Consider the following 57671-nt stretch of genomic DNA (forward strand, 5'->3'; position numbering starts at 1 on the left):
GACGCGCGTGCAAATCAACTTGCCAATCGCACAGCTGTAAACGCCAGTGCAGGGTGACGCCATCTTCGTCGCTACTGGTGTCGAGCAACTTCCAGTCGATCAACCGTGCCCAACCGTGGGACGGCCACGCATTTTCGCTGGGATGACGGCCATACCACGGCCAGCAAATCGGCACGCCACCACGAATTGCTCCAACCTGCGGCCATTTAGCGGCACACCAAAGCCAAGGCTTTTGCCCAGTTGGACGAAAGTGCAACAGCTGCGCACCCTGACGACTGAACACCGCCTGACAATTGGGATGATCAATCACCAATACGTCACGCTGCTGAAAACGTTCCCATTGAAAAATCGGCTGCTCACGCTTGGATTTAAAAAAGCGATGAAGCGGATGCTCATGCATATACCGCAGTCCTGAAATCATGCGGGTCAGCCCGCCGGGGTGTGCTGCCCCAAAAAAAGCGGACAGCCAAAGCTGTCCGCCAGATGCACGCAAGGATAAACGAGCCCGATTAAAACACCGACTGAATTTTCAAACCGGCCACCAGAGCGTTATCAACTTGATCCACCCCCCCCGGATGGGCGATGTATTGCAGGTTGGGACGCACTGTCAGCCAGTTAGTCACATGGAAGCCATAGTTGATCTCGTAGTTGTACTCAGTGGAGCGCAGCGGCGAGTACAGCGGATCGTTGTAATCGTTAACACCAATGGCAGCGTTGGCCAGCTCGGCGTTTTTCTTCACATCGTCGTTTACATGGATACGGGCAAAGCCGATACCAACGTCATCTTTTGGTCGCCCATCAAACGGCCCTTTGTAGACAAACATCAGCGACTGGTAGTTATCGACGATGTTGGTGGCCTTGTCGTGGAAGGTCGCGTTAACCGCGATGTTCAAACCACGAGAAGCATCACCGTTATGACGAGTCAGTTGTTGCTGCGCAACCAGCCAGTAGCCGTGTTTGCTGTTGTGAACGCGGTAGCTTTCACCGGTAGTTGCGGCGTCACGGCCATTAATATCTTCACGCAGGTCATCCGCAGGCGCCGTGCTTTTGTAGTAACCCACACGGTATTCGCCCGGCAGGCTGTCGATTTTTGGCGACCAGACCAGTTCGATAGGCAAAACGGTGCCCTTGGTACCACTGCCGCTGAGTTTGAACCCGTTGCCGTGCTCCAACTGCGATGGGTTCTGGTTATACGCGCCGATCTGCGCATACAGCTCAGGCGTGATGTTGTACTTCACGCGTAGCGCAGCCTGACTGACCGGCCAGTTGTACCAGATGTTGGTGGCCCAGTTACCCACCTGAGAGCCGCAAAAGGCCAGGTTTTGGAAGTCGCACGCGAAGGTGTTGAAGTCTTCGCCTTCGCCGAAGTAGCCGGCTTTAACGTCCAGTTTGCCGTCGAGAAATTGATGCTGAATATACAACTGAGTCAAACGCACCATGTGACCACGGCCGTAAACTTCCTGCGATGAACTCAACGTGCCCGCACGCGGGTCACCGACCCGGTCGTTAGAAATGCTTTGACCGTTGCGATTGGTGATCTGGATCTTGGCCTGGGTATTGTCCCAACCGAGCAGCTTTTGCAGATCCAGCGCTGCACCCAACCCAAATTGATCACTGTATCGAGCCGTTTTGTTGTCGTTATAGCCACCGTGTAAGTTGGCCCCAACCTCACCGACATAGTCCATTTTGATGTCGATGCCCTGCTCGATCAGCCGGGTCCGCTCGCCACCCCAGTCTCCGGTCATCCACTGCGAATCAGCGCTGAAAGCATCGCCAGCATAACCACTTGTCGCGACCAGACTCAGCGCTGCCACAGCAGACAGCTGGCAGGCTAAACGGGTACGGGTCATTCGGTTGTTCATCCCTAGATCCTCGTTGTTTTTTATTGGCATTGTTTAACGCGGTGCATCTCAAGGGGCCTGATGACAGGCTCCCTGTACACAGTTAACGACCCTTGAAATGCGCCACGTTATCCGCCCGGTCTTGCGTCTGAGGCGAAGTTATCGCCCCTAAACGCTCGCCCGTATTTGCATCAAACAGTAGCACTTTAGCTGGATCAAACTGCACGGTGAGGCTTTGACCTACCTGCGGCGCTTCATCGGGTGCCAATCGGCAGCACACTTTGCTGGCGTTGAGGTTGATAAACACCAGTGTGTCCGGGCCCGTAGGCTCAACCACTTGCACCTCGGCACGGATGGTGGGCATGCCATTGGGCTCATTGGGCGCCAAGGTGATTTGCTCTGGGCGAATACCCAAAATGACATCACGGTCTTCCAGCCCCGGCTGCTGCAAGCCCAAAGGCAGCTCACAACGTGCTTGCCCGCTGTCGAGCAACGCCAGCAGCCGTCCCTCCTGACGCTGCAAGCGCAAAGGAATGAAGTTCATCGGTGGCGAGCCAATAAAGCTCGCCACAAACAGGTTGGCCGGATTGTTGTAAATCTGCTTGGGCGTGCCGAACTGCTGAATGATCCCGTCTTTCATGACCGCCACTTTGTCACCCAGTGTCATGGCCTCGATCTGGTCATGGGTGACGTAAACGGTGGTGGTTTTCAGGCGCTGGTGCATCAGTTTCATTTCGGTGCGCATTTCAACCCGAAGCTTGGCGTCGAGGTTGGAGAGTGGCTCATCAAACAGATAAATCTTCGGTCGCCGCGCCAGCGCCCGCCCCATCGCTACCCGCTGCTGCTGACCACCCGACAACTGACCGGGTTTGCGCGTCAATAAATGTTCGATTTGCAATAACTTGGCGACCCGGGCGACTTCTTCATCAATGGCCTGCGCGCTCATTTTTCGAATCTTGAGACCAAAGGCAATGTTGTCGCGCACATTCATGGTCGGGTACAGCGCGTAAGACTGAAACACCATGGCGATGTCACGGTCTTTGGGGCTCATGCCACTGATATCGGCATCGTCTACCAAAATCGACCCGCCACTGATGCTCTCAAGGCCTGCAATACAGTTCATCAACGTGGACTTACCGCAGCCCGAAGGCCCCACCAGAATCAAAAACTCGCCGTCTTCAATTTTCAGCTCAATGTTTTTAAGCGTGTCGGGCAAACCCTTGCCGTAGGTTTTATTGACGTTACGTAGTTCGAGAGTTGCCATGCGTTACCCCTTGACCGCGCCGGAGGTGAGCCCGCGCAGGAAATACTTGCCCGCAAAGATGTAGACCAGCAGCGTCGGAAGCCCGGCGATCATGGCAGCGGCCATATCGACGTTATATTCCTTGGCCCCGGTGCTGGTATTGACCAGATTGTTCAGGGCCACAGTGATAGGTTGCGCATCACCACTGGCAAACACCACGCCAAACAAAAAGTCATTCCAGATTTGAGTGAACTGCCAGATCAGGCAAACCATCACAATCGGCACCGACATTGGCAGCAAGATGCGCCCGAAAATGGTGAAAAAACCCGCCCCATCCAAGCGGGCCGCTTTGACCAGCGCATCTGGAATGCTCACGTAGTAATTACGGAAAAACAGCGTCGTAAAAGCTAGCCCATACACCACATGCACCAGCACCAACCCAGTGGTGGTATTAGCCAGCCCCAGCTTGCCGATGGTGAAAGAGGCCGGCAGCAAAACGGTTTGAAACGGCAAAAAACAGCCAAACAGCAGCAAGCCAAAAAACAGCTGCGAACCGCGAAAACGCCACATCGACAACACGTAGCCGTTCATGGCCCCGATAAAGGTGGAGATCAACACGGCGGGCACTGTGATTTTTACCGAGTTCCAGAAAAACCCACCCACGGTGTCCCACGCCTTGATCCAACCAATGCCATCAATCACCTGCGGCCAGCTCAACAAATTACCAGTGCGAATGTCTTCGGGGCTTTTAAAACTGGTCAACAGCATCACGACCAGCGGAATCAGGTAGACCGCTGCGGCCAGGATCAACGTGGCGTAAATCGCCAGACGACTGAAGGTAAAACGCTGGGTGTTAATCATGGCGTTTGTTCCTCAGCTCGGAGTACAGATAGGGCACCAAAATGGCCAATATCGCCCCCAACATCATGATCGCGCTGGCCGAACCAATGCCCATTTGCCCACGGCTAAAAGTAAAGGAGTACATAAACATGGCGGGCAAATCTGAGGAATAACCCGGCCCGCCAGCGGTCATTGCAGACACCAGATCGAAGCTCTTGATCGCAATGTGCGCCAGAATCATGAACGCGCTGAAAAACACCGGACGCAGGCTAGGCAAAACAATACGCAGATAAATGGTGGGCAAACTTGCACCGTCCACTTGAGCCGCGCGAATGATGGATTGATCAACCCCGCGCAAGCCCGCCAAAAACATCGCCATGACAAACCCCGAGGCTTGCCACACGGCCGCGATCACCAAGCAATACACCACGCGATCCTGGTCCAGAAGCCAGTCAAACCTGAACCCTTCCCAACCCCAATCGCGAAGCATTTTGTCCAGGCCAAGGCCGGGGTTAAGCAGCCACTTCCAAGCCGTCCCGGTGACGATCATCGAGAGTGCCATCGGGTACAGGTAAATCGTGCGAATGAAGCCCTCTTTGCGAATGCGCTGATCGAGCAAAACGGCCAAAAGTACGCCAATCCCCAAGCTGATTGCGATAAACATGCCGCCGAACACAAACAGGTTTTTACTGGCGACCCACCAACGGTCGTTCTCCATCAAGCGGGCGTATTGTTGTAAGCCCACCCATTTATAACTGGGCATAAAGCTGGAGTTGGTGAACGAAAGCACAAAGGTCCAAAAAATGTAGCCATAAAAGCCCACTAACACGATCAACATGCTCGGTGCCAAAACCAACTTGGGTAACCAGCGTTGAAGCGTGTCAAAAGGCGAAGCTTTGCTGAACACAGCCACAGAGCTCATGGAAATTGTCCCGTGAGGGCATGCAGGCATCAGCGGGCGCCAATGCCTTACACCCCAGAGTGAGGAGCGCCGCGCGCGAACGCGGCAGGTTGAAGTCAGGGCGCGAGTTACTGAGCCGCTTTAATAGCTGATGCCAGTTGCTTGCCCGCCTTGGCGGGGTCAGCATTCTTGTCGCTCATAAAGTTGCTGACCGTATCGAAAATCGCGCCTTGCACCGCCAACGACGTTGCCATGTTGTGGGCCATGCTCGGCTCCAACTTGCCTGCTTTGTCGGCGGCAGCGAAATCTTTAGCCGATGCTTGACCGCAGCTGTCGAACTTGGTCATGTCCAGGTCGTTGCGTACCGGGATCGAGCCTTTGTTCTGGTTGAACACGTATTGGAAATCAGGTTCAAGCGCGACTTTGGCCAAGTCGTTTTGTGCCGCGATATTGGCGGGTGTGTTGTTTTTGGCTGACAGTTTGAACATCGCCAACGAGTCGATGTTGTAGGTAAAACTGCCCTGAGTGCCGGGGAATGGCACACACTCATAGTCAGTGCCAGCCTTTTTGCCAGCGGCTGTCCATTCGCTTTTCGCCCAGTCACCCATGATTTGCATGCCGGCCTTGCCGTTAATCACCTTGGCCGCTTCCAGGTTCCAGTCCTGACCTGTGCCATTAGGGTCCATGTAGCCCTGAAGCTTCTTCAACGCAGTGAACACCTGAGTCATTTGCTCGCTGGTCAACGCGCTTTCATCCAGCTCAACCAAGGCCTTTTTGTAACCTTCTGCGCCCATGATGCTGAGCACCAAATCTTCAAACACAGTGCTGTCTTGCCAAGGCTGCCCCCCGTGGGCCAGCGGGATAAAACCTGCGGCCTTGAGTTTGTCACCTGCGGCGTACAGTTCATCAAGGGTTGTCGGCGCTTTTTCAATGCCCGCTTTTTTAAATACTTCAGGGTTGATCCACAGCCAGTTCACACGATGAATATTCACCGGCACCGCCACGTAATGACCATCAACCTTCATGGTGTCGGAAACGGTTTTAGACAGTAGCGTGTCCCAATTATTGGCTTTGGAAACTTCATCGAGGTTGGTCAGCAACCCCAAAGCACCCCAGTCCTGCAGATCAGGGCCTTTAATTTGTGCAGCTGACGGCGGGTTACCTGATACGGCGCGGGTTTTAAGCACGGTCATCGCCGCCGCCCCGCCACCGCCAGCCACTGCACTGTCTTGCCACGTGAAACCGTCTTTTTCGATCAGCTTTTTAAGCACATCGACCGCCTTGGCTTCACCACCTGAGGTCCACCAATGCACCACTTCGACCGTGCCTTTGGGCTGGGAAGCATCGGCTGCATAGGTGTTCAGGGGCAATAACGAAGCGAGAGAAACGACAAGGGCGAGGCGACTGAATGTATTCATGTGATGACCTTTCTTGTTGTTATGGCTGTGCAAGTCTTTTGCTTGCGCTGCTAAAGAGTGTAGCCACCGGACAAAGCGCTCACGTAACGAACGGATGCCCAAATGTCACCATGCAGTGACATACAGCTTCAACCCTACCGAGTCTAAACAGACCTTTCGCCTCTGTTTGTTTGTGCCATCCGAATCCTTCCAGGAACAAGATTTGTAGGCCTGTAAGGCGATTTCCGTATTGCTTGTAGGACGCATCCCGAAGTCGTTTTCCCACGTTGTACAGGCAAAAAACTTCAGCGACTCTGCTGCCCATCGACACGATAAAAGAACGGATGCCGACACCCATCAGGAGATGTTAAACATGCCTGGAAATACATCAGCGACCCAAAATCACTGCTTCATTTACGCCCTGAGAAATCAGGCTGGTCAACGCTACGCATGGAAAGTTGATATTCAACGTGCAGGTAAATTACACATTCACCTTTTTGAATTCGCCGAGTACGGAGGTGAGGTTGAGGCGCTGAATGAGGCCGAAGCCATGCGTAACAAACTGGTATTGAAAATGCCGGTGTCGTTTACCTATGAAAATCGCCAGCGCCTTATGCCGCACAACACCAGCGGTCACCCGGGGGTGTATCGCGTTCAATCCAACAACATCCAATACTGGCGTGCCACAACCCGTATTCACGGTTACAACCTGAGCAAAAGCTTTCGCATTGATCGCTATGGTGATGAGCAGGCCAAGCAATTGGCGCTGCAAGAGCGTGAACGCCAATTAACCCTGTGCAGCGAACCTTATGACGTGGCCATGGAAAAGCTCCAGCAGCACTTTAGCCAGACCAGTACCCGCGTACGCGAAAACCGTATCAAGGCGGCAATGAATAAGCCCCAAGGGCTAAAACCACCGATCCAGGAGGCGCCAAAACCAGATCAAGAACTCTTACTGCCCATCAGTGCTGAACAAGCGAGCCTGTCGATCAGTCGGCATTTCGCGGCAAGCGCAAAATGACCCTCAGGCCGCCAGCGCGCAGGTTTTGCAGGCTGACTTCGCCACCATGACTGTGAGCAATGTTGCGCGCAATCCCAAGCCCCAGGCCGTAGCCTTGCTGCTGCCCGGCCAACCGAAAGTGAGGTTCAAACACTTGTTCCAAACGTTGCGCAGGCACACCGGGGCCTTCATCGTCGACCATCAGCACGAACACGTGTGGGTGGTCTTCAATGCTTAAGTGGGCTTTGTTACCGTACTTGAGCGCATTGTCGATCAAATTACCCATGCAGCGTCGCAGCGCCAGCGCCTTACCTGAATAGGGCAACCGCGCTTGCCCCTGCAAGGTCACGCGGCCGTTGCCCTGCGGGAGCAAGTAAGGCTCGATCAAACAGTCAAGTAATTGATTGAGGTCCAACGGCTCAATATTTTCGTGAATATCGGTGTCTTTCACGCACTGCAATGCGCCTTTAACCAATAGCTCCAGCTCGTCCAGATCGCGGCCAAACGTGTGTTGCAACTGCTCGTCTTCGAGCAACTCAACGCGTAACCGCAAGCGGGTGATGGGCGTGCGCAAATCATGTGAGATCGCGCTGAATAATTGACTGCGTTCGGTCAAGTAACGACTGATGCGAGTGCGCATGGCATTAAGCGCTCGCCCCACCTCAACCACTTCACTGCCACCAGAGATTTCGACCGGCTCAACCTCACCTTCACCCAATGACATGTCACTCGCAGCCCTCGCCAAACGCTTGAGCGGACGGCTTTGCCAATGCACCAATACGCCGATAAACAGCAACAAAAAACCGCTGCTGAGCCCGATAAACCACAGTTGCAGCGCGGGTAGACCTTCTTCTTCAAGGCTGGTGTAAGGCTGAGGCAGCAAAGAGGCGATGTACAACCACTCACCCGGCACCATCTGGATTTGAGTGACTAAAACAGGCGGATCGACAGGCTCCAGGGTCAATGCGAAATGCGCCCAGGAACGCGGCAGCTCATCAAGCTTCAAACCGGCGTTGAAAATGCGTAAGTCCTTTGGGCTGACAAACTTGACCGACATGTCTACATCAGGCCCCAACGCATGGCGCAACACTTGATCCACGGCGTCCAGTACAGCCTGTTTGCGCTGCGTGGGCGCCAGCACCTGCATATCTAGCGGTTTGTCATTGAGGCTTACCACAAACCGCGTACCGCCCATGCTTCGCAGTTGATCAAGCACCAGCGGGCGGTAGGCCAACGGCAACGATCGCAAATAACTGACCGTGGCATTCATTGAGTGCGCCATGCTGCGGGCACTGGCCACCAGGCCCTCAAGCTGCGTAGTACGCAATTGGGATAACCAGATCACGCTGGACAAGGTTTGAGCCAACACAATGGCCAACAAGGTCAACAACAACATGCGCCCCAACAATGAGCGCGGCAGGCGCAGCTTACGCCGCGGTTTAAAGGCCATAACCTGTGGTGACCTGGGCTGCCAGTTGATAGCCGCTACCGCGAATGGTGCGAATGAGTTTGGGCGGTTTGTCGGTATCACGCAGGCGCTGGCGCAAACGACTGACGGCCATGTCGACGATTCGATCAAGCGGCATCAACTCTCGCCCACGCGTCGCATTGCCAATGGTGTCGCGATCAAGGATGTGTTGCGGATGATCCAGAAACAACTTGAGCAAGGCGAAGTCTGCTCCCGACAAAATCACCTCTTCACCATCGGTATGAAACAGCCGATGGGTCACGGTATTGAGGCGCCAGTCTTCAAAGGCCATGATTTCGTTGGCCACGCTTGCATTGGAAAACTGCGCGCGACGCAATAACGCTTTGATACGCGCTTGCAGCTCACGAGGGCTGAAGGGTTTGCCAAGGTAATCATCAGCGCCCAGTTCCAGACCAATCACCCGATCTGTTTCATCTGAACTGGCGGTGAGCATGATGATGGGGATCTGCGCCAGGCGCGGGTGCTGACGCACCCAACGACACAGGCTGAAGCCATCTTCATCGGGAAGCATTACATCCAGAATCAACAAATCGCTCGGCATCTCATCCAGCGCTCGACGAAAGCCTGCACCATCGGCCACAGCACGCACCTGAAAACCGGCACGGCTGAGGTAAATATCGAGAAGGTCTCGAATTTCCTGATCATCATCGACCAGCAAAATAGACTTGCCGAGTGCGCTCACAGCGATGTTCCTTATTGTTATGGGCTAAACCAGCCCTTGTAGGAGCGAGCTTGCACGCGATAGCTTCACAGGGGTAATTCAGACAAGCCGAGCAAACGCTATCGCAAGCAAGCTCGACGCCTGCAAGCGACCAAAATGCTTCACCCAAACGCTTGCTGCAACGCAACGCCCGCGCCGATCAACCCCGGATAAGGCGCGGTCACCAGCCACACCGGGATGCCTTTGAGGTAGTCACTCATACAGCCTTTGTCAGCGAAGCTGCGCGCAAAGCCACTGTTTAAGAATATCTCGGCAAAGCGCGGTATCACGCCGCCCACAATGTACACCCCGCCACGCCCGCCGACAGTCAGCACGTTATTACCCGCGACCCGCCCCAGCCAGCAACTGAATTGCTCCAGCACTTGCAGCGCCACAGGCTCACCCGCCAGAGCAGCGGCCGTGATCGCGCGATCACTGTCGATCACTGGCGTGTGACCATCGACCGCGCAGATCGCTCGATAAACCCGCGGCAAACCACTGCCGCTCAAAATGCTTTCAGCGCTGACATGCCCGATTTCGTTGTAGATGTGTTGCCACAACTGCACCTCACGCGGGTTGCTCATGGGCAGGTCAACATGCCCGCCCTCCCCCGGCAAAGCCATCCACTGCCCATCGCCGAGGTTAAGCAAAGTCCCCACCCCAAGCCCCGTGCCCGGCCCGATTACAACTGCCGGGCGCGCTGGATCAGCAATGCCGGGGCATACCTGACGCACGTCTTCAGGCTGCAAACGGGTCATGCCTAACGCCATTGCGCTGAAGTCATTGATCAACAGCAAGTGATCAATTAACAAGGTTTGGCAAAAGGCTGATCGGCTCAGGCGCCAGTGATTATTGGTAAAGCGAAATTCATCTCCGCCCACAGGCCCGGCCACAGACAAACACACAGCCCCCACCGCCCCCAAGGTCAGATCCAGCCCCTTCAGGTAGACCTTGATCGCCTCCTCCGGGCTGGCGTAGTCGGCCGTGGCCAACACGCAGACTGAACTCAGCTGCTCGTTTTCCCACAAGGCAAAACGAGCATTGGTACCGCCAATATCACCGACGAGGGCGAGTTTCATTTCAAGTTTTCCAACGATGAGGTGAAGGTGCTAGCTCCCTGCTCGGCTGAACTGAACGCCTGACGCATAAACGCAAACAGCTCACGTCCAGTGCCCACTGCGTTACTCAACGTGCCGACCGCCGGGGTGCGTGCGGCAAACTCTGCCTCATCCACCAACAGTTGCAAAACGCCTTTGACGCCGTCAACACGAATCATGTCGCCATCCTGAACCCGCGCCAGCGCACCGCCCACTGACGCCTCGGGGCTGACATGGATCGCGGCCGGAATTTTACCCGAGGCACCAGACATGCGCCCGTCCGTAATCAACGCCACCTTGAAGCCTCGGTCCTGTAATACACCAAGAAAAGGCGTCATCTTGTGTAGCTCAGGCATACCGTTTGAGCGCGGCCCTTGAAAGCGCATCACCGCTACAAAATCGTGCTCCAGCTCGCCGGCCTTAAAGGCATCAGCCAATTGCTGCTGGTCTTGGAACACCCGCGCCGGGGCTTCAACAATTTGATGTTCCGGGGCGACCGCCGACACTTTCATCACCCCGCGCCCAAGGTTGCCTTCCATGACCCGCAACCCGCCTTCTGCCGAAAACGCGCGGGCGACTGGGCGCAAGATGGACTCATCAAGACTTTCAGTCGGGCCTTCACGCCACACCAGATTGCCCTCAACCAGGAAGGGCTCGCGGGTATAACGGCTTAAGCCAAAGCCCGCCACCGTGTTCACGTTTTCGTGAAGCAAGCCCGCGTTGAGCAGTTCACGAATCAAAAAGGCCATGCCCCCAGCCGCCTGAAAGTGGTTAATGTCTGCTTTACCGTTGGGGTAAACGTGAGACAGGGTCGGCACCACCTCAGATAAGTCAGCCATGTCTTGCCAGGTCAACAGAATACCCGCCGCCTGTGCAATCGCAGGCATGTGCAAGGTGTGGTTGGTTGAGCCACCGGTGGCGTGCAAAGCGACGATGGAGTTAACCAGTGAGCGCTCATCAACAATCTCGCCCAACGGCATGAAATCGCCGTTTTGCTTGGTCAGACGGGTCACCTGCTGAGCAGCTTCGCGAGTCAGCGCATCACGCAAGGGCGTGTAAGGATTCACAAAAGAAGCGCCAGGCAAATGCAGGCCCATGACCTCCATCAACAGTTGATTGGTGTTGGCGGTGCCATAAAACGTGCAGGTGCCGGGGCTGTGATAAGACTTCATCTCCGACTCCAGCAGCTCTTCGCGGCTGGCTTTGCCCTCCGCGTAGCGCTGACGAACGTCGGCTTTTTCTTTGTTGGAAATACCCGACGGCATAGGGCCGCCCGGTACGAAAATCGTCGGCAGATGGCCAAAACGTAGAGCGCCCATCAACAAGCCCGGCACGATTTTGTCGCAAATACCCAACATCAATGCCGCATCAAACATGTTGTGTGACAGCGCTACCGCTGTCGACAAGGCAATGACTTCACGGCTGAGCAGGCTCAACTCCATCCCGGCTTCGCCTTGGGTCACGCCATCGCACATGGCCGGTGTGCCGCCCGCAAACTGGCCCACTGAACCGATGTCGCGCAGTGCTTGTTTGATCTGCTCCGGAAAGTGCTCGTAAGGCTGATGCGCCGACAACATGTCGTTATAGGACGAAACAATGGCCACGTTGGCCGCGTTCATCATCCGCAGACTGTTTTTATCCTCCGTCCCGCACCCTGCCACGCCGTGGGCGAAATTGGCACATTGCAGCTTGCCGCGTTGCGGACCATCACTGGCGGCACCGCGAATAAGCGCCAGGTACGCCTCGCGGGTCGCTCGACTGCGGGCAATAAGACGCTCGGTGACTTCAAGAACGCGGGGATGCATGTGTTGAACTCCAGGCTAACGGATGTGGCGACCTGTGCTTGTCCTATGCTGATCGAAGACCCGAACCTGCGACTTCGATCATTCGGACCCGTTGATTCAGGTCACTCGTTGTAGATAAAACAAAATATTGCCACTTAAATGGCTTGTTTTCTATTTCTATGCGAATAATCTTGTAATTCCAACAACAAATCGATGGCAGGCGCTTTCAATGACTCTACGAATCGCAATCAATGGTTTTGGCCGAATCGGCCGTAACGTCCTGCGCGCACTGTATACCCAAGGCTACCGCCAGGACTTGCAGATCGTCGCGATCAACGATTTGGGTGACAGCTCGATCAACGCTCATCTGCTCAAGTACGACACCGTTCACGGCACTTTCGATGCCGCGGTGGAGCATGACCACGAAAGCTTAACCGTCAACGGTGACCGTATTGCGGTCAGCGCCATTCGCAACCCGGCTGAACTGCCGTGGGCCGCATTGCAGGTGGACGTGGTCTTCGAATGCACCGGTTTGTTCACTGAACGTAGCAAAGCTGCAGCGCATATTAGCGCTGGCGCGCGCAAGGTGATTATTTCTGCTCCGGGTAAAAATGCCGACGCTACCGTGGTGTACGGCGTTAACCACGACATTCTGCGCCAGTCGCATCAAATTATTTCCAGCGCATCGTGCACCACCAACTGTCTGGCCCCGGTGGCGCAAATTCTGCACCGCGAACTGGGCATTGAAAACGGCTTGATGACCACCATTCACGCCTACACCAACGACCAGAATCTGACCGATGTTTACCACAGCGACCCATACCGTGCGCGCTCGGCCACGCAAAACATGATCCCAAGCAAAACCGGCGCCGCTGAAGCTGTGGGCCTGGTTTTGCCTGAATTAGCGGGCAAGTTGACCGGCATGGCTGTGCGCGTTCCGGTTATCAATGTGTCGCTAGTAGACCTGACCATTGAGCTGAAACGCGAAACGACTGCGGCTGAAGTCAATGCGCTGTTCAAAGAGGCCAGCCAACACTCCAAAGTGCTGGGTTATAACACCCTGCCGCTGGTATCAAGCGACTTCAACCATAACCCGCTGTCATCTATTTTTGACGCCAACCACACCAAGGTCAGCGGCAAACTGCTCAAAGTATTGGCGTGGTATGACAATGAATGGGGCTTCTCCAACCGCATGCTCGATAACTGCCTGGCGCTGTGCAACGCGGAGTAACGCGATGATCGGTATCAGCTTCACCACGACCACCCTGGCGGCGCGCAAGCGTATCGCCTTGGTGGCGCATGATCACTGCAAAGGGTTTTTGCTCGATTGGGCAGAGCGCCATAAATCGACGCTCAGTCAGCACGACCTGTGCGCCACCGGCACCACGGGTTTGCTGTTGAGCCAGCGTTTGGGGCTGGCGATTGAAAGCATGATCAGCGGCCCTCTGGGCGGTGACCAGCAAGTTGGCGCACGCATCGCCGAGCAACAAATCGATATGCTGGTGTTCTTCTGGGACCCTTTTGAACCCCAACCTCACGACCCTGACATCAAAGCCTTATTACGAGTCGCTGCCGTGTGGAACATCCCGGTGGCGTGTAATGAATGCAGCGCTGACTATTTGCTCAGCAGCCCGCTCATGAGCCAGGCTCATGAGCACCGCATTCCTGACTACAACGCGTATTTGAAGGGCCGCGTTTAATCAATGGCAGGTAGACGTCGACGCAGGCTGCTCCTGCCTGTGGCAGGCATCAAACCGCGCATCTACCTCGCTTCTGCAACTGACTTTTGAAAACAGCGCTTGACCAAAGGCACAGATGATAAGCATTATCATTCGCTCGAAAATTGGTCTGGTAGCGCTGTGAGTCAGTCCCGCTTCAATGAAGTTTTCCTTACTCAACGAGTGACATTGCTGCGCACGTTGCAGCGAATGGTTAATAACCACAGCACCGCTGAGGATCTGTTGCAGGAAACTTACCTGCGGGTTACCCGTGCCTTGAGCGAACGCACTGTTGAGCACCTGGAACCCTTTGTGTTCCAGACCGCTCGTAATTTAGCACTCGACCACCTGCGCGCCCGACGCATTCAGGCTCGCACAGTGGTCGACGACGTGCCGATGGAAGTCATCGAAGGCGTGGCCTCCCCGCTCAGCACGCCCGAAGACGCGCATCAAGCCGCACAACTACTGGAGCGTTTGAGCGTGAGCCTGAGTCAGTTAAGTGCCCGCCAACAACGAATTTTCATCCTTAGTCGCTTGCATGGGTGTAGCTATCAAGAGATCGCCGAGGAGCTTGCCGTGTCGTTGAGCACGGTTCAAAAAGAACTGAAATTGATCATGGCAATCTGCATTGGGGTAGCAGATCGGATAAATCAGCCTTAACCTTGTCCGGCAATAACAGTAGGAATGTTCTGATTCATTTGGCAGAGTCTGTGCCTGGAATCACAAGACCTTGAAGAAAAACGTGCCAGATACTGCCAAGGAACACCCGTGACGGACCCTCATCAATTGCCTCGACCTGAGCTGGTACAGGACGTCTTGCAAGACAGTGCCATGAGCCAAGCACTGGACTGGCTGATCATTCTTGAGTGCCCTAGCGAAGCACAAAAAGCGGACTTTGATGCCTGGCTTAATGCCGACCCGGCCCACGCTCAAGCCTACGCTAAAGCCTACGCAGTCTGGAACGGCCAACCACTGATAGACGCCGCTCAAACCTTGCAAGCCCGGCGCTCCCCCAGCCTGTTGCGCCGCTTGAGCCAACACTGGAAACATGTGGCAACGGCTGCGGTGCTGATTATTACCGTTGGCAGTTACAGCAATGTTCCCCTGCGCCTGCAAGCCGACCACTTGACCGTAGTGGGCGAACGTCAGCGCCTGCAACTTGAAGACGGTTCAAAAGTGCTACTCAACACCAACTCTGCGTTTTCCAGCAAATTGGTCAATGCCCAGAGCAGCGCACGCTTGTATCAAGGCGAAGCTTTTTTTGAAATTCCGGCCAATCTTGAACGCCCACTGGTACTGGATGCAGGCCCCGTGCGCGTCAGTGTGCGCGACACCGCCTTTGCCGTTAGCTACCTCAATGGTGAAGCGCAAGTACGGGTGCAACGCGGAGACGTGGATTTGCGGATGAACAGCATCGGCACACAAATGCGCTTGTCTGCCGGTAGCAGCGTCAACATTGGCCCTCAAGGCTTCGGCCAACCTGTAAAACTCAACGCGCAAACTGACCTTGCTTGGGTTCAAGGGCGTCTGGTGTTTGAGAACTGCCCGATGGGCAAGGTGCTGGACGAAGTCCGCCGCTATTACCCTGGCTGGATCGTCAATAACAACCACACGCTCGAAAACGTGGCGGTGACCGGTAACTATCGGTTGGATCAGCCTCTGGACATCCTGCGTTCGCTGGCCAACATCACGTCCAGCAGCCTCTCCGAATTCCCGGCGCTGGTCATCCTCAACTAATTAAAAGTTTTTTTACTCGATAGCCTTTGGTCGTTCGTCTAGTTGTAGTCAATGCAACTGATTCGCATTTTGAGTCAGCTTCGCAACTATAAGATTCGCACACCAGGGAGCGCTATCAATGCCCACACGTTTCAACAGCCGGTCTTCTTCCAACGTCCGAGCAGGCGGTTTGCAGCAGTGCACGTTGTCATTGTTGACGGTCGCCGTGCTATTGGCGGGCGCTCAAGCCATGCCAGTCATGGCCGCCACCGACGCAGAACCGGCTAACCGCACTGTGGGTAATTACAAGTTTGCAATCTCCCAGCAGCCACTGGTTTCGGCCCTGAACGCGTTTACCAGCGTGACAGGCTGGCAAGTTGGCCTGCCCGCCGAACTGGCGCAAAACGTGTCCTCGCCTGGTGTACACGGCTCTCTGCCTCCTGAAAAAGCGCTGGATCGCTTGCTGATAGGCACCAACCTTGGCTACCGCAAACTGAGCAACAACAACATCGTTCTCGAAAAGCGCAGCATCAGCAGCGGCACACTTGCCCTGCAACAAGTAACCATCAGTGCCACGCGCCAAGAGCAAGACGTGAACTCAGTGCCCAGCACCATCACCGTTCATGATCGTCAGGAACTGGACCGACAGAACGTCAACACCATCAAAGAGCTGGTGCGCTATGAGCCGGGCGTTTCAGTCGGTGGCGCGGGGCAACGCGGAGGCATCAGCGGGTACAACATTCGCGGTATCGACGATAACCGAATCCTGACCCAAATTGATGGCGTTGAAATTCCCAACTCCTTCTTCAACGGCCCTTACGCCAAAACCCAACGCAACTACGTTGACCCCGAAATCGTCAAACGCGTCGAGATTCTTCGCGGCCCGGCGTCTGTGCTGTACGGCAGCAGTGCCATTGGCGGTGCGGTCAGCTACTTCACCCTCAACCCCGACGACATCATCAAACCGGGGCAAGATGCCGGCGCACGCCTGAAGGCAGGCTACAGCTCGGCCGACCGCAGCTGGCTCAAGTCTGCCACCGTTGCAGGCCGCGCCGACCAGTTTGACGGCTTACTGCATGTGAGTCGGCGCGATGGCCATGAAACTGAATCTTATGGCGATCACGGCGGCACAGGTTTGACCCGCACAGCGGCTAACCCGGAAGACGTTAAAACCACCAACGTACTGGCCAAGGCGGGCTGGAATTACAACGACGATGACCGACTCGCCTTCACCTATGAAAAGTACGATGACAAACGCGACATTAATCAAAAAAGCGTCGTCGGCGGCATTTTCATAAACGGTAATCCAACGAACATGTACCGTGCTCGTAGTGGCACAGACAACGTGACCCGCGAACGCTTCGGTCTGGAAAACACCTTCGTGCTCGACAGCACCCTGGCCGATCACGGCAAGTGGAGCTTGAACTATCAGGTTGCAAAAACTGATCAAGGCAGCGCAGAACACTACAAAGCATCCCGCGATGTTTTCCGCACCCGTGACACGCTCTATAAACAGCAACAATGGGTATTCGATACTCAGTTCGACAAAGCGTTCTCCATTGCCCAGACCGACCACCTCTTGACCTACGGTGCCACCATCAAGCACGAAAAAGTCACTGGTTCGCGTGCAGGTAAAGGCACTTGCCTCGCCGTTGGCAAAGACTGCGCTGCGGTGGGTGCAACAAGTACCAACACCACTGACACCTACGCCAAAGTCAGCGACTTTCCGGACCCGACGATCAACACCTACAGCCTGTTTGCACAAGATGAAATCAGTTGGAACCAGTGGACCTTCATGCCAGGCCTGCGCTACGACTACACAAAGTTAACCCCTCACATCACGCAAGAGTTCTTGAGCGCTGTAAACCCAGACGGTAAAGACCCCGTTAACGACGACAAAAAAACTTGGCACCGCCTCTCGCCCAAACTGGGCATGACCTACTCGTTCAACGACAACTACACATGGTATGGCCAATACTCCGAAGGTTTCCGCACGCCAACCGCCAAAGCACTGTATGGCCGCTTTGAAAACCTGCAACAAGGTTATGTGGTTGAGCCCAACCCGGATCTGGAACCCGAAAAAAGCAAAAGCTACGAGACGGGCTTACGTGGCAACTTTGATGAGGGGTCGTTCGATGTCGCCGTGTTCTACAACAAATACCGCGACTTCATTGACGAAGACAACATCACCCCTGGCTATACCCTTGAGAAATTCAAAAGCGAAAACATCAAACACGCCACCATCAAGGGCGTAGAACTTAAAGGGCAGTTGCAACTGGATGCGTTTGGCGCACCACAAGGCCTCTACACCAAAGGCTCGATCGCTTACGCCCACGGCCAGAACAATGACACTGGCAAACCGCTCAACAGCGTTAACCCGTTGAGTGGCGTATTTGGCCTGGGTTACGACCAGGACAACTATGGTGGTTTGCTGAGCTGGACACTGGTCAAAAGCAAAAACCGTGTGGACGAAACTTCGTTCAAGTCCCCCGATATTGCTGGCAAAGCGTTCAAAACCCCAGGGTTCGGCATTCTGGACTTGAGCGGTTACTACAAAGTCACCCAGGACGTCACCGTCAGCGCTGGTGTCTACAACCTGACCGACAAAAAGTACTGGCTGTGGGATGACGTACGCAGCTACGACGGCGTAGGTGAAGCCGCTGTTGTTAACCCGGCCAACCTTGATCGCCTGACCCAGCCGGGTCGCAATTTTGCGGTCAATCTGATCTGGGATATCTGATATTGAGTCTTGCTGCGCAGTACTTTGATGCTGCGCAGTGAGGATTTTTTACTGTGATGCGTCTTCTTGTTCGTCTAGTTACCAAGCGCATCTCATTCTCAAGGACATTTGCATGACCACTCCAGACTCCGCACCGCGTCCATCCGAGCGTTCCAAGCGTCTAACCTTGGCCACCCGCGAGACTCACGACACGCTGGGCGAAAAAGTGATGGGCCGCGATCCGTTTGGCAGCCTCGAAAATTACACCCACTTTGCGACCGCTCAGTACCTGTTTCTAACTGAGCTGGCAGCACTGCACACCGACCCGCGTCTGACTCAGCACATCCCCAACCTGCCTGAGCGCTGCCGCGCAGAGCAGATCAAGGCTGACCTGATCGACCTTGGCGTTGAACTGCCCGCTCCTGTCGCCGGCGCCGTGCAAAACCCGAACACAGCGCAAGCACTGGGTTGGGTCTTTGTGTCTGAAGGCTCGAAACTGGGCGCAGGCGTGCTGATCAAGCAAGCCCGCTTGCTGGGCTTGAGCGAAACCCACGGCGCCCGCCACATGGGTGAGCCCGCCGAAGGCCGTGGCCGCAACTGGAAGAGCTTTATCGAAATGCTCGACGCCGTCGAACTTACCCCAGAGGAAGACGCGCAACTTGAGCAAGCGGCCAACGATGCGTTCAGCCGTTTCACCTTCCTGCTTGAACAGACTTACGTCAAACAACCAGAACTGGCTTAAGCTTGACTGGCCCAGCCAGCTCCCGCTGGCTGGGCATCTTTTTATGCGCCTTGAGCCTATGACCCGCCAAACCCAATCTTCGTCGAAAATCGCCCGCGTTCTGTTCGCCCTGTTGGCCTACGTCAGCTTGGGCATCGGCCTGATCGCCATCGTGGTGCCGGGCTTACCCACCACCGAGTTCATCCTGCTCGCGGCTTGGGCTGCCACCAAAAGCTCTCCGCGCCTGAGCGCCTGGCTCGAAAACCATCGCTTGTTTGGCCCTATCCTGCACAACTGGCGCAACGGCAAAATCATTCAGCGCAAAGCCAAAATCAGCGCCACCCTCAGCATGCTGTTAGCGGCTGGCGTGATGTTGTATGCGCTTGATCATGGATGGCCAGTGTTCCTGGCTATTGGCTGCATGAGCCTGAGCAATCTGTGGATCTGGTCACGACCTGAGCGCTTGGTCACCCCCATCGCGACCACCGAACACCCGTAGCAGCTGCCGAAGGCTGCTACGCAACGCGTTACAACGCGATGATGCCGCTGTAGAGCGCATACGCCGCTGATAACGCCGCAATGACCACCGCACCAAAAATCACTTGCTCTGCGGCCTTGAACAGCGGCTCGCCTTGCTCACGTTTGGCTTTGGCAAAAAAGAAGATCCCCGGCGCATACAACAAGGCTGACAGCAGCAAGTACTTGGGCCCCGCCGCATACAGCAGCCACATGGCGTACACCAGCGCCACCAGCCCGACCACCAGGTCTTTGATCCGCCGACGGCTAGCCAGCTTGTAAGTCTCGCCTCTTACACACAACAGCACCGCATACGCTGCTGACCACAGATACGGCACTAAAATCATCGACGACGCCAGATAAATCAGGCTGGTGTAAGTGCCAGCAGACACCAGAGTGATCAGTAAAAAAACCTGAATCATCGCGTTGGTCAACCACAGGGCATTGACCGGTACATGGTTGGCGTTTTCCTTTTTCAGGAAGGCCGGCATGGTGTTGTCCTTGGCCGTGGCAAACAAAATTTCGGCACACAGCAATGCCCACGACAACAACGCGCCCAACAGCGAAATAGCCAGCCCGATACTGATCAGTACCGCCCCCCACTCGCCCACAACATGCTTGAGCACGCCCGCCATCGACGGGTTTTGCAGTTTGGCCAGTTCAGGCTGAGTCATGATGCCCAGCGATAGCACGTTGACCAGCACCAGCAGCGCCAGCACGCCCAAAAAACCGATGACTGTGGCCTTGCCCACATCGGAGCGTTTTTCGGCGCGGCCGGAGTAAACGCTAGCGCCTTCAATGCCAATAAATACAAACACGGTGACCAACATCATGTTGCGCACCTGGTCCATCACACTGCCGAGTGTGGGTGTTTGTTTGCCCCAAAAATCCTGAGTGAAAATGTCCGCTTTAAACGCCACAGCCGCCAAGACGATGAACATCACGATGGGGACGATTTTAGCGACGGTGGTCAACTGGTTGATAAATGCGGCTTCCTTGATGCCGCGCAGCACCAAAAAGTGCACCGCCCACAGCAGCAACGAGGCACAACCAATGGCTATCGGTGTGTTGCCCTGACCAAAAATCGGGAAGAAGTAGCCCAAGGTGCTGAACAGCAACACGAAGTAGCCGACGTTGCCCATCCACGCACTGATCCAATAGCCCCAGGCCGACGAAAAGCCCATGTAGTCACCAAAACCCGCTTTGGCGTAGGCATACACGCCTGAGTCAAGTTCAGGCTTGCGATTGGCCAGCGTCTGAAACACGAAAGCCAGCGCCAGCATCCCGACGGCGGTAATGGCCCAACCGATCAAAACTGCGCCGCCAGCAGCGTGCTCGGCGATATTTTGCGGTAACGAGAAGATACCGCCGCCAATCATTGAGCCCACTACTAATGCAATCAACGCGTTTAGTCGAAGCTTCTGGGTCTGTTGTGACATCGCCACCTCTTTTTTACTCATTAAGTTTTACGCAGGTCAGGCTACAGATGTTCACCGATTAAATATATGTAACCTCAAAGCGTCTATTAAGGTTAGGCAATAAGCGGGCCCCTTCTAATCGCGACATTTTCTATTGAAACCTAAAAAACAATACCTATGTAAATGACGATTTCATTTCCTCGACAGGTTCATGAAATATGAAAACCACATTTGCAAATCTGAAAATACTGTCTAGCTTCAATCCCCACGACCTCGTGATCAGAAACGTATTAATTACCTGCATGCCCTCTGGAGCGGGCCTTTCACCAAGCGTCAAAATAATACGTGATCGCGACCTTCCCTGTTCTACTGACAATGGAATGTAGTAATGCCCTGATCTAAGTCAAATGGCTGAAATATCAACGGATTTATCTTGAGGCCTCACTTCTCCTAGATTGGAGTCAATACAAATGGCAGATACTCCTGGAAAACTACGACTGGGTGCGCTGGTTGCTCTAGTAGTCGGCTCAATGATTGGCGGTGGTATCTTTTCACTGCCACAAAACATGGCAGCAAGTGCCGATGTTGGGGCAATTTTAATTGGTTGGGCCATTACCGCCGTCGGTATGCTAACCCTCGCGTTTGTATTCCAAACTCTGGCAAACCGAAAACCTGATCTGGACGGTGGTGTTTATGCCTACGCCAAGGCTGGCTTCGGTGACTACATGGGCTTTTCATCGGCCTGGGGTTACTGGATCAGCGCATGGTTAGGCAACGTTGGCTACTTCGTGTTGCTGTTCAGCACCTTGGGCTACTTCTTCCCGATCTTCGGTGAGGGCAACACCCCGGCTGCGATTATCGGTGCCTCGGTGTTGCTCTGGGCCGTGCACTTTTTGGTGCTGCGCGGCATCAAGGAAGCGGCATTTATTAACCTGGTGACCACCGTTGCCAAGGTCGTGCCGCTGGTTTTGTTCATCCTGATTGCTGTATTCGCTTTCAAACTGGACATCTTCACCAGTGATATCTGGGGTGTAAAAAACCCGGATCTTGGCAGCGTGATGGATCAAGTGCGCAACATGATGCTGGTCACCGTATGGGTGTTCATCGGTATCGAAGGCGCAAGTATCTTCTCCTCGCGTGCCGAAAAACGTTCAGACGTCGGTCGTGCCACAGTCATCGGCTTTATCACCGTGCTGTTGCTGCTGGTGCTGGTCAACGTGCTGTCGCTGGGCATCATGACTCAGCCTGAACTGGCCAAACTGCAAAACCCTTCAATGGCGGCTGTGCTTGAGCATGTGGTCGGTCACTGGGGCGCGGTTCTGATCAGTGTTGGTCTGATTGTCTCGCTGCTGGGTGCCCTGCTGTCGTGGGTGCTGCTGTGTGCCGAAATCATGTTCTCGGCGGCCAAAGACCACACCATGCCGGCGTTCCTGAAAAAGGAAAACGCCAACCACGTACCGGTCAACGCCCTGTGGCTGACCAACGCGATGGTGCAGGTGTTCCTGGTAATCACACTGTTCTCGGCCAGTACTTATCTGTCGCTGATCTACCTCGCGACCTCGATGATTCTGGTGCCTTACCTCTGGTCTGCAGCTTACGGCCTGCTGCTGGCGGTACGCGGCGAGACCTATGAAAACGCTTTGGCAGAACGCAAAAAAGACCTGTTCATTGGCTCTATTGCCCTGATCTACGCGGTCTGGTTGATCTATGCCGGCGGTCTGAAGTACCTGCTGCTCTCGGCCCTGCTGTACGCACCCGGCGCGATTCTATTCGCCAAGGCCAAGCGTGAAAGTGGCCAACAAGTTTTCACCAGCATCGAGAAAGTTATTTTTGCCGCAGTAGTCATTGGCGCCTTGGTGGCGGCCTATGGACTCTACGACGGCTTCCTGACCCTGTAACAACCTGTTTATGTACTTTGGAGGATGACTGTAATGACCACGGAAAAAGTGAAATACGGCGTACATTCCGAAGCCGGCAAACTGAAAAAAGTGATGGTTTGCTCCCCTGGTCTGGCTCACCAGCGTCTGACCCCAAACAACTGCGATGAGCTGCTGTTTGATGATGTGTTGTGGGTCAATCAGGCCAAGCGCGATCACTTCGACTTTGTGACCAAGATGCGCGAACGCGGGATTGATGTGCTGGAAATGCACAACCTGCTGACTGACATCGTTGCAATTCCAGAAGCACTGGACTGGATTCTGGACCACAAAGTGACCCCTAATCAGGTGGGTGTCGGTCTGGTCAACGAAGTTAAAGCGTGGATTAAAAGCCTGGAGCCACGTAAGGCGGCGGAGTATCTGATCGGCGGCGTTTCGGCTGATGACCTGCCTGACAGCTTCGGTGGCAAAACCATCGAGATGTTCCGTGACTTCCTTGGCCACACCAGCTTTATTTTGCCGCCGCTGCCTAACACTCAGTTCACCCGCGACACCACATGCTGGATCTACGGTGGCGTGACGCTGAACCCAATGTACTGGCCTGCTCGTCGTCAAGAAACACTGTTGACCACCGCCATTTACAAGTTCCACCCGGAGTTCACCAACGCGGACTTCCAGATCTGGTACGGCGATCCAACGGTTGATCACGGCAACGCCAGCCTTGAAGGCGGCGACGTGATGCCAATCGGTAAAGGCGTTGTGTTGATCGGCATGGGCGAGCGGACATCGCGCCAAGCCATCGGCCAATTGGCTCAGAACCTGTTCAAAAACAAAGCTGTAGAGCGCGTCATCGTGGCGGGCATGCCTAAATCCCGTGCGGCGATGCACCTGGACACCGTGTTCAGCTTCTGCGACCGCGATCTGGTCACGATCTTCCCTGAAGTCGTGAGCAAAATCGTTGCGTTCTCGCTGTATCCAGACGAAAGCAAACACGGCGGCATTGACGTGCGACGTGAAGAAAGCAGCTTCCTTGATGTGGTCGCCAAGGCACTGGGCCTCAAAGCCCTGCGCGTAGTTGAAACCGGCGGCAACTCCTTCGCGGCCGAACGCGAGCAGTGGGATGACGGCAACAACGTGGTAGCACTCGAACCTGGCGTAGTGATCGGCTACGACCGCAACACTTACACCAACACCCTGCTGCGCAAGGCCGGTGTAGAAGTCATCACCATCAGCGCCTCTGAGCTGGGACGCGGCCGTGGCGGCGGTCACTGCATGACCTGCCCAATCATCCGCGACCCAATTGACTATTAATTCATCCATTTGAATGCTTGCGCTTGCCCTCACAAAGGGCAGCGCAAGCCGGTTACCAGAAACCCAGGAGATCCCCATGGCGTTTAACATGAAAAACCGCAGCCTGCTCAGCTTGGTGCACCACACTCCACGTGAGCTGCACTACCTATTGGATCTGTCTCGCGATCTGAAGCGCGCTAAGTACACCGGTACTGAAGAGCCGCACCTGAAAGGCAAAAACATTGCGCTGATCTTCGAAAAAACCTCGACCCGTACCCGTTGCGCATTTGAAGTTGCAGCCCATGACCAGGGTGCACACGTGACCTACATCGACCCGGTTTCTTCGCAAATCGGCCACAAAGAAAGTATGAAAGACACCGCTCGCGTACTGGGCCGCATGTTTGATGCCATCGAATACCGTGGCTTTGCTCAAGAGATCGTTGAAGAACTGGCCAAGTACGCTGGCGTACCGGTGTTCAACGGCCTGACCGCTGAGTTCCACCCAACGCAAATGATCGCTGACGTGCTGACCATGCGCGAACACAGCGACAAACCACTGCATGAAATCAGCTACGCCTACCTGGGCGATGCCCGCAACAACATGGGTAACTCGTTGCTGCTGATCGGCGCCAAGCTGGGCATGGACGTGCGTATCGGCGCACCAAAAGCACTGTGGCCAGAAGAGTCATTCGTTAAGCAGTGCCAGGAATTCGCCAAAGAAACCGGCGCAAAAATCACCCTGACCGAAGACCCTAAAGCCGCGGTCAAAGGCGTTGACTTCATCCACACCGACGTCTGGGTATCGATGGGCGAACCGGTTGAAGCCTGGAACGAACGCATCAAACTGCTGCTGCCATATCAGGTCAACATGGACCTGATCAAAGCCTCCGAAAACATCCGCGTGAAGTTCATGCACTGCCTGCCAGCGTTCCACAACTGTGAAACCAAAGTGGGCAAGGACGTGGCTGAACACCATCCAAACCTGAAGAACGGCATTGAAGTCACGGAGGAAGTGTTTGAGTCCCCCTACAACATTGCCTTTGAGCAAGCCGAAAACCGCATGCACACCATTAAGGCGATTTTGGTAGCGGCGCTGGCCGACATCTAAGCAATAACGCCTACCCTGCGGGAGCGCCACCGCTCCCGCAGGACTTGATTGCTCAACGCTTCTATAAGGACTTTTCTATGCGTATCGTCGTTGCACTGGGCGGTAACGCCCTCCTGCGTCGCGGTCAGCCCATGACTGCAGAGAACCAGCGCGAAAACATCCAGACCGCTACTGCCCAAATTGCTCGTATTGCCCCCGGCAACGAACTGGTCGTGGCCCACGGCAATGGCCCGCAAGTTGGCCTGCTTTCCCTTCAGGCCGCGGCTTACACCGCTGTCAGCCCTTACCCGCTGGATGTGCTCGGTGCTGAAACCGAAGGCATGATCGGTTACATGATCGAGCAAGAGCTGGGCAACCTGCTGCCACAAGAAGCCGCCTTCGCCACCTTGCTGACTCAAGTTGAAGTAGACCCTAAAGACCCTGCCTTCCAGAACCCGACCAAGCCCATTGGCCCGGTTTACAGCGAATCTGAAGCCAAGAGTCTGGCAGCAGAAAAAGGCTGGAGCATTGCGCCGGACGGCGACAAGTTCCGTCGCGTGGTGGCCAGCCCTAAGCCTAAGCGTATCTTCGAGATTCGCCCGATCAAATGGCTGCTTGAAAAAGGCACCATCGTGATTTGCGCAGGCGGCGGCGGCATTCCGACCATGTACGGCGAAGACGGCAAACTTAGGGGTATCGAAGCGGTTATCGACAAAGACCTGGCTTCTTCACTGCTGGCTCAACAGCTGGAGAGTGACCTGCTGGTGATCGCCACTGACGTTAACGCAGCGTTCATTGATTGGGGCAAGCCAACCCAAAAAGGCATTGCTCAAGCGCACCCTGACGACTTGGAAAAACTCGGCTTTGCGTCGGGCTCGATGGGACCTAAAGTCGAAGCGGCATGTGAGTTTGCTCGCAAAACCGGCAAGACAGCCGTGATTGGAGCACTGGCGGATATTGAAGCAATCGTTCAAGGTAAGGCCGGTACTCGGGTCAGCACTGAAAAACCGGGTATTACTTACTTCTGAACCTTGGGGCAGGCCAAACAGCCTGCCCTTAATCCCCCGCATTAAGGAGTAGCCTATGGCCTCGTTCGAACCCGGTCACCTGCATATCCATCGCGAACCGCTGCAGCCGGGCGACTTTGGGTATGACATCAAAATTGATTACCAGGTCGTTCAAGATCCCAAGGAAGGCAAGTCGATGCAGTTCGACATGCACGGTCAGATCAACAAAAAAGACTTTAAAGATTCGTTCACCTTGCCCAAAGACCAAGCGTATAACTTCGCCCACGACGCCTTTCAGATCGCCGTCAAGCACGGCATCCCAAAAACCGCTGACATCCGCTCGATGCACGGTTACTACGACAAAATGTTCGCCGATGTCATGAGCCAGCTCAACCACAAACCCGGCGACCCGGTAAATCCAGAGCACCTCGGTTAAACCCCGCCCTTTCCCTTTGTAGTCGCTGCCGCAGGCTGCGAGAGCTGCCAAATAGGGCAGAAAAAGCCGAGTGTAAAGTCGCTGCGCGCGCTATCGCAGCCTTGGGCAGCGACTACGGGTTTTGTCCTTTGGACTAATCTTCCCTCCAAGGCATACTGGCCACCTCCTGGCCCGAAGTGCTCACCGTTCCCATGCGTATCCATGTCAGTTTTATCGACCGTGTCGGCATTACCCAGGAAGTGCTGGCGCTGCTCGGCGGCCGTAACCTCAACCTGGACGCGGTAGAAATGGTGCCGCCCAACGTCTATATCGACGCCCCGGCCCTCAGCCCACAAGTGCTCGATGAACTGCGTGAAGCGCTGTTCCGCGTAAACGGCGTACAGGCAGTCACAGTGGTCGACATCCTTCCCGGCCAACGCCGCCATCTGCAACTCGACGCCCTGCTCGCGGCCATGACTGACCCGGTGCTGGCACTCGACAGCGAGGGCCATGTGCTGCTGGCCAACCCTGCGCTGATCGCGTTGTATGGCCTTGACCCTACCGGTCAACGCATCGACGAACTGTTCAGCGACCCCGGTTTACTGGATGTATTGCTCGAAAACGGCTTCCGGCTGCCCCTGCGCGAAGTGATGCTCAATGGACATCCGCTGATGCTCGACGCCACACCCATCACCGATGCTGGCGCCTTGCTAACGCTGTACCAGCCAAGTCGTATTGGCGAGCGCTTGGCGGCGCTGCATCACGACCACGCTGAAGGCTTTGACGCCTTGCTTGGCGACTCACCTGCTATTCGCACCTTGAAAGCCCGCGCCCAACGTGTCGCCGCACTCGATGCTCCCTTATTGATTCAGGGCGAAACGGGCACGGGTAAAGAACTCGTAGCACGCGCCTGCCACGCAATCAGTGCGCGCTTTGCGGCACCTTTTCTAGCCTTGAACTGCGCCGCGCTGCCTGAAAATCTGGCCGAAAGCGAGCTGTTCGGGTACGCCCCCGGCGCCTTTACCGGCGCACAACGGGGTGGCAAACCGGGGCTGATGGAGCTGGCCAATCATGGCACGGTGTTCCTCGACGAAATCGCCGAGATGTCACCGTACTTGCAAGCCAAGCTCTTACGTTTTTTGAACGATGGCAGCTTTCGTCGTGTTGGCGGCGAGCGCGAGGTGAAGGTCAACGTGCGCATTCTGAGCGCGACCCACCGCAACCTCGAAAAAATGGTCAACGAAGGCACCTTTCGCGAAGACCTGTTCTACCGCCTGAACGTGCTCAACATTGAAGTACCGCCTCTACGCGAGCGCGGGCAAGACATCCTGCTGCTGGCGGGCACCTTTATGCAGCAGGCTTGCACCCAAATCCAGCGCCCGGTGTGTCGCCTGGCACCGAGCACTTATCCTGCCTTGCTGGGTAATCGCTGGCCGGGCAATGTGCGGCAATTACAGAACGTAATTTTTCGCGCTGCTGCGATTTGCGAGAGCACGCTGGTGGATATCGGCGATCTGGACATTGCCGGTACTTCAGTGGCCCGGCAAAGCGACGGCGAGGTAGAAACGCTGGAGCACGCGGTTGAGACCTTCGAAAAAGCACTGCTGGAAAAGTTGTACGTGAACTACCCCTCGACTCGCCTATTGGCCACTCGCCTGCAAACATCCCATACGGCCATTGCCCACCGCCTACGTAAATACGGCATCCCCGCCAAGAGCTGAACACTCGTCTATCGATATCAAAAGCTCGTAGCCTGCGGCAACTCCTACGTCTTAACCGACCCATCGGCGTGGGAGCCGGGGCAGCTTGCGATCTTTTCAACACCGAAACCCAGTAACGCCCGTACTGATATCGTTCCAGTGGATCGAAATCAATACACCCTCTTTATACCTCAGCGGCGCAAGGCTTTGATCCTCATGGATTTTTTTCAAGGCCAAAGCCTGTAACGGTTTCGCTACAGAGCAGTGTTCGAGTTGATCCTGTAAATTCTTTAACCCACTGAAAAATATAACTATTTATAAACTGGCAACCATTTTGCAGTGAACTTCTCAATGAGCTCGGCCCTGCACGAGCATTCAACTGCGACTACCAGACGAGTCTGGCACTGAGGAGTTTCCATGAGCGAATTGCGTTTTACTGAAGACCACGAATGGCTGCGTGCCGAAGCTGACGGCAGCGTAACCGTGGGCATCACTGCGTTCGCGCAAAACGCTCTGGGCGATGTGGTTTTTGTGCAATTGCCAGAACTGCAGTCCTATGACAAAGGCGCTGAAGCTGCCACGGTTGAATCCGTCAAGGCTGCCAGCGGCGTGTACATGCCGCTAGACGGCGAAGTGCTCGAAGTTAACCCGGCGCTCGAAGACAGCCCGGAGTTAGTCAACGAAGACCCACTCGGCCAAGGCTGGTTTTTCCGCTTCAAGCCCGCAGACGACAGCGCTGTAGGCAAGCTGTTGGATCAAGATGCGTACGATCGCTTGATCAAAGCTCAAGACGACAACTGAGGAGCCCGCCATGACCGTTAATCTCAGCACTGCCAATGAATTTATCGCGCGTCATATCGGCCCACGCCAAGCTGATGAGCAGACCATGCTCGCCACCCTCGGTTTTGACTCCCTTGAAGATCTCAGCGCCAGCGTGATCCCGCAGAGCATCAAGGGCACCAGCGTGCTCAACCTGCCCGCAGGTCAAAGTGAGGCCGATGCGCTGGCCTCGATCAAAGCCATCGCAGCCAAGAATCACGTGTGCAAAACCTACATCGGCCAAGGCTATTACAACTGCCACACGCCCTCGCCGATCTTGCGCAATCTGCTGGAAAACCCGGCGTGGTACACCGCTTACACGCCGTATCAGCCTGAGATCTCTCAAGGCCGCCTAGAAGCCCTGCTCAACTTTCAAACCCTGATCAGCGATCTGAGCGGTCTGCCCATCGCCAACGCCTCCTTACTCGATGAGGCAACCGCCGCCGCTGAAGCGATGACCTTCTGCAAACGCCTGAGCAAGAACAAAACCAGCAACACCTTTTTTGCCTCCAGCCATTGCCACCCGCAAACCCTCGACGTGCTGCGTACCCGCGCCGAACCATTGGGCATTGAAGTGGTAGTCGGCGACGAACGCGGTCTAACAGACGTTTCAATCTTCTTCGGCGCACTGCTGCAATACCCGGCAACTAACGGCGATGTGTTCGACTATCGCGAGCTGGTTGAACGCTTTCATAGCGCCAACGCACTGGTCGCCGTTGCGGCCGACTTGCTGGCGCTGACGTTGCTGACCCCTCCAGGCGAGTTCGGCGCCGACGTGGCCATCGGCAGCGCCCAGCGTTTTGGGGTGCCATTGGGCTTTGGTGGCCCACACGCGGCCTACTTTGCCACCCGTGACGCGTTTAAACGTGACATGCCAGGCCGCCTGGTGGGCGTATCCGTTGACCGGCACGGCAAGCCAGCGTTGCGCTTGGCCATGCAAACCCGCGAGCAACATATCCGCCGCGAGAAGGCCACCAGCAACATCTGCACCGCCCAAGTGCTGCTGGCCAATATCGCCAGCATGTACGCCGTGTACCACGGCCCTAAAGGCCTGACGCAAATCGCTGAGCGTATTCATCAACTGACGGCGATTCTGGCCAAAGGTTTGAACGCGCTGGGTTTGAGCGTTGAGCAGATCGCGTTTTTCGACACCCTAAGCTTGCACACCGCCAGCAAAACAGCGGGCCTGCACGCCAAGGCTCACGCCAAACACGTCAACCTGCGGGCAATCGACGACGAACGTCTGGGCCTGTCGCTGGACGAAACCAGTGGTCGGTCGGATGTCGTTGCCTTGTGGGCCTTGTTCGCTGCTGATGGTCAGGCACTGCCTGACTTTGACGCGCTGGCCAACACTGTCAAAGGCACGCTGCCTGCTGCACTGCTACGCCAGTCCCCGATCCTGAGCCACCCGGTGTTTAACCGCTATCACTCTGAAACCGAGCTGATGCGCTACCTGCGACGTTTAGCGGATAAGGATCTGGCACTGGATCGCACGATGATCCCGCTGGGCTCTTGCACCATGAAGCTCAACGCCGCCAGCGAGATGATCCCGATCACGTGGGCCGAGTTCGGTAACCTGCACCCATTTGCTCCCGCGGAACAAAGCCTGGGTTATCAGCAACTGACCACGGAACTGGAAGCGATGCTCTGCGCCGCCACCGGTTACGATGCCATCTCGCTGCAACCCAACGCGGGCTCACAAGGTGAATACGCCGGGCTGCTGGCGATCCGCGCCTACCACCAGAGCCGTGGCGAAGAACGGCGCGACATCTGCCTGATCCCCTCTTCGGCCCACGGCACCAACCCGGCGACCGCCAACATGGCCGGCATGCGCGTTGTTGTGACCGCTTGTGACGCGCGCGGCAACGTGGATATTGAAGACTTGCGGGCCAAAGCCATCGAGCACCGCGATCACCTCGCCGCACTGATGATTACCTACCCCTCAACCCACGGAGTGTTCGAAGAAGGTATTCGCGAAATCTGCGACATCGTTCACGACAACGGCGGTCAGGTGTATATCGACGGCGCCAACATGAACGCGATGGTGGGCCTGTGCGCACCGGGCAAGTTTGGCGGCGACGTGTCCCACCTTAACCTGCACAAAACCTTCTGCATCCCGCACGGCGGCGGCGGGCCGGGCGTTGGCCCAATCGGGGTTAAATCACACCTCACGCCATTCCTGCCGGGTCACGGGACCATGAAGCGCAAGCAAGGTGCTGTTTGTGCCGCGCCGTTTGGCAGTGCAAGCATTTTGCCGATTACCTGGATGTACATCCGCATGATGGGCGGCGAAGGCCTGAAACGCGCCTCGCAGTTGGCTATTTTGAACGCCAACTACATTGCGCGTCGCCTCGAAGAGCACTATCCCGTGCTGTATTCGGGCAGCAACGGCCTGGTGGCGCACGAATGTATTCTGGACCTGCGCCCACTCAAGGACAGCAGCGGCATCAGCGTCGATGACGTGGCTAAGCGTCTGATCGACTTTGGTTTCCATGCGCCGACCATGTCGTTCCCGGTGGCGGGCACGCTGATGATCGAGCCAACCGAGAGCGAATCCAAAGAAGAGCTGGATCGCTTCTGCGACGCGATGATTCGCATCCGTGAAGAAATCCGTGCCGTTGAAAACGGCGCTCTCGATAAAGAAGACAACCCTCTGAAAAACGCCCCTCACACGGCCGCTGAAATGGTCGGCGAGTGGACCCACCCTTACAGCCGCGAACAAGCGGTGTACCCGGTTGCCTCGTTGATCGACGGTAAATACTGGCCGCCCGTGGGTCGGGTCGACAACGTGTTTGGTGACCGCAATCTGGTGTGCGCCTGCCCATCGATCGAGAACTATCAGGAGGCGTAACCACAACGTGTAGTCGCTGCCAAAGGCGGCGATGAGAGCCGCAGGGTCAAGAAACGGGTTGTTCGGCACCCCTTCGCTGCCTGCGTCAGCGACTACAGGTTTTTGCCAGTACCCCTGAGTCCGTACGAAATGTTGTCGAACGAAGGTTAGGCAAGGCGCAAACAGGCGAGGAACGGCCGGGGTCGCGCACAACTTTGCGAGTTGTAAATGAGCATTGCGAGCCTGTTTTCAACGTTGCATAACCGAGCGCAGATACATTTCGTGCAGCCCCTAACAAGAAACCGGAGAACCTCATGTCGTTAAGCGTGTTCGACCTGTTCAAGATTGGCATCGGCCCCTCCAGCTCTCATACCGTGGGCCCTATGCGTGCAGCCGCGCGGTTTGTTGAAGGGCTGCAACGCGATGAACTGCTGCCCGGCACAGCCTGCGTAAAAGTCGAGCTCTACGGCTCACTCGGTGCCACGGGCAAAGGTCACGGCAGCGACAAGGCCGTGTTGCTTGGCCTTGAAGGCGAGCACCCGGACTCCGTCAACACCGAAACCGTGGCTGAGCGTTTGGCCGAGATTCGAAGCAGCGGGCGCCTAAACCTGCTGGGCGAACACCCCATTGATTTCAACGAAAAGCTGCACCTGGCGATGATTCGCAAACCTTTGCCCTATCACCCTAACGGGATGATTTTTCGCGCTCTGGATGCTGCCGGCATTCAGATTCGCAGTCGCGAGTATTACTCGGTGGGCGGCGGTTTTGTGGTCGATGAAGGGGCCGCTGGCGCCGACCGTATCGTCGAAGACAGCACACCTCTTAAATACCCCTTCAAAACCGCCAAAGACTTGCTGCGCCATTGCGTCACCCACGACCTGTCAATTAGCCAAGTGATGATGGCCAATGAAAGCGCCTGGCGCCCCGAAGCCGAAACGCGCAGCGGCTTGCTCAATATCTGGCAAGTGATGCAGGACTGTGTAAGTGCTGGCTGTCGCAACGAAGGTATTTTGCCCGGAGGCTTGAAGGTTAAACGCCGGGCCGCCGCGCTCCATCGTCAGCTATGCACAAACCCGGAAGCCGCCTTGCGTGACGCGTTGTCAGTGCTCGACTGGGTCAATCTGTATGCCTTGGCCGTTAACGAAGAAAACGCCAACGGCGGCCGCGTGGTCACTGCTCCGACCAATGGCGCCGCTGGGATTATCCCGGCTGTGCTGCATTACTACATGCGCTTTATTGGTGGGGCGAACGAGGACGGCGTGGTGCGGTTTTTACTCACGGCCGCCGCGATTGGCATTTTGTACAAAGAAAACGCTTCGATTTCTGGCGCTGAGGTCGGCTGTCAGGGCGAAGTCGGCGTGGCCTGTTCAATGGCGGCGGGTGCCTTATGTGAAGTGCTGGGGGGCAGCGTGCAACAAGTCGAAAACGCCGCTGAAATTGGCATGGAACATAACCTGGGCCTGACCTGCGACCCCATTGGTGGGTTGGTGCAAGTGCCGTGCATCGAGCGCAACGCGATGGGCTCAGTCAAAGCCATCAACGCGGTGCGCATGGCCATGCGTGGCGATGGTCATCACTTTGTGTCACTGGACAAGGTGATTCGCACCATGCGTCAGACCGGTGCCGACATGAAAAGCAAATACAAAGAGACCGCCCGCGGCGGTCTGGCTGTCAACATCATTGAGTGCTGATTTTCAAGGAGTCACGAATGTCCACCGAACAACTGCTCAAAACCCCACTGCACGCACTGCACCTTGAGCTGGGGGCACGTATGGTGCCGTTTGCGGGTTATGACATGCCCGTGCAATACCCGCTGGGCGTGATGAAAGAGCACCAGCACACCCGTGAACAAGCCGGGTTGTTTGATGTGTCGCACATGGGGCAAATCCGCCTGATCGGGGCTGATGCGGCCAAAGCGCTGGAAACACTGGTACCGGTCGACATCATCGACCTGCCCGTTGGCATGCAGCGTTATGCCATGTTTACCAACGAGCAAGGCGGCATTCTCGATGACCTGATGGTGGCCAATCTGGGCAATGACCAACTGTTTTTGGTGGTCAACGCAGCCTGCAAAGATCAAGACTTGGCGCACTTGCGCAAACACTTGGGTGAGCATTGCGACATTCAACCCTTGTTTGAAGAGCGCGCCCTGCTCGCCTTGCAAGGCCCGGCGGCAGTCAAGGTACTGGAGCGTCTGGCGCCAGAGGTGGCCAACATGACCTTCATGCAATTTGCTCCCGTGACGCTGTTGGGTGCCCAGTGCTACGTGAGCCGCTCAGGCTATACCGGCGAAGATGGCTTTGAGATATCAGTGCCTGCTGAGCACGCCGAAGCGCTGGCCCGCCACTTGCTGGCCGAGCCACAAGTGCAAGCGATCGGTTTGGGCGCGCGCGATTCGCTGCGTCTGGAGGCCGGCCTCTGCCTGTACGGGCATGACATGAACGACCAAACCACGCCGATTGAAGCCAGTCTGCTGTGGGCTATCTCCAAAGCGCGTCGGGCCGACGGCTCACGTGCAGGTGGCTTTCCGGGTGCCGACACCCTCTTCACTCAACAACAAAAGGGGGTTGCACAAAAACGAGTCGGTTTATTGCCCCAAGAACGCACACCCGTGCGCGAAGGTGCCGAAATCGTTGATGAGCATGGCTCTGTGATTGGTCGTGTGTGCAGTGGCGGTTTTGGCCCGACATTGGGCGCCCCACTGGCAATGGCTTATCTGGATATCGCGTTTACACCTGTGGACACACCCGTGTGGGCAATCGTGCGCGGCAAACGTGTGCCGATGAAAGTCTCGAAGATGCCATTTGTTGCTCAACGCTATTACAGGGGTTAATCCTAAAAACTGAACTCATTCAGTTGCATGACACTTTAACGTCATGCAACTGCCACAAAACAGTGCAACTTTTTTCGATAGCGAACATATAGCTCAATCATCGAAAGCCATTGAACATCACTATGACAAACAACCAACAACAACTTGGATTACCCTTTTAAAAGCCGGACGTCGCTACTTATTAGCGGGGCTTGTTTTTAACGGCTTAGTTGTCGTAGAGTTTGCCCACTGTGTTTGCATGGGTCGCTGGAATCGTGACCTGGGCAGTAGCTTTATGTTTGCTACACCCGTTCTACGTCTCTTACTTTCCTGCAACCCAGCTCCAGTACTCTTTCCCAAGAAAGAGGCTGTCATTAATTGTTAGCGTCAAGGAATTAAGAAATGTCCCAACGTCAGAGCGGTACGGTTAAGTGGTTTAACGACGAAAAAGGTTTTGGTTTCATTACCCCAGAAAGCGGCCCGGATCTATTCGTGCACTTCCGCGCCATCCAGGGCAATGGTTTCAAAAGCCTTAAAGAAGGCCAGAAAGTGACCTTCATCGCTGTTCAAGGCCAAAAAGGCCTGCAGGCTGACGAAGTTCAAGCCGAAGCCTAAGCCAGTCGAGCAGAAAAGCCTCTGATGGTGACATCAGAGGCTTTTTTATGGCCGTAATTCCGTAAGATAGCTTTTTTCTTCCAAGAGACTCGGCCATGTCGAAACAACCACTTAGCCCTCAAGGCGAATTTCCCGCCGTTGGCTTGGGGCGCCGTCTGGCAGCCATGTTCTACGATTTCTTGTTGTGTACGGCTCTGCTGATCGTCACTACATTTATCTACAAGCTGATTTTGATGAGTTTTATCGGCGAGGCTAAATTACGTGCCCTGTCGGAATCAGGCTCACTGGATGGCGACCCGCTGCTCTCAACCATCCTGTTTTTTGTGCTGTTTGGTTTTTTTGCGAAGTTCTGGACCCACTCGGGTCAGACTCTGGGCATGCAAGTGTGGGGGGTACGCGTGCAGAACGCCGACGGTACTGCCATCAGCCTGTGGCAAGCCCTACTTCGTTTTATCGTCTCGATTGGCTCATGGTTGTGTTTGGGGCTGGGGTTTTTCTGGTCGCTATTCGATAAGCAAAAACGCACATGGCACGACATCTATTCCAACACCCAGTTGGTGCGAATCCCCAAGCAGAAAAAACAGCGTTAAAAAAAAGCCCGTATCTTTCGATACGGGCTTTTTAATTCGCTTACCTTCTAAGAAGGCTCGCTGCTACACGCTTTGTTTACTCGGCCAACTTGAACGTAATGAAGCTGGCGCGACCTTGACGCAACACACGCATCGACACCGAACGGTTCTTAGGCAATGCCTTGGCAATTTCAGTGAATTGCTTGGCATCAGAGATCGCCTGATTGTTCAGGTGGGTAATCACATCACCTGGCTGCAGGCCAATCAGAGCCGCGGGGCCGTCCTGAACGTCCTTGATGATGACGCCGCCTTTGAGGTCATTGGCTTTCTTTTGCTCTTCGCTCAAGTCCGCCACGGACACGCCCAAACGGTTGCTGCTGCGCTCTGCTCCGGTTGGCGAATCCATCTCTTTGCCTTCGTCTGGAATAGCACCAACGGTCAGGTCGAGGGTTTTACGTTTGCCTTCACGAACCACTTCCAGCGTAGCTTTGCTGCCCGCTTTGAGCGCGCCTACCAGATGTGGCAAGTCAGCCGACATGATGATCGGTTGGCCGTTCATGCTCAGGATCACGTCGCCCACTTGTAAACCGCCTTTGGCAGCCGGGCCGTCATCAAGTACTTGAGCTACCAGCGCACCGGCTGGTTTTTCAAGGCCAAACGACTCAGCCAGATCCTTGTTAACTTCCTGGATGACAACACCCAGCCAGCCACGGCTAACTTTGCCACCGGCTTTAAGTTGGTTGGAAACGTCCATCGCCACATCAATGGGAATGGCAAAAGACACGCCCATGAAGCCACCGGAACGGGTGTAGATTTGTGAGTTGATACCCACGACTTCGCCCGCCAGGTTGAACAGCGGGCCGCCCGAGTTACCCGGGTTGATTGGCACGTCGGTCTGGATGAATGGCACATAGCTTTCATTCGGCAAGCTGCGACCGATAGCGCTGATGATGCCTTGAGTCACGGTGTGGTCAAAACCAAAGGGGGAGCCGATCGCAACAACCCACTGCCCGGCTTTGAGGTCCTGGGATTTACCCAGTTTCAATACCGGCAGGTTTTTGCCTTCGATTTTTAGCAGTGCAACGTCAGAGCGCGGATCGGTGCCAATCAGCTTGGCTTTCATCTCGCTACGGTCCGACAAGCGCACGATGATTTCATCGGCATCTGCAACGACATGGTTGTTGGTCAGGATGTAGCCATCAGGCGAGATGATGAACCCCGACCCCAAGGACTGTGCCTCACGCTGGCGACCGCCACGCGGTTGCTGCGGCATGCCGCGCTCAAAGAAGTCACGCAACCCTGGCGGCAACCCTTCCAGATCAGGCATTTGCCCCATGGAAACTTTACGGTCGGGCAACTTTTGCGTCGTACTGATGTTCACTACAGCTGGCGAGGCTTGCTCAACCAGTTGGGTAAAGTCTGGCAATTGTGCTTGAGGCGCGTCAGCCAAGGCCGGCACTGCCTGCCCGAGCATCAGCACCGCTGCAAAAATGGGTAGGCAAGATTTCACTCGAGGTATCGACATACAGCTCCCGTTATTAGCAAGCAGAGTTAAGCGACAGGCATCAAAAAACTAAGGCCAGCATAGACCGTATTTCAGAGCCCGGAAAACAAACAAGGCCAGAGCCTTTAGGGCTCTGACCTATAGAAAAAGATAGAACGTTTGGCAAGTTTAAATCTTCACCAGACATTTCAGCACCACGCTAAGGCTTAACCTGAGGTTCAGCTGAACCTGTACGCATCGACAGGGCAATTCGTTCAGCAGTTCCGAGCGGAATTTCACCCACCACGGTGGCCATTATGTCGCCTCCCGGAGCGGTGAGACGTCTGGAAACCGCAACAGTAGGCCCCAACTGAACCCGAGTATCGGGAGCAGCGTTGCCTTGCAATGGCTCAACAAACACCGAAAACCGCGTTAAGCCATCGTCATACAACAAGCTGGTGACTTCGGCCTTGGTACGCGCATCAAGGTGAACTGAGCTGCTAACCAACTCGAAACCCGCTGGCAACCAATCTGAATGCCATGCATGAGTGACTTTTGCCGTTTCAGGCTGAGCATCGGCCACCACCGACTGACACTGCGCGCTGGGCTTAAGATCGCTTTCGGCTGGAGGTGTTGTTGCAAGCTCGGTGAACTGAAAACGCTCAAGCAACTGCCCTTTGTCATTAAGCAGCAATGACTTCAATGGCAGGCCTGTTTCGCGATCTAGATACAACTCAAATCCATAGCGGTGTTGATCGCGAGGCGTTAGTGCAATAACCACTACTTCACGCCCGGCAACTCTGGACTTACCCACCTGAGCAATGCTGTAGACGTCATTGAGTTGTTGAGTATTGAGCTGTCGCGCGGAAGCCGCGCTGACATCTCCAAGCCCCGGCATCAATTTGCCCGTGAGGCATTGCGTACGCCCATCTGCACGCACCATCTCTTGAGCTTCACCATCAAGCTGCATCAAGCGCTCACGAACTTTCCCGTCTTGCACCAAGTGCCAGATGTTATGGGTAGAAAAACTACCGTTACGTTCGTAAACGAAAGTGCCTTGATAACTTTGCTGCTGCTCGGCTTGCCCAAGACGTTTGAGCCAGTCTTGGGCTTGATCAGCCTGGGCGGGTACAACAAACCAGCCACTGAGCAGAAGAGGTAGCAGAGATAGGACGCGCATTGTGGTCCTTAACGGCCTTCCTGACTGGCAGCGGCGCGAGCGTAAGGCAGAGCGCTTTCAGTGCCCTTCAACGCTGCTTGCTGAGCATGCTGACGCAGGTAACCTGGCAAACGCTGATCCTGCCAACCCGATTGCCCTTGCAACACACCATTGGCCATTGGCCCTGTGGTTTGGTCGCTGCTTTCTTTGTAGTTGGCCAGTACCGCAGGGCCTTTAACCATTGGAATGCTCAAGCTTGGCTGGCTGTCTTGCTTGGCCAATTGTGCACCCGCAATGTCGTCCTGGTTGTACAGCCTTACACCCGCCAGCACGGCAACGGTTACCGAAGCAGCAACAGCCAGACGGCCAATGTTGTGCCACGTGCCACGTTTCACTTTGGCCGGGGTTTGCTCCTCGGCCAGTGCGGCCGATACCGCAGAAGCGATATCCAGACGCGGAATCAGCAAGTCCTTGTGCATCACCGCACGTGCCACTTGGTAACGAGACCAGGTGTCACGGGTTTGTTGATCGTCAAAGGCATTCAACACCCGACGTAGTTCCAGTTCGTCCGCTTCGTTATCCATCACCGCGGACAGCGATTCCTGCAGGGCTTCACGACTCATGGCGGTTCCTCTCTTGGCTGTCGCCGCTGTCTCAGGTTTCCTGCAACAAAGGTTGCAGGGCTTTATCGATGGCCTCCCGGGCGCGGAAAATCCGGGAGCGCACGGTACCCACCGGACATTGCATGACGCTCGCAATGTCTTCGTAACTCAGACCATCAAACTCACGTAAAGTTAACGCCGTACGTAAATCTTCTGGCAGTTGCTGAATGGTGCGGTGAACCGTGCCTTCAATCTCGTCACGGAGCAAAGCACGCTCCGGTGATTCCAGATCTTTAAGACCGTGATCACCGTCATAAAATTCAGCGTCTTCCGAACTCACATCGCTATCGGGTGGACGACGACCGCGTGACACCAAATAGTTTTTCGCCGTGTTAATGGCGATACGGTACAGCCATGTATAAAAGGCGCTGTCACCGCGAAAATTACCAAGTGCACGGTAAGCCTTAATAAAGGCTTCTTGTGCGACGTCCTGCGCTTCATGGGTGTCGTGCACAAAACGCACGATCAACCCGAGAATTTTGTGCTGGTATTTCAGCACTAGCAGATCGAATGCACGCTTGTCGCCACGCTGTACACGCTCGACCAGCTGCTGATCCTCTTCCTGGGTTAGCATGAATGCTCCTCGTATGACCTGGAGGAAGATTGCTTTGCTAATTGATCAGGCTTGCAAACATAGACTCGGGCTTTACGCAAAAGTTCTCTCCCCCCTGGCAAGTTTCCTGCGCGCTCGGATTTGGCACGCACGAAAACGCAGCACGGGCCTGGCCGGCTGCGTCAATAATCTTGTCGCCAAACTCACCTGCGAAGGTCTAAACCATCACCTTACGCCGGAGTTGACGCTGTTCCCCTTTATGATGGGCAACCCTCTATGGAACCCTGAGCCGCAGAAAAAGTTCAAAAAATCCAAACGAGGCATAACCGTCATTGCATCAAAGAAGCGCTCTAGGCTAGGCCCTGCCTGAGCCTATGCAAACAAACTCACAGGTAAACCCTGTAAATCTGCCATGCAGATCACTCAAGTCTGAGGCACACTGCCCGCCCGCTGTAATTTCACAATGCCACAAAGGCCCGGCTATTGTGCCGATCCCCCCCTCTATATACTAGTGGGCGCTTTTTATGCGGACGTCAGAAGAATGAGCCAACATTTTCAACATGATGTGCTGGTGATTGGCAGCGGCGCTGCCGGCCTGAGCCTTGCGCTCACACTGCCCAGCCATATGCGTATTGCAGTCCTGAGCAAGGGCGATCTGGCCAACGGATCAACGTTTTGGGCACAAGGCGGCGTGGCCGCTGTGCTTGATGACACCGACACCGTGCAGTCTCACGTCGAAGACACGCTCAATGCCGGTGGAGGCCTCTGCCACGAGGACGCTGTCAGGTTTACCGTCGAACACAGCCGCGAAGCCATTCAATGGTTGATTGACCAAGGCGTGCCCTTCACCCGGGATGACACTGCCAACCCCGAACACCCAGGTTTTGAGTTCCACCTCACCCGTGAAGGCGGCCACAGCCATCGGCGCATCATTCACGCCGCCGATGCCACAGGCGCAGCTATCTTCAAAACCCTGCTCGAACAAGCGCGCCAGCGGCCCAACATCGAATTGCTGGAACAACGCGTCGCCGTTGATCTAATCACAGAACCTCGATTGGGGCTTGAAGGCGATCGCTGCCTTGGCGCCTACGTGCTAAACCGCGCCACAGGTGAAGTGGACACCTATGGTTCGCGCTTCACCATTCTGGCTTCCGGCGGCGCGGCTAAGGTTTATCTGTACACCAGCAACCCCGATGGCGCCTGCGGCGATGGCATTGCTATGGCGTGGCGTTCGGGCTGTCGCGTGGCGAACCTTGAGTTCAATCAGTTCCACCCCACGTGCCTGTATCACCCGCAAGCCAAAAGCTTTCTGATCACCGAAGCCCTGCGCGGCGAGGGGGCGCACCTCAAGCTACCCAATGGCGAACGCTTCATGCACCGGTTCGACCCTCGCGGCGAGCTGGCACCACGGGACATCGTCGCCCGCGCCATCGACCACGAAATGAAGCGCTTGGGCATTGATTGCGTGTATCTGGACATCAGCCATGAGTCCGAGACGTTCATCAAAACCCACTTCCCGACAGTCTATGAACGCTGCCTTGAGTTCTCCATCGACATCACCAAACAAGCCATTCCCGTTGTACCGGCAGCGCATTACACCTGCGGCGGCGTGATGGTCGACGGTCATGGCCGCACCGATGTACCCGGCCTGTATGCCATCGGCGAAACCAGTTTTACCGGCTTGCACGGCGCCAATCGCATGGCCAGCAATTCGCTGCTTGAGTGTTTTGTGTATGCCCGATCAGCGGCTGCCGACATTCTTGCGCAACTGCCCCAAGTGGCCGTGCCAATCGCCTTGCCGAGCTGGGATGCGAGCCAGGTGACTGACTCCGACGAAGACGTGATCATCGCCCACAACTGGGATGAGTTACGGCGCTTTATGTGGGACTACGTCGGCATCGTGCGTACCAACAAACGCCTGCAACGTGCGCAGCACCGAGTGCGCTTGCTGCTGGATGAAATCGACGAGTTTTACAGTAATTACAAAGTCAGCCGCGACTTGATTGAGCTGCGCAATCTGGCACAAGTGGCCGAACTGATGATTCGCAGTGCAATGGCGCGCAAAGAGTCACGTGGCCTGCATTACACGCTGGACTACCCCAACATGCTGCCCGAAGCGCTGGACACTATTCTGGTGCCAGCCACCTACGCCGACTGAACTTGAGCCGCACGCGCAAGCGCCGGTGCTGAGCGGGCGCCAGCGCGTCGCGGGGAATGCACACCGCCCTGACCCGCCGTTCGCCACTCACGCTAAAACGCACTAACACCATGCGCGGCAAAGCCAGGCTGTCACGCCGCAATTGCACGGCTTGCCACCCCTTGGCACGACTCCACAACTGCCAGCCATCGGCATCGCGACGCAACCCGGTGAACGCGTTCGCGTGAGTCAATCGAATATGCCGTGGCAACACCCAAAGCCCATGCGCCAAGCACAACAAAACCCCGAACGCGCGGGCCCACACCGGAATTGAAAGAAGGCAAATTGAGATCAGCGCCAACGTCTGGGCTGCAAGATACGCCGCCAGCAATTGCCCTGAGGCATGCCAGCGGCATTCGAAATAATTACTTGGGTTGGACACGATCCAAAATCATGCGAACCATGCGTTGCAGCTCAGGGTCTTCAGACTCGCTGCGCTCCATGAACCAGCCGAACATGTCCTGGTCTTCGCACTCCAGCAGCTTGCGATAGCATTCGCGGTCCACATCATTAAGGGTGGCGTAAACCTCCTTCACGAAAGGAACCAGCAGCACGTCTAGCTCAAGCATGCCGCGACGGCTGTGCCAATAAAGACGATTGAGTTCTACATCTTCGACCATGGAGCGCTCCTCAAATAGAGCGCAAGTATACAGCCCGATTCACGATAGAACAGTCGGCTTTGGTCGCTCCCCGTTGATCCTATGCGAACTACCCATTTGAGGGGCGCCCCTCTATGATGTGCCCCAGACTTTATTACCTGCGATGACTCATGGCCGACTCTGCTTTTTTCTGCACCCTGTCTCACGAAGGCGTTCTGGCCGTTATCGGCAATGACGCCAGCAAGTTTTTACAGGGGCAGTTGACCTGCAACCTCAACTATTTGAGCGAAACGCGCTCAAGCCTGGGCGCACGCTGCACGCAAAAAGGCCGTATGCAGTCCAGTTTCCGTATCGTTTTGGAACCCGAAGGCTGCTTGCTGGCAATGGCGCGCGAACTGGTTGAGCCGCAATTGGCTGACCTGAAAAAATACGCGGTCTTCTCCAAGTCCAAACTCACCGATGACAGCGCTAACTGGGTGCGTTTTGGCTTGAATCAAGCAGACGCCGTACTGGAAAGTCTGGGTATCACACTGCCCGCCGACACTGACAGCGTTGCTCGGGCCAATGGCCTGATCGCTATTCGCGCCTCTGAAGGTCGAGCCGAACTTTGGGCGCGCGCCGAACAAGCCGACAGCCTCAAGCAACACCTGAGCGCACACCTGACCGAAGCCGACCTCAACCAATGGCTTCTCGGCCAAATCCGTGCGGGCATTGGCCAAGTCATGGCACCCACGCGCGAGCTGTTTATCCCGCAGATGATCAACCTGCAAGCGGTGGGAGGCGTGAGTTTCAAAAAGGGGTGCTACACCGGTCAGGAGATCGTTGCGCGGATGCAATATCTGGGCAAACTCAAACGCCACCTTTACCGTTTGTCGCTTCAAGGAGATGAGTTGCCTGAGCCGGGAACTCCGCTGTACGCGCCCACTCATAGCAGCGCAGTCGGTGAAGTGGTTATCGCCGCTCGCAGCGAGCAAGGCATTGAGCTGTTGGCTGTTTTGCAAGCCGAAGCCGCGCAAGCAGGGGATATCCATGTAGCAAGCCTGCAAGGGCCGGGCCTGACGCTGCTTGACCTGCCCTATCAACTGGACCGCGACAAAGAGATCCAGCGCTAATTGCCACACCCAAAATCGCAACACCCTAGAGAGCATAAATGAGTAAGCTGGCGCACAAAGTCGAGAAGGATTTGATAAAGGCCATCGATAAAGATGACCTGGTTCTACCCACGCTACCCGAGGTAGCGCTGAACATTCGTAAAGCCGCAGAAAACCCCGATATTAGCGTCAGCCATCTGAGCAAAGTGATTGGCCGTGACACCGCACTGTCTGCACGCCTGATAAAAGTGGTCAACAGCCCTTTGTTACGGGCCAATCATGAAGTCACCGACCTGCACACAGCCATCACCCGTCTGGGCGTCAACTACAGCAGCAACTTGGCAATTGGCTTGGTTATGGAGCAAATTTTCCATGCGCGCTCCGATGTGGTCGAACGCAAAATGCGCGACGTATGGCGTCAAAGTCTGGAAGTCGCGGGCATCTGCTACACCCTGTGCCGCCGTCATACCCAGCTCAAACCCGATCAAGCAGCCTTGGGTGGTTTGGTTCATCAGATCGGCGTACTGCCGATCCTGACCTACGCCGAAGATCACAACGAGTTGCTCTCCGACCCTATTTCGCTGAACCACGTTATCGACAACATTCATCCCTTGATCGGGGACAAACTGCTTGCCGTGTGGGAGTTCCCTGAAATGCTGCTCAAGCTGCCCAGCCAGTACCTGGATTTGAGCCGCGAGTCCAAATCTCTCGATTACATTGATCTGGTACAAATCGCCACGGTATTCACCCACCAAGACAGCGATACCAGTCGCGCGGTGGTGCTGAGCACCCTGCCCGCTTTTAAAAAACTGAGGCTGGATGCAAACAGCCCCAAATTGATAGAAGAGCTCAACGCTGCCCGTGAGATGTTTATTTAAGCCTTGAGTGAAGGCGCTCAACATTAGCGGGCATAAAACTCACCCGAACCTTGAGCCCGCCCTGCGCGCCATCGTGCAGGCTGATTTGCGCCAAATGCGCGCGACAGATTTCTCCGACAATCGCTAACCCCAGCCCAGAGCCTGCGACCTGTTGATTGCGCCGATAAAAACGCTCAAACACACGCTCGCGGTCTTGCTGCGGAATGCCCGGCCCATCATCTTCAACCTCCAGCACGGCCTGCGGCTTGACGCGCAGCACCACATTGCCGCCCGATGGCGTGTGAGCAATTGCGTTGTCCACCAAATTACTCAACAACTCGTGCAGCAACGTGGGCTCGCCATGCAGCCAGACCGGCTGATCGGCTTCGAGCGCCAGCGCAATCCCTCGGGCATGAGCCAACGGTGCCATCGCCATGCCCAGCTCACGCGCCAGCTGACTCAGGTCGAGTAACTGCGCGCCCCCTTCGGCAATCGCCCGCGCTCCGTTTTCAATACGTGCCAACGACAACAATTGATTGGCCAAATGGGTCAAGCGGTCAGTGCCTTGCACCGCTTGCACAAGCGTAGTGCGCCAGGTATGGGGATCGTTTGCACGCAACCCCAGTTCTAACTGCGCTTTGAGGACGGCCAAAGGTGTACGCAACTCGTGGGCCGCATCAGCAATAAACTGCGCCTGACGCTCAAACTGCTCGCGCAAGCGTTCAGTAAAGTGATTCAGCGCCTGCACCAACGGCCACAACTCGCGCTGCACGGGCACCAACGGCAAAGGCCGCAGGTCATCGGGTTCCCGCTCCTCGACCGCCGTGCGCAAGCGCTCTAATGGACGCAGCGCAGCACTGACAGCAAACCACACCAGCAACAACGCACCCAGCCCCAACATGCCTAAGCGCAGCAGCGTATCGGCCATCAAACTGCGCGCCATCGACACGCGAGCCTCATCGGTTTCTGCCACACGAATTTCAGCCATGCCATTCATATTGGGTTCGCTGACAGGCCTGAGCAGGCTCACAACCCGTACGTTTTGCCCCAAGTATTGGCCGTTGTAAAAGCGCGCCAAGGCCGGGTAATCATCGGTGCGCAAAGTGCCGGGGGGTGGCGCCGGCAAGTTCTCATACCCCGAAATTAAACGCTGGTTGATGTCATTGACCTGGTAATAGATGCGCCCCGCACTGTCGTAAGCAAACGTGTCGAGGGCAACGTAAGGCACGTCAGCACTCAAACTGCCATCACGCTGCGACAACCCGGCAGCAATGGTGCGAGCAGACGCCAGCAATGTTCGGTCGTAAGCCGTATCTGCGGCCTCGCGACCATTGAAATAAGCACTCAGCCCGCTGGCCAGCATCAACACCACCAGCAACACCGCAAGGTTGCACAGCAATCGCCAACGCAAGCTGTTGAGCTTAAGCATCACGGCTTTCCAGCAAATACCCCAAGCCGCGGAAGGTCACAATGGCTACCGTTTGGTCGTCCAGCTTTTTGCGCAATCGATGCACATAGATCTCGATTGCGTCGGGGCTTGCCTCTTCGTCCAGTCCAAACACCTGAGCCGCCAGCTGTTCTTTACTCATGACGCGCCCCGGCCGGGCGATCAGCGCCTCAAGCACCGCTTGCTCGCGGGAGGTTAATGTCAGCAGCTCCTCGCCCAAACTGAAACGCCGGGTTTCAAGGTCGTAAACCAGCGCCCCGCAGCGCTGTTGCCGCTCCCCGCCCAGCACACTGCGGCGCAACAAGGCTTTGACCCGTGCCTCCAGTTCAGTCAACTCAAAAGGCTTGGCCAAGTAGTCGTCGGCCCCAAGGTTGAGCCCGTGAACGCGATCCTTAACGTCGCTGCGCGCCGTTAACATCAACACCGGTACGGTTTTGCCGCGAGCACGCAAACGCGCCAGCACTTCAAAACCATCCATTCGCGGCAAACCCACATCCAAAATGGCTAACGCATACTCCTCGCTGGCCAAGGCCAAATCTGCAGCCACGCCATCGTGCAGTACATCGACCGTCAACCCTGTGCTTTTCAACGCCTGAGCAATACTGTCGGCCAGCTGAGGCTGATCTTCGACCAAGAGAACACGCATTGGATTTACCTCATTATTTTTGTAGGGCCCAGCCCTTGTTTGCGCGGAGTGTACAGCCGGGATCGGCACTGTGAACCCCCACGACAGGTTGAAAGCTTATTGAAAGGTTCGCGAAAGGTTGGCCGACTAGGATCCGGCAACAGGCAGTAACAACTGCCTCGCTATGAACACCGTAGCGACCCGAAAAACGCCACGAAGCGTTTTCGCCAATAAAAACAATAACGGAGCACCCCAAGATGCTGTCACTTCAGCTTCAAACCCTATCGCTTATCGCCCTATCCTCACTCGCCCAACGGCCCTCGTCAGGGACGTAACACGCGTGCGTATTGCCTGCTGACACCTAAAAACAAAAACTCCGGTGGAGACAACATGAATTTATCACTGCGTAATATGGCCCTCGCCGCTGGCTGCTTACTGGTAGCGGGCCAGTTAATGGCTGAACCGAAGCGCCCGGAATGTATTGCTCCCGCTTCGCCCGGCGGTGGTTTTGACTTGACCTGTAAATTGGCGCAAAGCGCACTGGTGAACGAAAAACTGCTGAGCAAACCGATGCGTGTAACTTACATGCCTGGTGGTGTTGGCGCTGTGGCCTATAACGCGGTGGTCGCACAACGCCCGGCAGACGCTGGAACGCTAGTCGCATGGTCCAGCGGCTCGTTGCTGAATCTGGCACAAGGCAAGTTCGGCCGCTTCGATGAAAACGCCGTGCGCTGGCTGGCGGCCGTGGGTACCAGCTATGGCGCAATTGCCGTTAAAAACGATTCGCCCTACAAGAACCTCGATGATCTGGTGCAGGCACTGAAGAAAGATCCAAGCAAAGTGGTCATCGGCTCTGGCGGCACAGTGGGCAGTCAGGACTGGATGCAAACAGCTTTGATCGCCAAAGCCGCCGGGATCAACCCGCGAGACCTGCGCTACGTGGCGCTGGAAGGCGGCGGTGAAATCGCTACGGCGCTACTGGGCGGTCATATTCAGGTGGGCAGTACGGACATTTCCGACTCCATGCCTCACATCCAAAGCGGTGATATGCGCTTGCTCGCGGTGTTCGCCAATGAACGCCTCGACGAACCCGAAATGAAAAACATCCCGACCGCCAAAGAGCAAGGCTACGACATTGTGTGGCCAGTGGTACGCGGCTTCTACCTAGGGCCAAAAGTCAGCGACGAAGACTACGCATGGTGGAAAAACGCCTTCGACAAACTGCTGGCATCTGAGGAGTTCGACACCCTGCGCGATCAGCGCGAACTCTTCCCGTTCGCCATGACCGGCCCGGAGCTAGACACCTACGTCAAAAAACAGGTGGCTGACTACAAAACCCTGGCTCAGGAATTCGGCCTGATCCAGTAACCGCCCCTGTCAGCGAGCTGCACCCTGAAACACCGGGGCGCAGCTCAGGAGTGAATCATGCTCTTACAACGCATTTTTGCCTCAGGGCTGCTCATTGTTTGCGCCTGTTTGGCGGTCATGGCGTGGCCGTATCAAGCGTCGTTTTCTTACGAGCCTGTCGGGCCGCGCGCTTTCCCTTTGTTGATGCTGGGCCTGATGGGGCTGGGGTTGATCTACATGATCTTTCGCCCATCGCCAGTGGTGCATAGCGAAGACGAGCCACAACTGGATCGCCAAACCCTGACCAAAATTGGTCTGTGTGTCGTATTGCTGCTGATTTTCGCCGGTACGTTCGAACCACTGGGTTTCATCCTCAGCAGCATCCTGATCGGCATTCCAATGGCACGCCTGTATGGCGGGCGCTGGGTGCCCAGCATCGTGATCATCAGCTTGATGAGCGTCGGTCTTTATTTACTGTTCGATAAAGCCATGGACGTTCCGCTGCCACTGGGCCTGCTCGACGTTCTGGAGAACTGATATGGATACTTTTGGCTATTTGGGCCAGGGCTTTGGCGTTGCATTAAGCCCTTACAACTTGGTGACCGCGCTGTGTGGCACCTTGATCGGCACTGTGGTGGGTTTGTTGCCGGGCCTAGGCCCGATCAATGGCGTGGCACTGCTGATCCCGATTGCATTTGCCTTGGGCTTGCCGCCTGAATCAGCACTTATTTTGTTGGCCGCGGTGTACTTGGGCTGCGAGTACGGCGGGCGTATCAGCTCCATTTTGCTGAACATTCCCGGTGAAGCGTCCACGGTCATGACCACCCTTGATGGCTACCCAATGGCCCGCAAAGGCTTGGCGGGTGTTGCGTTGTCATTGTCGGCATGGAGCTCTTTTATCGGTGCTTTTATTGCCACCTGCGGCATGGTGCTGTTTGCTCCACTGCTGGCCAAATGGGCGATTGCCTTCGGCCCGGCGGAGTATTTCGTACTCATGGTCTTCGCGATCGTGTGCCTTGGCGGAATGGCAGGCGATCGGCCGCTCAAGACGTTTATCGCGGCCCTAATTGGCTTGTTTCTGTCCAGCGTAGGGATTGACGCCAACAGCGGCGTTTACCGCTTCACCGGGGACAACATCCATCTGACTGACGGCATTCAGTTCGTCGTGTTGGTGTTGGGGTTGTTCTCCATCAGTGAAATTCTTTTACTGCTGGAAAAAACCCATCGCGGACAAGAAGCGGTGAAAGCAACTGGCCGCATGATGTTCAACCTGAAGGAAGCTTCATCGGTGTTTGTAGTGAACATCCGCTGCGGGTTACTCGGTTTCATCATGGGCGTGCTGCCGGGTGCAGGGGCCACCTTGGCCAGCGCAGTGGCCTACATGACTGAAAAGCGACTGGCTGGCACCAGCGGCACGTTCGGCCAAGGCGATATGCGCGGCCTTGCGGCCCCCGAAACCGCCATCGGCGCATCGGCCTGTGGCGCGTTGGTGCCGATGCTGACCTTGGGCGTTCCCGGGTCAGGCACGACGGCGGTGATGATCGGCGCGTTGTCGCTGTACAACATCACGCCGGGGCCGCTGTTGTTTCAGCAGCAACCCGATATCGTCTGGGGGCTGATCGCTTCGCTGTTCATCGCCAACATCATGCTGGTGATCCTCAATATCCCGATGATTCGCATCTTCACGCGAATTCTCTCGGTGCCTAACTGGGCGCTAGTGCCCGTAATTGCCATCATCACGGCGATTGGCGTGTATGCCGTCCACGCCACTACGTTCGATCTGTTTTTGATGATTGGGATCGGTATTTTCGGTTACATCCTGCGCAAGCTCGATTTCCCGCTGTCACCCGTGCTGCTTGGCTTTATTTTGGGTGGTTTGATGGAGCAGAACCTGCGCCGCGCCCTGTCGATCTCCAACGGCGCGCTGGAAATCCTTTGGTCGAGCCCGATCACCTTGGGTGTTTGGGTGCTGACAGCGATCATGCTGCTGATGCCGGTGTTGCGTATCTGGCGCAAACGCAGCCTGCAACGTCGCGCTCCGGCCAATGCTTGAGTCTGGTTTTAAACAGTGGTGGGCCACGCCGCTGGTTGGCTTGGCTGGCGGTTATCTCGCCAGCCAAGTCGGCTGGCCATTGCCGTGGATGGTTGGCTCGTTGCTGGCGATCATTCTGGTGCGCTGTTTAACGCCTTGGCAATTGGCCGAGATCCCTGGCGGACGTAAATGCGGGCAATGGATTGTGGGCATCGGTATCGGCCTGCACTTCACCCCGGTGGTGATGGAGCAGGTGCTGGCGCACTTGGGTTTGATCTGCTTCGGCGCGCTGCTCACCAGTGTGTCGAGTGTGATCGGCGTGTGGTTGATGCGCCGAAGTGGCGTAGATCGTGCCACGGCATTTTTTTCCAGCATGCCGGGCGGCTCCGGCGAAATGGTCAATCTGGGCGCACGCAACGGCGCTGTGTTGAGCCAGGTCGCCGCCGGGCAAAGCATTCGGGTGCTGACGGTGGTGTTGTGTGTGCCGGCAGCCTTCAAATACTTGCTGGGTGAAGGCACACCTAATTCTCACCCTGCTCTCGTTGACTTCTACTGGCTGGCACTATTGTTTCCTGCTGGCGCATTACTGGCCTGGGGCTGGCAACGTCTGCGCCAACCCAACCCGTGGCTGTTTGGGCCTTTGTTACTGAGCGCTGGCGCCAGCATCGCGTGGGACTTGCACATCGGCCTGCCAGACGGCAGCAGCCAAATGGGTCAGTGGTTAATCGGCAGTGGGTTGGGCTGTCACTTTAATCGCGCGTTTTTTCGCAAGGCGCCCTCATTCATCGCAAGAACACTACTGGGCACAGCCTTGACCATGTTCATCGCCAGTCTTTGTGCGCTGGGTTTGAGCACCCTCACCCAGCTCGACTTGCGCTCCATGACCTTGGGCATGATGCCCGGCGGGATCGCCGAGATGAGCCTCACCGCACAAACGCTGCAACTGTCAGTGCCGCTGGTAACAGCCTTGCAAGTGATGCGTTTGCTGTTTGTGCTCTTTTTGGCCGAGCCCTTGTTTCGTTACTGGGTAAAAATAGGCGCTCGTCGAGATGGCGCCGAAAACTAAGGCAGCTTCCAGTCAATCGGCGTCAGGCCGTTTTGCTCCAAAAACTTATTGGTGCGACTGAAATGCCCGTTGCCGATAAACCCGCGATAAGCGGATAAAGGCGAAGGGTGTACCGAGGTCAGCACCAGATGCTTGGTGGCATCAATCAGTTTTTGCTTGCTCTGGGCATGGGCGCCCCACAACAAAAAGACCAGCTTGGGCTGCTGCTCACTCACCACTTCAATAATCTTGTCGGTGAAGTGTTCCCAACCCTTTTTGGCATGGGAAGCTGCATTAGCGCGCTCAACGGTCATGGTGGTGTTGAGCAATAACACGCCTTGTTCCGCCCAATGCTGCAAGCAGCCGTGGGGCGCAATATCAATGTTCAAATCACGCTTGAGTTCTTTATAGATATTGACCAGCGATGGCGGTGTCGCCACGCCGGGTTGTACCGAAAAGCACAACCCGTGCGCCTGACCGGGGCCGTGATAAGGGTCTTGGCCAAGAATCACAACCTTCACTTGATCCAGCGGGGTCAGGTTTAACGCATTGAAAATAAGCGGGCCGGGTGGATAAATTTCTTTGCCGGCCGCATGCTCCTGACGCAAGAACTCGCGCAGCTCGCCCATGTAGGGTTTCTCGAACTCATCACGAAGCGCATGCTTCCATAGGGGCTCAAGTTTTATACGGTCATCCGAGGTCATGGCTACATCCTGAAAACAATTGGGCGGACACTAAAAAAGCTCACCCCCAATGTCAATTGCTCTTGCCACTGAGCTGACGCTTGCCCTGTGGCTTGTTAACGGACTTTATGTGATGAACACGTCAACTCTCTGCCCTGCGTGCGGTGCTCTCAATGACTGCTCAATGGCAACCCCCCAGCCCGACAGCCGATCTTGCTGGTGTTATAGCGTCAGCATTGACCCCAAGGTGCTTGAGGCGCTGCCTGCCGAACTGCGCAATGTGGCTTGCCTTTGCCCTCGTTGCGCGCAAGTCGAGCGCCAATTGCAGTCAGCACGCGGCGAGCAGCTCACGTAAGATGCCCGACTGTTTTCCTTATGACCGATCGTTATGCGTATTGACCGCTTTCTCAGTAACTTGCCTCAGTTCAGTCGCCAACAGGCGCGCCTGTTACTGATCGAAAAACGCATAAAGGTCGATGGTCAGACCGTGTGTGATCCACGGCACGAGGTTCGAGCCTTCAGTTGGATTGAATGTGATGGGCTTGCGTTACAGGCGGGTAAACCTGCGCGTTATTACATGCTGCATAAACCGCCAGGGTGTGTGAGCGCCACTCAAGACCCAGAACACCTGACGGTACTTGATCTACTGGATGTGCCCGACAAGCATGAACTGCATATCGCAGGCAGGCTAGACTTCAACACCACCGGGCTGATGCTTATCACCAATGATGGTCAGTGGTCACGGCGCTTGACCCAACCGGAGACCAAACAACCCAAGGTGTATTACGTCGAGACCGAGCAAGACATCGGTAACGAGTACGTCGTGAAATTCAATGAGGGCGTGTACTTCGCCTTTGAAGACCTGACGACATTGCCAGCCCACCTTGAACTGCTTGGGCCACGCAGCGCACGGTTGAGCATTGTTGAAGGCCGATACCATCAGGTCAAACGCATGTTTGGCTTCTTCAATAACAAAGTCACGCGTTTGCACCGCGAAGGTATCGGGCCATTGGCACTCGACAGTCAACTCGCCCCCGGCGGGTACCGTTCACTGAGTGCCGATGAAATAGCACTGCTCTAACACCGCGCCCCTATACGCCTGCCTGTCACAATCACAGCGCAGTATCAGACTCACGACCTTCGATTCGCTGGAGTCTGTTGCCATGAAACCCGAAATCGCCGTGCTCGATATTCAAGGCCAGTATCGAATTTACACCGAGTTCTATCGCTGCGAAGCCGCAGAAAACACCATCATTTTGGTCAATGGTTCGATGGCCACCACCGCATCATTTGCACAAACGCTCAAAAACCTGCACCCGCAGCTCAACGTCGTGCTTTATGACCAGCCCTATGCAGGTAAATCAAAGCCACACAACGCGCATCAGCGGTTTCTGACCACTGAGATTGAAGCGCAGATTCTTCGGGAACTGATTGAACACTTTGCCGCTGACTACTTGATGTCATTCTCATGGGGAGCAACGGCGGCGCTGACAGCCTTGGCCGCCAACCCAAAGGGGATTAAGAAGGCCGTGGTCAGCTCGTTTTCACCCGTGATCAACGAACCCATGCGCGACTACCTCGAACGCGGGCTTGATGGGCTTTTTGCGCGCAATCGCCCGCAAGTTGCCAACCTGGTCAACAACACCTTGGGCAAGCACCTGCCGTCACTGTTCAAGCGTTTCAACTTCAAACATGTCAGCACGTTGACCGACCATGAATACGCCCAAATGCACTTTCATATCGACCAAGTGCTGCATGGGGACCGACTGTTCTATCTCAATGCGGCAAAGGGCATTGATATTCCATTGCTGTTTATCAACGGCGCGTGGGACGAGTACACCGCCTGCGAAGGCGTGCAACACTTCGCACCGCATATCTTGGACTGCCAATTTATGTCACTGCCACACACAGGGCATTTTTTGGACATGGAACACAAGTCAGCCAGTCAAGAATACAAGGCAGCTTTACTCGGCTTTCTTTGCGCGACGCCTGAAAAACGGCATCAACCCTACGCCGCATTGCACGCGCATAAGAGCCTCGCCCTATAAAGCACGCCAGCGTATAACGCAGAAAAATGTGTTTTTACAGAATAAAACTTCTCATTGGCGCCCACTTCTGGTACAAAGTCAGCCGCTTTGAGCGGGTATAGTTTAGTGGCAAAACGAAAGCTTCCCAAGCTTTAGTTGAGGGTTCGATTCCCTCTACCCGCTCCAACTTTTCAGCGCACTTTTAGATCATTCGATCTGCTGCTCTCTTCTCTTCGATTCAACAATTACTGCACTCACTCAACGCCTTTAGCTGTCATTCAATCACCCTCGATTACGCCTTTTCGCACTGTACATGGCGCTGTCAGCATGATTTAGCAAATGCTGTGGCTGATCGCCGTGCTCTGGGTACAGCGCTGCTCCGATACTGGGCGTTATGCGCAGCGTATGCCCTTCAATCAATAACGGCTGACTGAGGTTGAAGCGGATTTTTTCAGCAACGATGTAGGCGTGCTCCGGCAACTTGAGATGTTCCAGTACCAGCACAAATTCATCTCCGCTCATTCTGGCGACGGTATCGCTTTCTCGTACGCAGTGCTTCAAGCGCCGGGCAACTTGTTGCAGCAAACTGTCACCCACCCCGTGGCCGAAGGTGTCATTGATATGTTTGAAATGGTCCAAGTCGACATATAAAACAGCCAAATATCCGCATTCTGTTTTTGCGCTGGCCAAGGCTTTGTTCAAACGTTCGTAGAGAAACTCGCGATTGGGAAGCCGAGTGAGAGCATCGTACTGAGCCAAATACTGCAAGCGCGCGTGTAATTGCTTGCGCTCAATGGCTGTGGCCACTTGAGCTGATACGTACTGCAACAGCTCTTTGTGTTGTTCGGTGTAGCGCTCTTCGCCGAGCGAGCTTTTAACCAGCAGCGCGCCAATGGTGCCATTGTGGGTCATCAACGGAACACCCAGCCACGACGGTGCATTGGCTTCGCTGTGCAGCATGGGCTGACCACTGCGGATAACCTGATCACTCAAAGCGCTGACATCACCCTTTTGCTGCTGGGGATGGTCATCTACGTGATAGGGAAAACTCAACGAGCCTTGTGAGTCATCGCATAAAGCGACCGAAAAATTCAGCGCAGGCAGCCACTGCCCAACCAATTGATGCACACGCTTGAATAGCTCAAGCAGGTCTTCGGCAGCATGGGCCGCTTCAGAAATAGCAAAGAGCGCCGACTGACGGGACTCAGCCTGTTTACGGTCGGTGATATCTCGGGCAACTGCAATGCGCATTTGGTAGTTTTCGGCCCAACGCGCCGTCCACAGTATGTGAACCACCTGCCCGTCTTTTCGCAAATAGCGGTTTTCGAAGTTCAGTTTGGGTTCGCCTTGCATGATTTCATCAGCGGCAAGCCGTGTTCGCTCGCGATCGGGCGCAAACACAAAATCAATCATTGGCTGCCCCACCAGCTCATGCTGCGTGTATCCAAAAATACGCTCGCACGCAGCACTCACAAACACGAAATGCCCTCTGCGATCAACGACGCACACGGCATCAAGCAGCAAGTCGATGAAGCTGGCTTGCGACAGGTAGCTTTTAATGTCCATAGGCTCGCTTTTAGCCTCAACGTTAAACATAGAATTACCTGTCTTGACCCTGAACGACGCAATGCCGACTCCTTGCAGGGCCTAGCGCTAGATTTGTTGTAATAGGCCCGGCAAGGCGTGTGCCAATGCGCTAATAGCAAAACCAATAAACATGACGCCGCACAGCCGAGTAATCAACAACTCATGCCGTTGATACAGCGCTCTGACGCGCCCGGCGCCCACAATGCCGATGAGAATCACGTAGGCAATTGCACCGCCGATAAAACTCAGCGCGATCAGCCACGGCAGCATGGCCCAAGTCAGCAACTCGGCACGACTGGACAACAGCGCCGTAAACGTTGCGACAGCTACCGGGTAGGCTTTGGGATTGGTCAGACCGAAGATAATGCCGTGAGCGAATGGCCGACGGGCCGGGCCTTGCTGCGCCACATTACTGCGTTGAGCGCGCACCGCTCGCAGGCCAAGCCAAAACAGGTAAAGACCGCTGAGCAGCCCCAACACGTTGAAGGTGGTGCTTCCAAACTCACGCGCACCGACGATAGCGATCAGCGCTGTACTGCACCAAATCACATCACCCAGCAAATGCCCGCATAAAAAGCCAGCACCGGCGCGACGCCCGCGTGCAGCGCCAATGCCGAAAACAGCCAAAACACCGGGGCCTGGGGTGATGCCATAGATAAAGCCTGAGGCCAGTACTGCCATTAACAACGAGGGGGTCATGCAAAACGCTCCAGAAAATCGTGCTCCAAGCACTCCAGTGCCTGATGAAGTGATCTGATTTTGCACGTTCTGAAACTTTATGTAACTGCGCCAGGCGCTAAATAGTACGCGCAGTATTAAAAAACGTATTTCACGCCATCTACTTGTTTGAGCAGAGCCTGTTAACGCCGCCCCAACACGTTAACGACCAATCGATCAACCCAACCCCAAATCCGCTGCTTGACTCGCCGCCACAGTGGCCGCGACTGCCAGGCCTGCAAGCTAACAGGCTGACTTTGAGCAAAGTCGTTTATAAAGCTGGCCGCAACTGCCTGGGTGAGCGCGGGATCAAGCGCCTCAAGATTCGCCTCAAGATTGAAGTGCAGGTTCCAGTGATCGAAGTTGCATGAACCGATGCTGACCCAGTCATCAATCAGCACCATTTTCAGATGCAAAAAACACGGCTGGTATTCAAAGATCTGCACGCCAGACTTAAGCAAACGCGGGTAGTAGCGATGCCCCGCATAGCGCACAGACGGATGGTCGGTGCGCGGCCCCGTCAACAGCAGACGTACATCTACCCCCCGACTGGCTGCACGCCGTAGCGAGCGGCGCACACTCCAAGTGGGCAAGAAGTAAGGCGTGGCCAGCCAAATGCGCTGTTTACCACTGTTAATGGCTCGCACCAACGATTGCAGAATGTCGCGATGCTGATGGGCGTCTGCGTAAGCCACACGCCCCAGCCCAGTGCCTTCTTCGGGAACACGCGGTAAATGCGCAAGGCCGAAGTGCGTGGCCGGCTTCCAGGCTTTACGGCTGATATTGGCACGCCACTGACGATCAAACAGCATCTGCCAATCAAGCACTAATGGGCCTTGGATCTGAACCATCACCTCATGCCAATCGCAGGTGTTTTCGTCGGGGCGCCAAAACTCATCCGTTACGCCTGTGCCGCCCACAACAGCCAAACGCTGATCCACCAGCAACAATTTGCGATGGTCGCGGTACAAGTTGTTCACGCCCCGGCGCCAGCTCAAGCGGTTGTAAAACCTCAATTCAACCCCGGCCTCGACCAGACTGCGTCGTAAACCCAAGGTCAAAGCCAGACTGCCGTACCCATCAAACAAGCAACGCACACGCACATCACGCTTCGCCGCCAGCACCAACGCCTGCACTACGGCTTGAGCACAGGCTCCGGTTTCCACCAGATACAGTTCAAGATCAATGTGATCACGCGCTTGGGCTATGGCCGCCAGCATCTTAGGGAAAAACTGCGGGCCATCAATCAGCAGTTCAAATTGATTGGCGCTGCGCCAGGGGAACACTGCGCCAGCCATGTCAGCGGGCCGTGAAAATCAGCACCGCACCCACCGGCACTGAAAAACTGATTGCCGACAAACCGGCCATTTTGCGCAAGGTTTCAAGCTCCGGTTGCAGGCCAAAGTCTTCGGCTTGAACTAACAGCGGCTCAAGCGTGA

Annotated in this window: 55 protein-coding genes and 1 tRNA gene (2 of these 56 running past the window's edge); 32 read left to right on the forward strand and 24 right to left on the reverse strand. The window is 55.6% G+C overall.

The window, feature by feature from the left end:
- From ACZRJQ_RS15860 to ACZRJQ_RS15885, 6 genes are all read right to left on the reverse strand, one after another.
- Positions 1–400, reverse strand: the 5' portion of a protein-coding gene (locus ACZRJQ_RS15860; RefSeq protein WP_463979271.1) for a D-hexose-6-phosphate mutarotase. Its footprint begins 464 nt before the window's first position; only the first 400 of its 864 coding nucleotides appear in the window; the start codon lies at positions 398–400; the stop codon falls past the left edge of the window.
- Between the two features lie 109 nt (positions 401–509).
- Positions 510–1862, reverse strand: a complete 1353-nt coding sequence (locus ACZRJQ_RS15865) for a carbohydrate porin (RefSeq protein ID WP_463979272.1) — start codon at positions 1860–1862, stop codon at positions 510–512.
- Between the two features lie 82 nt (positions 1863–1944).
- Positions 1945–3105 carry an ABC transporter ATP-binding protein gene (locus ACZRJQ_RS15870; protein ID WP_463979273.1) on the reverse strand — a complete coding sequence of 387 codons (1161 nt, stop codon included), beginning with the start codon at positions 3103–3105 and terminating at the stop codon, positions 1945–1947.
- Between the two features lie 3 nt (positions 3106–3108).
- Positions 3109–3945 (reverse strand): carbohydrate ABC transporter permease, encoded by an 837-nt coding sequence (locus tag ACZRJQ_RS15875; protein ID WP_463979274.1) that lies wholly within the window; start codon positions 3943–3945, stop codon positions 3109–3111.
- The gene (locus tag ACZRJQ_RS15880) at positions 3938–4846 is read right to left on the reverse strand and encodes a carbohydrate ABC transporter permease (RefSeq protein WP_463979275.1); all 909 of its coding nucleotides are present in this window, start codon (positions 4844–4846) and stop codon (positions 3938–3940) included. The genes ACZRJQ_RS15875 and ACZRJQ_RS15880 overlap by 8 nt, the downstream gene beginning before the upstream one ends.
- 107 nt (positions 4847–4953) lie before the next feature.
- Positions 4954–6243 carry an ABC transporter substrate-binding protein gene (locus ACZRJQ_RS15885; protein WP_463979276.1) on the reverse strand — a complete coding sequence of 430 codons (1290 nt, stop codon included), beginning with the start codon at positions 6241–6243 and terminating at the stop codon, positions 4954–4956.
- 352 nt (positions 6244–6595) lie between these two features.
- On the opposite strand from ACZRJQ_RS15885, the gene ACZRJQ_RS15890 reads away from it, so the two are divergent.
- A complete protein-coding gene (locus ACZRJQ_RS15890; RefSeq protein WP_463979277.1) occupies positions 6596–7243 on the forward strand; it encodes an AP2 domain-containing protein in 648 nt (215 codons plus the stop codon).
- Here ACZRJQ_RS15890 and ACZRJQ_RS15895 read toward each other — a convergent pair.
- From ACZRJQ_RS15895 to edd, 4 genes are all read right to left on the reverse strand, one after another.
- Complete coding sequence (locus ACZRJQ_RS15895; RefSeq protein WP_463979278.1) at positions 7212–8672, reverse strand: ATP-binding protein; 1461 nt, start codon at positions 8670–8672, stop codon at positions 7212–7214. The genes ACZRJQ_RS15890 and ACZRJQ_RS15895 overlap by 32 nt on opposite strands.
- Positions 8662–9393 carry a response regulator gene (locus tag ACZRJQ_RS15900; protein WP_463979279.1) on the reverse strand — a complete coding sequence of 244 codons (732 nt, stop codon included), beginning with the start codon at positions 9391–9393 and terminating at the stop codon, positions 8662–8664. The genes ACZRJQ_RS15895 and ACZRJQ_RS15900 overlap by 11 nt, the downstream gene beginning before the upstream one ends.
- A 140-nt stretch (positions 9394–9533) precedes the next feature.
- Positions 9534–10490 (reverse strand): glucokinase, encoded by a 957-nt coding sequence (locus ACZRJQ_RS15905; RefSeq protein ID WP_463979280.1) that lies wholly within the window; start codon positions 10488–10490, stop codon positions 9534–9536.
- Positions 10487–12313, reverse strand: coding sequence for a phosphogluconate dehydratase (gene edd, locus ACZRJQ_RS15910; protein WP_463979281.1), 1827 nt, complete (start codon positions 12311–12313; stop codon positions 10487–10489). The genes ACZRJQ_RS15905 and edd overlap by 4 nt, the downstream gene beginning before the upstream one ends.
- 208 nt (positions 12314–12521) lie before the next feature.
- On the opposite strand from edd, the gene gap reads away from it, so the two are divergent.
- The 7 genes from gap to ACZRJQ_RS15945 all read left to right on the forward strand — a co-directional run bounded on the left by gap (position 12522) and on the right by ACZRJQ_RS15945 (position 19665).
- Positions 12522–13523, forward strand: a complete 1002-nt coding sequence (gene gap, locus ACZRJQ_RS15915) for a type I glyceraldehyde-3-phosphate dehydrogenase (protein WP_463979282.1) — start codon at positions 12522–12524, stop codon at positions 13521–13523.
- 4 nt (positions 13524–13527) lie between these two features.
- A complete protein-coding gene (locus ACZRJQ_RS15920; RefSeq protein WP_463979283.1) occupies positions 13528–13992 on the forward strand; it encodes a methylglyoxal synthase in 465 nt (154 codons plus the stop codon).
- Positions 13993–14151: 159 nt separating this feature from the next.
- On the forward strand, positions 14152–14670 hold the full coding sequence (locus ACZRJQ_RS15925; RefSeq protein WP_463979284.1) for an RNA polymerase sigma factor: 519 nt from the start codon (positions 14152–14154) through the stop codon (positions 14668–14670).
- A 108-nt stretch (positions 14671–14778) separates the two neighbouring features.
- On the forward strand, positions 14779–15747 hold the full coding sequence (locus tag ACZRJQ_RS15930) for a FecR family protein (RefSeq protein WP_463979285.1): 969 nt from the start codon (positions 14779–14781) through the stop codon (positions 15745–15747).
- 118 nt (positions 15748–15865) lie between these two features.
- Positions 15866–18466: a TonB-dependent receptor gene (locus tag ACZRJQ_RS15935; protein ID WP_463979286.1), complete on the forward strand. Its 2601-nt coding sequence runs from the start codon at positions 15866–15868 to the stop codon at positions 18464–18466.
- A 112-nt stretch (positions 18467–18578) separates the two neighbouring features.
- The gene (locus ACZRJQ_RS15940) at positions 18579–19187 is read left to right on the forward strand and encodes a biliverdin-producing heme oxygenase (protein WP_463979287.1); all 609 of its coding nucleotides are present in this window, start codon (positions 18579–18581) and stop codon (positions 19185–19187) included.
- 58 nt (positions 19188–19245) lie between these two features.
- Entirely contained in the window at positions 19246–19665 is a 420-nt protein-coding gene (locus tag ACZRJQ_RS15945; protein ID WP_463979374.1) for a YbaN family protein, read from the forward strand.
- Between the two features lie 28 nt (positions 19666–19693).
- Here the strand turns inward: ACZRJQ_RS15945 and arcD (ACZRJQ_RS15950) are convergent, their stop codons facing one another.
- Complete coding sequence (gene arcD / locus ACZRJQ_RS15950) at positions 19694–21121, reverse strand: arginine-ornithine antiporter (protein WP_463979288.1); 1428 nt, start codon at positions 21119–21121, stop codon at positions 19694–19696.
- A 449-nt stretch (positions 21122–21570) separates the two neighbouring features.
- On the opposite strand from arcD (ACZRJQ_RS15950), the gene arcD (ACZRJQ_RS15955) reads away from it, so the two are divergent.
- From arcD (ACZRJQ_RS15955) to ACZRJQ_RS16015, 13 genes are all read left to right on the forward strand, one after another.
- Entirely contained in the window at positions 21571–22998 is a 1428-nt protein-coding gene (gene arcD, locus ACZRJQ_RS15955; RefSeq protein WP_463979289.1) for an arginine-ornithine antiporter, read from the forward strand.
- A 33-nt stretch (positions 22999–23031) separates the two neighbouring features.
- Positions 23032–24288 carry an arginine deiminase gene (arcA, locus tag ACZRJQ_RS15960; protein WP_463979290.1) on the forward strand — a complete coding sequence of 419 codons (1257 nt, stop codon included), beginning with the start codon at positions 23032–23034 and terminating at the stop codon, positions 24286–24288.
- 76 nt (positions 24289–24364) lie between these two features.
- On the forward strand, positions 24365–25375 hold the full coding sequence (locus ACZRJQ_RS15965; RefSeq protein ID WP_463979291.1) for an ornithine carbamoyltransferase: 1011 nt from the start codon (positions 24365–24367) through the stop codon (positions 25373–25375).
- A 77-nt stretch (positions 25376–25452) separates the two neighbouring features.
- Positions 25453–26382, forward strand: a complete 930-nt coding sequence (arcC, locus tag ACZRJQ_RS15970) for a carbamate kinase (protein WP_463979292.1) — start codon at positions 25453–25455, stop codon at positions 26380–26382.
- Positions 26383–26437: 55 nt separating this feature from the next.
- Complete coding sequence (locus ACZRJQ_RS15975) at positions 26438–26797, forward strand: DUF5064 family protein (protein ID WP_463979293.1); 360 nt, start codon at positions 26438–26440, stop codon at positions 26795–26797.
- 191 nt (positions 26798–26988) lie between these two features.
- The gene (locus ACZRJQ_RS15980) at positions 26989–28497 is read left to right on the forward strand and encodes a sigma-54-dependent transcriptional regulator (RefSeq protein WP_463979294.1); all 1509 of its coding nucleotides are present in this window, start codon (positions 26989–26991) and stop codon (positions 28495–28497) included.
- Positions 28498–28893: 396 nt separating this feature from the next.
- Positions 28894–29277 carry a glycine cleavage system protein GcvH gene (gcvH, locus tag ACZRJQ_RS15985; protein ID WP_463979295.1) on the forward strand — a complete coding sequence of 128 codons (384 nt, stop codon included), beginning with the start codon at positions 28894–28896 and terminating at the stop codon, positions 29275–29277.
- 10 nt (positions 29278–29287) lie between these two features.
- The gene (gcvP, locus tag ACZRJQ_RS15990) at positions 29288–32146 is read left to right on the forward strand and encodes an aminomethyl-transferring glycine dehydrogenase (protein WP_463979296.1); all 2859 of its coding nucleotides are present in this window, start codon (positions 29288–29290) and stop codon (positions 32144–32146) included.
- A gap of 293 nt (positions 32147–32439) precedes the next feature.
- The gene (locus ACZRJQ_RS15995) at positions 32440–33816 is read left to right on the forward strand and encodes an L-serine ammonia-lyase (protein WP_463979297.1); all 1377 of its coding nucleotides are present in this window, start codon (positions 32440–32442) and stop codon (positions 33814–33816) included.
- 17 nt (positions 33817–33833) lie between these two features.
- On the forward strand, positions 33834–34958 hold the full coding sequence (gene gcvT, locus ACZRJQ_RS16000; RefSeq protein WP_463979298.1) for a glycine cleavage system aminomethyltransferase GcvT: 1125 nt from the start codon (positions 33834–33836) through the stop codon (positions 34956–34958).
- Between the two features lie 43 nt (positions 34959–35001).
- On the forward strand, positions 35002–35322 hold the full coding sequence (locus ACZRJQ_RS16005; protein ID WP_463979299.1) for a hypothetical protein: 321 nt from the start codon (positions 35002–35004) through the stop codon (positions 35320–35322).
- 17 nt (positions 35323–35339) lie between these two features.
- Complete coding sequence (locus tag ACZRJQ_RS16010; protein ID WP_198631666.1) at positions 35340–35552, forward strand: cold-shock protein; 213 nt, start codon at positions 35340–35342, stop codon at positions 35550–35552.
- A 95-nt stretch (positions 35553–35647) separates the two neighbouring features.
- On the forward strand, positions 35648–36142 hold the full coding sequence (locus tag ACZRJQ_RS16015; protein WP_463979300.1) for an RDD family protein: 495 nt from the start codon (positions 35648–35650) through the stop codon (positions 36140–36142).
- Positions 36143–36218: 76 nt separating this feature from the next.
- Here the strand turns inward: ACZRJQ_RS16015 and ACZRJQ_RS16020 are convergent, their stop codons facing one another.
- The 4 genes from ACZRJQ_RS16020 to rpoE all read right to left on the reverse strand — a co-directional run bounded on the left by ACZRJQ_RS16020 (position 36219) and on the right by rpoE (position 39999).
- Positions 36219–37646: a DegQ family serine endoprotease gene (locus tag ACZRJQ_RS16020; RefSeq protein ID WP_463979301.1), complete on the reverse strand. Its 1428-nt coding sequence runs from the start codon at positions 37644–37646 to the stop codon at positions 36219–36221.
- 178 nt (positions 37647–37824) lie between these two features.
- Positions 37825–38784, reverse strand: a complete 960-nt coding sequence (locus tag ACZRJQ_RS16025; protein ID WP_463979302.1) for a MucB/RseB C-terminal domain-containing protein — start codon at positions 38782–38784, stop codon at positions 37825–37827.
- 8 nt (positions 38785–38792) lie between these two features.
- Positions 38793–39386, reverse strand: coding sequence for a sigma-E factor negative regulatory protein (locus ACZRJQ_RS16030; protein WP_463979303.1), 594 nt, complete (start codon positions 39384–39386; stop codon positions 38793–38795).
- Between the two features lie 31 nt (positions 39387–39417).
- Positions 39418–39999 (reverse strand): RNA polymerase sigma factor RpoE, encoded by a 582-nt coding sequence (gene rpoE, locus ACZRJQ_RS16035; RefSeq protein ID WP_007930230.1) that lies wholly within the window; start codon positions 39997–39999, stop codon positions 39418–39420.
- 520 nt (positions 40000–40519) lie between these two features.
- On the opposite strand from rpoE, the gene nadB reads away from it, so the two are divergent.
- Entirely contained in the window at positions 40520–42136 is a 1617-nt protein-coding gene (gene nadB / locus ACZRJQ_RS16040; RefSeq protein WP_463979304.1) for an L-aspartate oxidase, read from the forward strand.
- Here the strand turns inward: nadB and ACZRJQ_RS16045 are convergent.
- Positions 42105–42557: a protein YgfX gene (locus tag ACZRJQ_RS16045; protein ID WP_463979305.1), complete on the reverse strand. Its 453-nt coding sequence runs from the start codon at positions 42555–42557 to the stop codon at positions 42105–42107. The two genes, nadB and ACZRJQ_RS16045, sit on opposite strands and share 32 nt — an antisense overlap.
- Positions 42541–42795 (reverse strand): FAD assembly factor SdhE, encoded by a 255-nt coding sequence (locus ACZRJQ_RS16050; protein WP_048363403.1) that lies wholly within the window; start codon positions 42793–42795, stop codon positions 42541–42543. The genes ACZRJQ_RS16045 and ACZRJQ_RS16050 overlap by 17 nt, the downstream gene beginning before the upstream one ends.
- 149 nt (positions 42796–42944) lie before the next feature.
- Between ACZRJQ_RS16050 and ygfZ the strand changes: the two genes are divergently transcribed.
- Both ygfZ and ACZRJQ_RS16060 read left to right on the forward strand, forming a co-directional pair.
- Positions 42945–43886: a CAF17-like 4Fe-4S cluster assembly/insertion protein YgfZ gene (gene ygfZ / locus ACZRJQ_RS16055; RefSeq protein WP_463979306.1), complete on the forward strand. Its 942-nt coding sequence runs from the start codon at positions 42945–42947 to the stop codon at positions 43884–43886.
- 38 nt (positions 43887–43924) lie between these two features.
- The gene (locus tag ACZRJQ_RS16060) at positions 43925–44743 is read left to right on the forward strand and encodes an HDOD domain-containing protein (RefSeq protein ID WP_463979307.1); all 819 of its coding nucleotides are present in this window, start codon (positions 43925–43927) and stop codon (positions 44741–44743) included.
- Here the strand turns inward: ACZRJQ_RS16060 and ACZRJQ_RS16065 are convergent.
- Both ACZRJQ_RS16065 and ACZRJQ_RS16070 read right to left on the reverse strand, forming a co-directional pair.
- Complete coding sequence (locus ACZRJQ_RS16065; RefSeq protein ID WP_463979308.1) at positions 44736–46151, reverse strand: sensor histidine kinase N-terminal domain-containing protein; 1416 nt, start codon at positions 46149–46151, stop codon at positions 44736–44738. The two genes, ACZRJQ_RS16060 and ACZRJQ_RS16065, sit on opposite strands and share 8 nt — an antisense overlap.
- The gene (locus ACZRJQ_RS16070; RefSeq protein ID WP_463979309.1) at positions 46144–46815 is read right to left on the reverse strand and encodes a response regulator; all 672 of its coding nucleotides are present in this window, start codon (positions 46813–46815) and stop codon (positions 46144–46146) included. Before ACZRJQ_RS16070 ends, ACZRJQ_RS16065 begins: the two co-directional genes overlap by 8 nt.
- Before the next feature lie 369 nt (positions 46816–47184).
- On the opposite strand from ACZRJQ_RS16070, the gene ACZRJQ_RS16075 reads away from it, so the two are divergent.
- The 4 genes from ACZRJQ_RS16075 to ACZRJQ_RS16090 are packed head-to-tail and all read left to right on the forward strand — an operon-like array spanning position 47185 to position 51239.
- A complete protein-coding gene (locus tag ACZRJQ_RS16075) occupies positions 47185–48162 on the forward strand; it encodes a Bug family tripartite tricarboxylate transporter substrate binding protein (RefSeq protein WP_463979310.1) in 978 nt (325 codons plus the stop codon).
- A gap of 57 nt (positions 48163–48219) precedes the next feature.
- On the forward strand, positions 48220–48678 hold the full coding sequence (locus ACZRJQ_RS16080; protein ID WP_463979311.1) for a tripartite tricarboxylate transporter TctB family protein: 459 nt from the start codon (positions 48220–48222) through the stop codon (positions 48676–48678).
- Position 48679: 1 nt separating this feature from the next.
- Entirely contained in the window at positions 48680–50194 is a 1515-nt protein-coding gene (locus tag ACZRJQ_RS16085) for a tripartite tricarboxylate transporter permease (protein WP_463979312.1), read from the forward strand.
- Positions 50187–51239, forward strand: coding sequence for an AbrB family transcriptional regulator (locus ACZRJQ_RS16090; RefSeq protein ID WP_463979313.1), 1053 nt, complete (start codon positions 50187–50189; stop codon positions 51237–51239). The genes ACZRJQ_RS16085 and ACZRJQ_RS16090 overlap by 8 nt, the downstream gene beginning before the upstream one ends.
- On the opposite strand, the gene ung is transcribed toward ACZRJQ_RS16090, so the two are convergent.
- Complete coding sequence (gene ung, locus ACZRJQ_RS16095) at positions 51236–51922, reverse strand: uracil-DNA glycosylase (protein WP_463979314.1); 687 nt, start codon at positions 51920–51922, stop codon at positions 51236–51238. The genes ACZRJQ_RS16090 and ung overlap by 4 nt on opposite strands.
- A 112-nt stretch (positions 51923–52034) precedes the next feature.
- Here ung and ACZRJQ_RS16100 point away from each other — a divergent pair, with 112 nt between their 5' ends.
- The 4 genes from ACZRJQ_RS16100 to ACZRJQ_RS16115 all read left to right on the forward strand — a co-directional run bounded on the left by ACZRJQ_RS16100 (position 52035) and on the right by ACZRJQ_RS16115 (position 54114).
- Positions 52035–52256, forward strand: a complete 222-nt coding sequence (locus ACZRJQ_RS16100) for a cysteine-rich CWC family protein (protein WP_463979315.1) — start codon at positions 52035–52037, stop codon at positions 52254–52256.
- Positions 52257–52289: 33 nt separating this feature from the next.
- Positions 52290–52982, forward strand: coding sequence for a pseudouridine synthase (locus ACZRJQ_RS16105; RefSeq protein WP_463979316.1), 693 nt, complete (start codon positions 52290–52292; stop codon positions 52980–52982).
- Between the two features lie 82 nt (positions 52983–53064).
- Positions 53065–53949 (forward strand): alpha/beta fold hydrolase, encoded by an 885-nt coding sequence (locus tag ACZRJQ_RS16110; RefSeq protein ID WP_463979317.1) that lies wholly within the window; start codon positions 53065–53067, stop codon positions 53947–53949.
- Between the two features lie 91 nt (positions 53950–54040).
- Positions 54041–54114, forward strand: a tRNA-Gly gene (locus ACZRJQ_RS16115).
- 96 nt (positions 54115–54210) lie between these two features.
- Here the strand turns inward: ACZRJQ_RS16115 and ACZRJQ_RS16120 are convergent.
- The 4 genes from ACZRJQ_RS16120 to ACZRJQ_RS16135 form a co-directional block, all read right to left on the reverse strand.
- A complete protein-coding gene (locus tag ACZRJQ_RS16120; RefSeq protein ID WP_463979375.1) occupies positions 54211–55494 on the reverse strand; it encodes a diguanylate cyclase domain-containing protein in 1284 nt (427 codons plus the stop codon).
- Positions 55495–55581: 87 nt separating this feature from the next.
- Positions 55582–56214: a LysE family translocator gene (locus ACZRJQ_RS16125; protein ID WP_463979318.1), complete on the reverse strand. Its 633-nt coding sequence runs from the start codon at positions 56212–56214 to the stop codon at positions 55582–55584.
- A gap of 161 nt (positions 56215–56375) precedes the next feature.
- Positions 56376–57530 (reverse strand): phospholipase D-like domain-containing protein, encoded by a 1155-nt coding sequence (locus ACZRJQ_RS16130; RefSeq protein ID WP_463979319.1) that lies wholly within the window; start codon positions 57528–57530, stop codon positions 56376–56378.
- Position 57531: 1 nt separating this feature from the next.
- Positions 57532–57671 carry the end of a YceI family protein gene (locus ACZRJQ_RS16135; protein ID WP_463979320.1) on the reverse strand. 451 nt of this gene lie beyond the right edge of the window, so the window shows 140 of its 591 coding nt (coding positions 452–591); its start codon lies off the right edge, out of view — the gene reads right to left on this strand; the stop codon is at positions 57532–57534.

This window comes from Pseudomonas sp. E315 (assembly GCF_055406205.1).

Bases quoted from the DNA above. Each gene is read 5' to 3' on its own strand.
- ACZRJQ_RS15865 (WP_463979272.1), bottom strand. From the start codon at position 1,862: ATGAACAACCGAATGACCCGTACCCGTTTAGCCTGCCAGCTGTCTGCT.
- ACZRJQ_RS15870 (WP_463979273.1), bottom strand. From the start codon at position 3,105: ATGGCAACTCTCGAACTACGTAACGTCAATAAAACCTACGGCAAGGGT.
- ACZRJQ_RS15875 (WP_463979274.1), bottom strand. From the start codon at position 3,945: ATGATTAACACCCAGCGTTTTACCTTCAGTCGTCTGGCGATTTACGCC.
- ACZRJQ_RS15880 (WP_463979275.1), bottom strand. From the start codon at position 4,846: ATGAGCTCTGTGGCTGTGTTCAGCAAAGCTTCGCCTTTTGACACGCTT.
- ACZRJQ_RS15885 (WP_463979276.1), bottom strand. From the start codon at position 6,243: ATGAATACATTCAGTCGCCTCGCCCTTGTCGTTTCTCTCGCTTCGTTA.
- ACZRJQ_RS15890 (WP_463979277.1), top strand. From the start codon at position 6,596: ATGCCTGGAAATACATCAGCGACCCAAAATCACTGCTTCATTTACGCC.
- ACZRJQ_RS15895 (WP_463979278.1), bottom strand. From the start codon at position 8,672: ATGGCCTTTAAACCGCGGCGTAAGCTGCGCCTGCCGCGCTCATTGTTG.
- ACZRJQ_RS15905 (WP_463979280.1), bottom strand. From the start codon at position 10,490: ATGAAACTCGCCCTCGTCGGTGATATTGGCGGTACCAATGCTCGTTTT.
- edd (WP_463979281.1), bottom strand. From the start codon at position 12,313: ATGCATCCCCGCGTTCTTGAAGTCACCGAGCGTCTTATTGCCCGCAGT.
- gap (WP_463979282.1), top strand. From the start codon at position 12,522: ATGACTCTACGAATCGCAATCAATGGTTTTGGCCGAATCGGCCGTAAC.
- ACZRJQ_RS15920 (WP_463979283.1), top strand. From the start codon at position 13,528: ATGATCGGTATCAGCTTCACCACGACCACCCTGGCGGCGCGCAAGCGT.
- ACZRJQ_RS15935 (WP_463979286.1), top strand. From the start codon at position 15,866: ATGCCCACACGTTTCAACAGCCGGTCTTCTTCCAACGTCCGAGCAGGC.
- ACZRJQ_RS15940 (WP_463979287.1), top strand. From the start codon at position 18,579: ATGACCACTCCAGACTCCGCACCGCGTCCATCCGAGCGTTCCAAGCGT.
- ACZRJQ_RS15945 (WP_463979374.1), top strand. From the start codon at position 19,246: ATGACCCGCCAAACCCAATCTTCGTCGAAAATCGCCCGCGTTCTGTTC.
- arcD (WP_463979288.1), bottom strand. From the start codon at position 21,121: ATGTCACAACAGACCCAGAAGCTTCGACTAAACGCGTTGATTGCATTA.
- arcD (WP_463979289.1), top strand. From the start codon at position 21,571: ATGGCAGATACTCCTGGAAAACTACGACTGGGTGCGCTGGTTGCTCTA.
- arcA (WP_463979290.1), top strand. From the start codon at position 23,032: ATGACCACGGAAAAAGTGAAATACGGCGTACATTCCGAAGCCGGCAAA.
- ACZRJQ_RS15965 (WP_463979291.1), top strand. From the start codon at position 24,365: ATGGCGTTTAACATGAAAAACCGCAGCCTGCTCAGCTTGGTGCACCAC.
- arcC (WP_463979292.1), top strand. From the start codon at position 25,453: ATGCGTATCGTCGTTGCACTGGGCGGTAACGCCCTCCTGCGTCGCGGT.
- ACZRJQ_RS15975 (WP_463979293.1), top strand. From the start codon at position 26,438: ATGGCCTCGTTCGAACCCGGTCACCTGCATATCCATCGCGAACCGCTG.
- ACZRJQ_RS15980 (WP_463979294.1), top strand. From the start codon at position 26,989: ATGCGTATCCATGTCAGTTTTATCGACCGTGTCGGCATTACCCAGGAA.
- gcvH (WP_463979295.1), top strand. From the start codon at position 28,894: ATGAGCGAATTGCGTTTTACTGAAGACCACGAATGGCTGCGTGCCGAA.
- gcvP (WP_463979296.1), top strand. From the start codon at position 29,288: ATGACCGTTAATCTCAGCACTGCCAATGAATTTATCGCGCGTCATATC.
- ACZRJQ_RS15995 (WP_463979297.1), top strand. From the start codon at position 32,440: ATGTCGTTAAGCGTGTTCGACCTGTTCAAGATTGGCATCGGCCCCTCC.
- gcvT (WP_463979298.1), top strand. From the start codon at position 33,834: ATGTCCACCGAACAACTGCTCAAAACCCCACTGCACGCACTGCACCTT.
- ACZRJQ_RS16005 (WP_463979299.1), top strand. From the start codon at position 35,002: ATGCAACTGCCACAAAACAGTGCAACTTTTTTCGATAGCGAACATATA.
- ACZRJQ_RS16010 (WP_198631666.1), top strand. From the start codon at position 35,340: ATGTCCCAACGTCAGAGCGGTACGGTTAAGTGGTTTAACGACGAAAAA.
- ACZRJQ_RS16015 (WP_463979300.1), top strand. From the start codon at position 35,648: ATGTCGAAACAACCACTTAGCCCTCAAGGCGAATTTCCCGCCGTTGGC.
- ACZRJQ_RS16020 (WP_463979301.1), bottom strand. From the start codon at position 37,646: ATGTCGATACCTCGAGTGAAATCTTGCCTACCCATTTTTGCAGCGGTG.
- ACZRJQ_RS16025 (WP_463979302.1), bottom strand. From the start codon at position 38,784: ATGCGCGTCCTATCTCTGCTACCTCTTCTGCTCAGTGGCTGGTTTGTT.
- ACZRJQ_RS16030 (WP_463979303.1), bottom strand. From the start codon at position 39,386: ATGAGTCGTGAAGCCCTGCAGGAATCGCTGTCCGCGGTGATGGATAAC.
- rpoE (WP_007930230.1), bottom strand. From the start codon at position 39,999: ATGCTAACCCAGGAAGAGGATCAGCAGCTGGTCGAGCGTGTACAGCGT.
- nadB (WP_463979304.1), top strand. From the start codon at position 40,520: ATGAGCCAACATTTTCAACATGATGTGCTGGTGATTGGCAGCGGCGCT.
- ACZRJQ_RS16050 (WP_048363403.1), bottom strand. From the start codon at position 42,795: ATGGTCGAAGATGTAGAACTCAATCGTCTTTATTGGCACAGCCGTCGC.
- ygfZ (WP_463979306.1), top strand. From the start codon at position 42,945: ATGGCCGACTCTGCTTTTTTCTGCACCCTGTCTCACGAAGGCGTTCTG.
- ACZRJQ_RS16060 (WP_463979307.1), top strand. From the start codon at position 43,925: ATGAGTAAGCTGGCGCACAAAGTCGAGAAGGATTTGATAAAGGCCATC.
- ACZRJQ_RS16065 (WP_463979308.1), bottom strand. From the start codon at position 46,151: ATGCTTAAGCTCAACAGCTTGCGTTGGCGATTGCTGTGCAACCTTGCG.
- ACZRJQ_RS16070 (WP_463979309.1), bottom strand. From the start codon at position 46,815: ATGCGTGTTCTCTTGGTCGAAGATCAGCCTCAGCTGGCCGACAGTATT.
- ACZRJQ_RS16075 (WP_463979310.1), top strand. From the start codon at position 47,185: ATGAATTTATCACTGCGTAATATGGCCCTCGCCGCTGGCTGCTTACTG.
- ACZRJQ_RS16080 (WP_463979311.1), top strand. From the start codon at position 48,220: ATGCTCTTACAACGCATTTTTGCCTCAGGGCTGCTCATTGTTTGCGCC.
- ACZRJQ_RS16085 (WP_463979312.1), top strand. From the start codon at position 48,680: ATGGATACTTTTGGCTATTTGGGCCAGGGCTTTGGCGTTGCATTAAGC.
- ACZRJQ_RS16090 (WP_463979313.1), top strand. From the start codon at position 50,187: ATGCTTGAGTCTGGTTTTAAACAGTGGTGGGCCACGCCGCTGGTTGGC.
- ung (WP_463979314.1), bottom strand. From the start codon at position 51,922: ATGACCTCGGATGACCGTATAAAACTTGAGCCCCTATGGAAGCATGCG.
- ACZRJQ_RS16100 (WP_463979315.1), top strand. From the start codon at position 52,035: ATGAACACGTCAACTCTCTGCCCTGCGTGCGGTGCTCTCAATGACTGC.
- ACZRJQ_RS16105 (WP_463979316.1), top strand. From the start codon at position 52,290: ATGCGTATTGACCGCTTTCTCAGTAACTTGCCTCAGTTCAGTCGCCAA.
- ACZRJQ_RS16110 (WP_463979317.1), top strand. From the start codon at position 53,065: ATGAAACCCGAAATCGCCGTGCTCGATATTCAAGGCCAGTATCGAATT.
- ACZRJQ_RS16120 (WP_463979375.1), bottom strand. From the start codon at position 55,494: ATGGACATTAAAAGCTACCTGTCGCAAGCCAGCTTCATCGACTTGCTG.
- ACZRJQ_RS16125 (WP_463979318.1), bottom strand. From the start codon at position 56,214: ATGACCCCCTCGTTGTTAATGGCAGTACTGGCCTCAGGCTTTATCTAT.
- ACZRJQ_RS16130 (WP_463979319.1), bottom strand. From the start codon at position 57,530: ATGGCTGGCGCAGTGTTCCCCTGGCGCAGCGCCAATCAATTTGAACTG.